Source organism: Streptomyces sp. NPDC089915 (assembly GCF_040684675.1).
Classification (GTDB): Bacteria; Actinomycetota; Actinomycetes; order Streptomycetales; family Streptomycetaceae; genus Streptomyces.
Window position 1 is genome coordinate 1 of the sequence record NZ_JBFBGN010000020.1, and the last position, 51,672, is coordinate 51,672.

The window sequence follows — 51,672 nt, forward strand, 5'->3', positions numbered from 1 at the left end:
CGGCCCGGGGATCCCCGTCCGGGCGAGCGTGACCGCGTTCGGGCCGGTCCTGCTGTCGAAGGTGCTCCAGCTGAACCAGACGCAGGAGCAGTCGCTCGGCCTGATCTTCCACTACGCCGACTCCAAGGGCCTTGAGCTGATCGACCTCAAGGACCTGCGGGCGGTCGTCGCCTTCCTCGTCTCCGACAAGGGAAAACCGGAGCTGAAGGGGATCGGCGGGCTCTCCACGGTCACCGCCGGGGTGATTCTGCGGGCGCTCACCGCATTCGAGCAGCAGGGGGCCTCGGAATTCTTCGGCGAACCCGAATTCGACACCAGCGAATTCCTGCGAACGGCTCCTGACGGGCGCGGGCTGGTTTCCGTACTGGAACTTCCGGCGGTACAGGACAAACCCCAGCTTTTCTCTACATTCCTGATGTGGCTGCTCGCCGACCTCTACGCCGACCTCCCCGAGGTCGGCGATCTGGAGCGGCCCAAACTCGTCTTCTTCTTCGACGAGGCCCACCTCCTCTTCAACGGGGCCTCCAAGGCCTTCCTGGAATCCATCACCCAGACCGTGCGGCTGATCCGCTCCAAGGGCATCGGCGTCTTCTTCGTCACCCAGACCCCCAAGGACGTCCCCGCCGACGTCCTCGCCCAGCTCGGCAACCGCGTCCAGCACGCCCTGCGCGCCTTCACCCCCGACGACGCCAAGGCGCTCAAGGCCACCGTGCGGACCTTCCCGAACTCCGCCTACGACCTGGAGGAGTTGCTCACCCAGCTCGGCACCGGCGAGGCCGTCGTCACCGTGCTCAGCGAGAAGGGCGCCCCCACCCCGGTCGCCGCGACCCGGCTGCGCGCCCCGCAGTCCCTGATGGGCCCGGTCGACCCGGCGGCCCTCGACGCGGCCGTCAAGGCCTCGCTCCTGTACTCCCGTTACGCGGAGCCCGTCGACCGGGAGTCGGCGTACGAGAAGATCACCGCCGAGCAGGCGGCCGCCGAGGCCGAGGCGGAGGCCGCCGCCGCGGCGGCCGAGGCCGACAAGCAGGCCAAGGCGGAGGTGCGGGCCGAGCGCGGGGCCCCGAAGCCGGAACCCTCGCTGGCCCAACAGGTCGTCGGCAGCGGCCTGTTCCGCTCGCTGGCGCGCTCGATCGGTACGCAGCTGGGGCGCGAGATCTCCCGTTCCCTCTTCGGCACGGCCCGCCGGCGCCGCTGACGCGCCCTGCTCCAGGAGGAATCGAGCGAACCGGGTGCCCGGCTTACGGCAGCCGCTGACAGACTCGTGTCCATGCGGACCGAACTCACCGACACCACCTCCAGCAAGATCGGCCGGGCCCTGCTGGCGGCCCGGCGGGCCGTGGGCAGCCCCACCATGGGGCTCGTGCTGACCCTCGTCATCGTCACCGACGAGGAGCACGCCTACGACGCCGTACGCGCGGCCTCCGAGGCCGCCCGCGAGCACCCGTGCCGGATCATCGCGGTGATCAAGCGGACCCACCGCGGTCCCGAGCGGCGCCGCCGCACCCGCCTGGACGCCGAACTGCGCGTGGGCTCGGACGCCGGGTCCGGGGAGATCGTCATCCTGCGCCTGCACGGGGAACTCACCACCCAGGCCGGCTCGATCGTGCTGCCGCTGCTGGTCCCGGACGCGCCGGTGGTGGCCTGGTGGCCCGCCGACGCCCCGGCCGACCCGGCCCGCGACGACCTGGGCGCGCTGGCGCAGCGCCGGATCACCGACGCGCAGGCGGCCGTGGACCCGGTGGCCGTGCTGGCCGAGCGCGCGGCCGCGTACGCCCCCGGCGACACCGACCTGGCCTGGACCCGGCTCACCCCCTGGCGCTCGCTGCTGGCCTGCGCCTTCGACCAGAACACCGCGCCGGTGACCGCGGTCGCCGTGGAGAGCGAGCCCGACAACGCGAGCGCCGAACTGCTCGCGCGCTGGCTGGAGGACCGCCTCGGCGTGCCCGCCGCCCGGGTGGCCACCGGCGGGCCGGTCATCACCCGGGTCCGGCTGGAGACCGCCGGCGGGGAGGTCGTCGTGGACCGCCCCACCGGCTCGCTCGCCACCCTGGTCCTGCCGGGCTGGCCGGACCGGACGGTCGCGCTCAAGATACGCAGCACCGCGGAGCTGATCGCCGAGGAGCTGCGGCGCCTCGACGCCGACGAGGTCTACGCCTCGGCGCTGCGCTCCAGCCGGCCGGCCCAGGCCTCGCTCTCGGCGTAGTGGTTGTCGTACGTGGGCTGGCTGTCGATGATGTCCTGCACGGTGGCCTCGCCCGCGCGCACCCGGCCGAGCAGGCGGTAGTAGTCGAAGCGGCCCATGCCGGGGGTGAAGCCGACGAACACCTCGGCGGTGTGGCCGGGGGCCGGGGCGAAGGCGTGCTTCACGCCGGGGGCGACGCTGAGGAAGTCGCCCTTGGAGAGGGTGTGCACCTCGTCGCCCACGAGGACGTCGAGACGGCCGTCGGTGACGTGGAAGAACTCCGTGGCCTTGGTGTGGAAGTGCACCGGGGCACCGGCGGCGCCGACCTCGAAGCTGGCGGCGTTGCAGGTGAGTTCGGCGGTGTCGGTGAGCAGGGTGATGACACTGCCGGGGCCGTCGGAGATGCGCTCTGCGGTGGTGGCGCGGGTGAGGTTCTCGGTCATCCGCCCGACGCTACCGGTGGCCGCGGCGCCCCTCCCCGCCGGGTCGGACGGTCCGTCAACTCATGGCGGGGCAGTGGAATCCGGGCAGTGTGGCCTACGCGCCGCCGGCCGCCTTCGCGGCGGCCTTCGCCGCCTGCTTGTACTCGCGGACCTTCGCCAGCGACTCCGGTCCCGTGATGTCCGCCGCCGAGCGGTGGACGTTCGCGAGGCCGTAGTCCCCCGCCGCCTCCCGCCATCCCGTGGGCCGCACCCCGTACCGCTTCCCCAGCAGGGCCAGGAAGATCTTCGCCTTCTGCTCCCCGAACCCCGGCAGCGCCTTCAGCCGCTTCAGCAGCTCCGCCCCCGTCCCCGCGTCCGCCCAGACCGCCTCCGCGTCCCCCTCGTAGTGCTCCACCAGGTACGCGCACAGCTGCTGGATCCGCTTCGCCATCGACCCCGGGTACCGGTGCACCGCCGGCTTCCGCGACAGCAGCGCGGCGAAGGCCTCCGGGTCGTACGCGGCGATGGCGTGCGCGTCCAGGTCGTCGGCGCCCAGCCGCCGCGCGATCGTCAGCGGCCCGGAGAACGCCCACTCCATCGGTACCTGCTGGTCCAGCAGCATCCCGGTCAGCGCGGCCAGCGGGCTGCGGCCGAGGAGGGCGTCGGCCTCGGGGTCCTGCGCGAGCCGGATGGTGATCTCGTCCATGCCCCCAGCCTCTCCCGGGACCGCCGCCGGCGCCCGCTCGGCGCGCGGTTGTCAGACCCCCGCCCTAGCGTGGGAGGGACGTGTGAGAGACGGCAAGACGACGGACGACACAGGAGTCGATCGACCATGGCCGAGTTCCCGGAAGGTGCCCCCTGCTGGGTGGACGCGATGTTCACCGACGTGGAGGGCGCCAAGGAGTTCTACGCCGACGTGCTGGGCTGGACCTTCGGTGAAGCCAGCAGCGAGTACGGCAACTACACGCAGGCCTATTCGGACGGGAAGGCGGTCGCGGCCGTCGTCCCGCCGATGCCGGGCGGTGACGCGCCCTCCCAGTGGTGCCTCTACTTCGCCTCGGACGACGCGGCCGCCACCGCCGAGAAGATCAAGGCGGCGGGCGGCACGCTGATGATGGAGCCGATGCAGGTCGGCACGTTCGGGACGATGGCGATCGCCAAGGAGCCGAGCGGAGCGGTCTTCGGCGTCTGGCAGCCGGGCGAGCACAAGGGCTTCGAGAAGCTGGGCGAGGCGGGTTCGTACGCCTGGGCCGAGGTCTACACCCGCGAGCCGGAGAAGGCGGACCCGTTCCTGGAGCGGGTCTTCGGCTACACGTCCCAGCGGATGGACGCCGGCGCCGCCGACTGCGAGGACCCGGGGGCGGCCGGGATGGACTTCAAGATCTTCAACGTGGCCGGGGCCGAGCGCTCGGTGCTGGGCCGGATGAGGATGGGCGAGGAGTTCCCGCCGGAGGTCCCCTCCTACGTCCAGGTCTACTTCGGGGTCCCGAACTGCGACCTGGCGGTGGAGAAGACGAAGGCGCACGGCGGGCAGCTGTACTTCGGCCCGATGGACAGCCCCTTCGGCCGCTTCGCCGCGCTCGGCGACCCGCAGGGCGCGGTGTTCGCGGTGATCGACATGGACACGCGGGTCGGGGAGATGCCGAAGTTCGAGTGAGGCCGTGCCCCGTGCGCCCGTGACCCCCGGCCGGGGCGCGGGCGCACGGGTGTCTCAGACGGCCCCGTAGACCACGTACGCCGGCTGCACCAGCGGGAGCGCGGGCCACAGCAGCGGGGCGGGGGCCAGGGTGAGGACGACCGGGTAGCCGGCCGGCGGCGGGAAGGGCACGGAGTTCTGCGCGGCCTGGGCGGGAATGCAGGTCAGGAGGCCGGCACCGAGAGCGAGCGCCGCGGCGGCGGCGATGTTCTTGATCATGCGTGCAGAGATAGTGGCTGTGCGTGACCGCTCGCCAGCCGAGGACACGGTCCATCACCCGTCTGCCGCAACCGGTTCACCGCAGAAAGGTTTGACCGGCTTCGTCAGAGGCTGCGGGCGGTGATGTCGCCGTAGGCGGTGGTCGCGTGGATGGTGAGGGCGGCCGCGGCGCCCTCGGTGTTGTTGAGGGCGTTGTCGATCCGGCCGTAGGAGGTCCCGGCGTCCAGCGAGGCGGAGACCCCGCGGGCGGCTCCGACCGAGATGGCGCCGTACTGGGTGCTGAGGACCACCGTGCCCCGGACCGCCTCGGCGATGGCGATGTCGCCCTTCTGGGTGCTGATCTCGGCCGGACCGCCGACGCGGCCGAGCGCGACGTCGCCGGCCTGGAGGGTCAGCCGGGCGGAGGCCGTCTCGTCGAGCTTCACCTGGGCCTGCGCTCCGTCGAAGACGACGTCGCCCAGCCGGCCGACGCCCCGGAGGTCGGCGGCGGCCGCCTTCGCCTCGACCCGCGATCCGGCGGGCAGCTGCACGGTCACCTCGACGGCGCCGGAGTGGCCGAGGAGGCGGTTCTTGGCCGGGGCGGCCACGACGCGCAGGACGCCCTCGTGGAACTCGACGGTGATCTGCTCGGCCGCCTTCAGGTCACGGCTCCTGGCGGGGTTGGCGGGTCGGACCTCGACGGTGGCGTCGGAGCGGTCGGCGGCGATGAGCTGGATGCGGCCGGCCGGGATGTCGAGGACGGCGGAGACGGGGGCGGTGGTGGCGAACTTCTGCATGGCGGGCTCCTCTGCGCTCGACGTGTGCTCGTCGGTGTTTCTGACAAGAGAAACGCTATGTTGCGTTCAGGGGGTCGGCAACAGTGAAGTCGGTGCGCATGGGAGTCGCAGCAGGTCAGCGCTATTAAATCGTTGCAGTGGGGCTGGACTTAAATGCAATGAACCGAGGGCGTTCGTTGCAACGGATTGGGAGTGAACGCGACGCCGGGAGGCGGATCAGGGGCCGCAGGACTCTTCGAGGTAGGTGGCGGCCAGCTTGCCCGCGCGGGTGAACCAGTCGTTCAGCACGGCCACCTCCTGCGGGCTGTAGGTCGCGAAGAGCTGCGCGAGGAGCGCGTAGTACGGCTCGTAGACCTCGCGCACGCGCTGCGCCGCCTCGGGTACGGCGACCACGCGCACGCGGCGCTTGTCGGCGGGGTCGGGCCGCCGGGTCACGTACCCGCCGCGCTCCAGCCGGTTGACGATGCCCGTGACGGCGCCGGTGGTGACGTGCGCGCGGGCGGCGAGGTCGCCGGCGGTGACGGGGGCGTCCCCGGCCTGGAGGACGTACGCGAAGCAGATGAGGTCCGTCGGGCTCAGTCCCAGGTTCCGGGCGAACTCCTGCTGGGCCACCATGCTCGTCGCGATCAGGTCGTCCATCGCGCCGATCGCCGCCGGGACCGACGCGCCGGGGCGGGGTGTGCCCTCCATTGAAAATCCCTTAGTACCTAAGATAAATTGCTTACTGACTAAGACATCATAGGTCGACAGGGGTGACGTATGAGCGCGCACGGATACGACGAGGGGCACACGGTCGCCGGCTGGGCGGGGACCGCCGTCGCCGCCCTGGGGGCCGCGGTGCTGGGCCTGGGGGTGTGCGGCTGGACCCCCGGGATCTGGATCGGCATCGCCGTCATGGCCGCCGCCGCCGTCCTGACCTGGGTGCTGCACCTGGCCGGCTGGGGCAAGGGACCCGGTCCGCGCCCCCGGGCGCACTGGCCGATGGGCGCCCGGGACCACACCGTGCGCGAGGGCCACGCCGAGTGCCTCGGCTGCCGCGCGGCCGGCCGCCGTCCCGCCGCCGCCCCGCCCCGCTAGCGGGCCTCCGGGCCCGGTTCCCGCCCGCTTCGCCGCCTCGAACACGGCAGGGGCGAGACGGTCGGCTCCGCGCGGTTCTTCCCGGACCGCGCGAAGTGACTACGTACGCGAAGTGACTACGTACGCGAAGTGACTACGTAAGAGGTCGAACCACCCAAGAGCCTGAGCGTCCGCAATCAGATCGCCGGCACCTCCGTCGTCGCGCTGATCAAGGCGACCGAGGTCTCCCTCCAGGCCGCGTAGCGCCCGCCGGGACCTCAGTCGATGAAGAGGCTGCGGCCGCGGCCGGTGGTGGTCGTGCCCGGGTCGATCTGCTGCACCACCTGGCCGTCGCAGTCCGTCCCGGACCAGACCCACGCCGTCTCGTCCGTGCCGTTGACGACCTTGGGCGGGGCGAAGTCGCCCAGCCGGTAGCAGCCCGACGGGTCCTCGTGGCCGGTCCCGTCGATCGTCAGGGTCCCCGTCGCCGCCCGGGCGGTGCCCGCCGGACCCGCCAGCGCCAGCAGCGCCGCCGCCGCGCACGCCCCCAGGGCCTTCCCCGCGCGCCGTGCCGTTCGCCTCATCGTCCGTCCGCCTCTCGACCCGCCCGACCAGCTGTCGTCACGGATGGTAGCGAAAGGTGGCTGGGGGTGACCGGAGGTGGCGGCGGCGCGTGTGTCAGACGCCGATCAGCGCCGGGACGTCCAGGGCGCCGAACCAGACGTGGGTCACCGCGCTGACGTAGCGGGCCCCGCAGCGGTCCGACGGGACCACCAGCTGGCTGCCGGGGCCGTCGAGCTCCTCCCCGTCGAGGCGGGTGGCCAGCAGGACCGGGCTGCCGCAGAAGTCGTCGTCCAGCTCCGCCCAGGACAGGACCGTGTGGTGGCCGTCGCCCCCGCTGACCGCCAGGAGGTAGCGGCCGCGGTCCTTGCGGCGGCGGACGTCGAAGACCGGGCCCGCGCCGGAGATGACGTCCCGCAGCAGCGCGCCCTCGAAGACGTGGTGCTGCGGGCCGTTCGTCGCGCAGTCGAAGACGACCTTCGCCTGGTGCTGCGGCCATCGCCGCAGGTCGGCGACGGTCAGCGTCGCCGGGTGGTCGAGGTCGCCGTGCAGCAGGAGTGAGGCCATGGGGCAGTCATGCCCGGCCTGAGCGGCGCTGGAACCTCATCTGCGAGGTTGGGAGGCTCCTCCGAGTCGCACCTGTGTGATCAATTGTCGTTTCCACCTTGCAGTTTCCGGTTGATTGCCCGCCAAACCACATCACGTGTCAGCGGTACTTCCGTGAAGCGGATCCCCGTCGCGTTCCGCAGGGCGTTCGCGAAGGCGGGGGCCACCGGGTTGAAGGGGCTCTCGCTCATGGACTTGGCGCCCAGCGGGCCGATCGCGTCCGTGGTCTCCATGAAGTGGACCTCGGTGCGCGGGACGTCCGCGTACTGGGGGAGCCGGTAGCGGCGGAAGGCGGCCGTGGTGACCTCCCCGCGCTCGTCCACCCGTACCGTCTCGAACAGGGTGGCGCCCAGGGCCTGGGCCACGCCGCCCTCGACCTGGCCCCGGCACTGCATCGGGTTCATGACCTTGCCGGCGTCGGCCGCGTGGACGCTGCGCAGGATCCTCATCTCACCGGTGTCCGGGTCCACGGCGAGGCGGAACCACTGGGCGTTGAAGGCGACCGAGCGCGGGGAGCCGGTCCAGTGGCCGTCCGCGGCCATCTCCTCCAGCTCGCCCCGCTCGTGGGCGGCCTCGTACAGCTCCTTGAGGGTGACGGTGCGGCCCGCGCAGTCGAAGGACTCGGCCTCCAGCTTGCACAGGTGCCGGGCCACGCCCGTGTGGCGGGCGGCGAAGGTCTTCAGGCGCTCGGCGAGGGAGTTCGCCGCCAGCATCACGGCCTTGCCCGCCACCACGGTGCCGGCCGAGGCGAAGGCGCCGGTGTCGTGGCGGACCACGTCCGTGTCCGACTGGCGGATCGCGATCCGGTCGAAGGTGGTGTTCAGGGCGCCCGCGGTGATCTGCTTGTGGACGGTGGTGGTGCCGTTGCCGAACTCCGCCGTGCCCACCGCGATGTCGTACGTGCCGTCGCGCAGCAGGCTGACGCGGGCGTCGGCGAAGTGGCCTCCCGGCGGGCCGGTCGCGATCATGGCGACGGCGGACCCGGTGCCGGTGAGCCAGCCCTCGGGGACCTCCTCGTGGCTGCGGTCCTCGGCCTCGGCGCGGCGGACGACGTCCATGCACTGCCTCATCCCGTACGAGGCGATGAAGAGGTCCTCCTCGTGGCCGATCGGGGTCACCATGGGGTCGCCGGCGCCGATGACGTTCTTCTCGCGCAGTACCAGCGGGTCCATGCCGAGCCGGTGGGCCAGCTCGTCCATCACCGATTCCAGGGCGAAGAGGACCTGGCCCAGGCCGTAGCCGCGGAAGGCGCCCGCGGGCACGCCGTTGGTGTAGACCGAGTAGGCCTCCACCTCCTTGTTGGGCGCCTTGTACACGGCGAAGGACTCGCCGGCGCTGTGGAACATGACCGCCGGGCCGTGGTTCCCGTACGCGCCGGTGTTGGCGACGATGCGGATGCGCAGGGCGGTGAGGGTGCCGTCCTTCTTCGCCCCGATCTTGATGGTGGTCTTGAACGGGTGGCGGGTGGTGGCCCCGTAGAACTGCTCGGCCCGGGTGAACTCCAGCTTCACCGGGCGGCGCAGCTTCAGGGCGGCGAGGACCACGATGTCCTCGGTGAGCATCTCCTGCTTGCCGCCGAACCCGCCGCCCACGCGGCCCGTGACCACGCGGACCTCGTCCTCGCCCAGGCCGTACAGGGCGCACAGGGCCCGGCGGGTGAGGAAGGGGGCCTGGGTGGAGGAGCGGACGGTGATCCGCTCGCCCTCGCCGTCCTCCTTGGGCTCGAAGTAGGCGACGCTGCCGTGGGTCTCCAGGCTGGCGTGCTGTACGCGCTGGGTCCGGAACGTCTCCTCGTAGACCACGTCGGCCTCGGCGTAGCCCCGCTCCATGTCGCCGATCGTGCCGTGGACCTCGCCGCACACGTTGTTCTCGGCGCGGAAGATCCCCGACTCGGGGCCCTTGGGGTGCAGGACCGGCGCGCCCGGCAGCATCGCCTCCTCCGGGTCGATGACGTACGGGAGCTCCTCGTAGGTGACGACCACGCGCCGGCAGCCCTCCTCGGCCGCCTGCTCGCTGTCGGCGACCACGGCCGCCACGCGCTGGCCGACGAAGCGGACCACGTCGTCCAGGACCCGGGTGTCCATGGGGTCCTCGGTCGGGTGCTCGTGGCGGGCGGAGGAGTACAGGTGGTCCGGGGCGTCGTGGTGGGTGAGGACGGCGTGGACGCCCGGGACCTGGAGGGCGTCGCGGGTGTCGATGGCGACGATGCGGGCGTGCGGGTGCGGGGAGCGCAGCAGCTTCATGTGCAGCAGCCCGGGGACCTCGACGTCGAAGGTGTAGCGGGCGGTGCCGGTGACCACCTGGGGGCCGGCCGGGGCGCCCGGGCTGCGGCCGACGGCCTGGCCCGCCTCGGGCTCCTCGATGTGCTTCACCCCGCGCACGGCGTCCTCGATGGCCCGGTAGCCGGTGCAGCGGCAGATGTTGCCCTTGAAGGCGCGCGGGAGGTCGTCGAGTTTGCCGTCGTCGTGGGCGGTGCCCCGCTCGGCCTGGAGGGCGGCGGTGGTCATCAGGAACCCGGCCGTGCAGAAGCCGCACTGGAAGCCCTGGGCCTGGAGGAACTGCTCCTGCGCCGGGTGGAGGTCCCCGCACGGGGAGGCGAGGCCCTCGACGGTGGTGACGGAGCGCCCCTCGGCGCGGACGGCGGGGTAGAGGCAGCTGTGCACCGGCCGCCCGTCGACGTGGACCGTGCAGGCCCCGCAGTCGCCCTGGTCGCAGCCCTTCTTGACGCCGAACCAGCCGCGTTCGCGCAGATAGGTGCGCAGGCACTGGCCCGCGCGCGGCTCGTCCTCGAAGCGCTGCTCGTTGATCTCGATCTCGTAGCTCATCGGGGTCCCTCCGAAGGGCAGAGTTCGCGGCGGATCTCCTCGGCCTGGAGCAGGGCCATGTGCCGCCGCCACTCGGGCAGTCCGTGGATGTCGTCGAACCATTCGCCTGGGCGGACGGCGCCGTCGATGGCGGCGCGCAGCTCGGAGGCGGTGGGAGGCAGCGCGAACCAGAAGCGGAACGGGCGGGTGGTGGCGGCGGAGACGGTGACGGCCAGCGAGCCGTCCTGGGGGTCGCTGGTGCCGATGACCAGGGACGCGGAGCGGCCGAGGCCGTAGAGGGAGGCCTGGCGGAAGGCGGTACGGGTGTCCAGGGCGCGGGCCGGGAGGCGGACCGAGCGCAGCAGCTCCCCGTCGCGCAGGTCCTTGACGCCGGCGCCGAGGATGAACTCGGTGACGGGCAGGCGGCGGGTGGCGCCGTCCTGTCCCTGGAGGAGGACGGTGCCGTCGAGGGCGGCGGTCAGCGAGATGACCGGGCCCGCCGGGAGGCCGTTGCAGAGGTTCCCGCCGACGGTGGCCATGTTCCAGATCTTGAAGCTGGCCAGGAAGGCCCGGCAGCACTGTTCGAAGAGCGGGGCGGCGGTGGCGGGCAGGGTGCGGCCGAAGCGGGACAGCTCGGTGATGGTGCAGGTCGCGGCGATGTCGAGGGAGCCGTCGGGCTGCCAGGACAGGGGCGCCCAGCCCATGCGGGACAGGTCGACGAGGCGGCGGATGTGGGGCTGCGGCTCCGAGAAGAGGTAGGTGCCGCCGCCGAGGAAGGCGTCGCCGGGGCGCCAGGGTTCGCGGCGGCGCGCATCGCGCACGTCGAGCACCGTGTTGAGGTCCATTTCGCGCCACCAGCCTCTCTGTAGTCCGCGGCGTCCGCTTCAGTGAAGCAAGGGCGAAGGGGGCGAAACGACTGGTCCAGGCCACGGAAACCAGCCAGGGGGGAAAGGGCCTCACTGGAGGAATCACCAAGAGGTGTGGGCGAGGGCACAGGCAGGGCATGGGCGGGGGATGCCCTTGCATTTACGATGAGGTTCCTCGTATTCACCTGGCGAATGTGGGCCACCCCCACCGCAAGGAGTCCCTGCCATGCACGTCCTCGACCTGCTCCAGTCCGACAATCTCGGCCTCACCCTGCTCTGGGGCGAGGAAGCCCTTCTCGGCCAGGAGGTCAGCGGGGTCACCGCCACCGACCTGGAGGACCCGGGCCGGTTCCTGGGCCCCGGCGAGCTCGTGCTGAGCGGTCTGGTGTGGTGGGCGGACGGCGACCTGGGCAAGGCGGACCGCTTCGTCTCCGCGCTCGCCGACGCCGGGGCCACCGCCCTGCTGGCCGGCGAGGAGACCCACGGGCGGGTGCCCGAGGCCCTCGTGGACGCCTGCCGGGCGCACCGGGTGCCGATCGTGGCCGTCCCGGCGCGCACCAGCTTCCGGGCCGTCACCGAGGCCGTGTACCTGAGGCACTGGGGCGACCTCAGCCGCCGGCCCACCCGGACCTTCGCCCTCCCCGCCAACGTCCGCGGCGAGCTGAGCCGGCTGCTGGAGGACGGGGCCGGCCCCGGCGAACTGCTGGAGCGGGCCTGCGCGCACCTGGGGCGGGTGGACTGCTACCTGCTCACCGCGAGCGGGCGCACCGTGGCCCGTACGCCCTCGGCGCCCGCGGTCCCGGCGCAGCGGGCCGCGTCCCCCTCCCGGGGCGGGCTCACGCTCCGGATCGAGGCCGACGGCTCCCCGTACGACGCCTGGCAGCTCCACGTGCCCGACGCCGACGCGGCGCCGCCGCGCGTCCTGCACGAGATCGCCGAGGTGCTGGCCCAGCACCGCGACGGGGCCGCCCACCGCGAGGCCGCCGCCGCGCGGGCCGCCGGGCGGGAGCTGGCCTCCCTGCTGTCCGGGGACTGCGAACCGGCCGCCCTGGAGGAGGCCCTCAGCACCGCCGGGCTCCCCGCCCGGGGGCCGTACCGGGTGCTGGCGGCCACCTCGGGCCCGGCGCTCGCGGAGGCGCTCGCGCACCTGGAGGGGGTGCCGTGGGTGCTGGGCGAGACGGCCGGCGGGGAGGCGGTGGCCGTGCTGTACGAGGACCCGCGGGCGGAGGCCGGCACGGTGGCCGGGCTGCGCGCGCTGTGGCCGCTGCTCCAGGTCTGCGGGGGCCCGGAGGCGGACCTGCGCCTCGGCGCGGGCGCGGCCGCCGCCGGCCCGGAGGAGCTGCGGGCCTCCCTGACCCAGGCCCGCTTCGCCCTCACGGCCGCCGACGCGGTGGCCCCCGTACGCGGGGTGGAGCAACTGGACACCCTGGCCGGGCTGATGGCCGGCGTGCCCGACGAGGTCCGGGCGGTGTTCGGGGCACGGGTGCTCGGCGCGCTCGGGGACGGGATGCTGCGCGAGACCCTGGAGGTCTTCCTGGCCAACAACTGCTCCTGGGCCCGGACCGCGCAGGCCCTCCACCTGCACGTCAACACCGTGCACTACCGGATGGAACGGGTGCAGACCCTGACGGGCCGCGACCTGTCCCGCCTGGACCACAAGCTGGACCTGTACGCGGCACTGCGCTGCCGCTGACCCCGCGCGCCCCTACGGCCCGCCGGGGCCGCCCGGTCCGCCCGGTCTGAGGGGCACGTCCACGTACACCTCGGTGGACTTCACCCGGGCGGTGACGCTGACGCCGACCGCGATGCCCAGCTGCTCCACCGACTCCCGCGTCACCACGGAGACGATCCGGTGCGGGCCCGACTGGATCTCGACCAGGGCCGCCACGTCGTCCACCCGTACCGCCGTGACGATCCCCGCGAAGGAGTTGCGCACGGAGGTGGCGGTGGCGCCCTCGGGCACCGGGTGCAGTCCGGCGGCGCGTTCCTTGGCGAAGGCGGCGAGCACCGGCCCGTCGACGGCCCGTGTCCCGTCGGACGCGCGCCGGGCGGGCAGCCTCCCGGAGTCGGCCCAGCGGCGGACGGTCTCGGGACTCACGCGCAGCAGACCGGCGGCCTGACCGATGGAGTACGAGGGCACCGGCCCACCCTATCGGCGGCCCCTCCGCCCCGGCCGCCCGCCGGTGCCTCAGAACTTGCCGCCCACCACCACGAGGCGGTGGCCGCCCAGCGCGCGGGCGAACCGTTCGAGGAACGCGGGGCGGAACTCCGGCCAGTCCCAGAACTTGAAGCCCAGGCAGCCGAAGGCGAAGTAGCCGCCCTCCCACCTCCAGGCGGTGAGCTCGCCGTCCCGCCCGCAGCCGGGGCAGGCCACGGAGGCCCGGCCGGTCGCCCGCCAGGCCTCGATGGCCGCGTCGAACGGGTCCCACGCCCCGTCGACCGGGTCCCAGTCCTCGGTGAGCAGCGCCACCCGGCCGGCGCAGTGCGGGCACCGGGCGTAGCGGGGCTCACCCTGTCCGCTGTCGAAGACGGTCCGCCGGGGCGCCTCGATCATCAGCCCGTCGGTGGGCGGCCAGTCCGCCTCGGCCACGGCCGTCGCCCAGGAGTCACCCGGCGGATGCCCCAGCGGCGCTCCGAGCACGCACGGCGTCATGTCGGCCCGGACGATCCCCTCGCGCACGAGCCAGCCGAGCCCGAGCTCGGCGAGGGCCCGGGCGTCGTCGGGGGTGGCGTCGAGGTCGACGACGGTCTGGAAGTGGCTGCCCATGGCCCCGACCGTAGACGCCGGAGGGCCGGACCCCCGAGGCGGGTCCGGCCCTCCGGCGCGGTGTTCAGCGGGAGTTCAGCGCGCCCACCGCGTACCGGTACGAGAACTGGATGATCTTCCAGACCGTCTCCAGCTCCGCGTAGGTCCGGGGACCGTAGACCAGCGTCACGGCCTGGACCGGGTGGTGCACGCCCCAGCCCGCGGAGATGACGTCCTCCTCGGCCTCCTTCGGGAGCGTGAGGTGGAGCGAGCCGTCGTGGTGGGGGTGGATGTGGGCCCACTCCCTACCGCGCTGGAAGGCCTCGGCCGGACCCGTGCCGACGCCCTCGGGCAGGAAGAGCGACCGGGCGTGCGGCACCGACACGAGCGTGGGCGCCATGTACACGTACGGCAGCGCCCGCATCCGTCCCCACAGCTCCTCCTGCAGCATGATCGGAGAGATCTGGGAGCCCTGCCCGTGCGGCGCCGGGCCGAAGACCTTCGGGGCCGCGCCTTCGCGGGGGGTCAGCGTGAGCATGGAGGTGTTCCTTTCAGGCCGGTGACCCGGCCGCGGCGATACGGGCCGAAGGGGCTGCGGCGGGGGTGCGTCAGGCGGTCGCCTTGGTGGTGAGCTGCTCGATGACCTCGAGGAGCCCGGTGGTGACCTCGGCGTCGTCGGCGGGGTGGGTGTCGGCGAAGCGGGTGCCGGAGCCCGGGACGGAGAGGCGGGCCTCCTCGAGGACCGCACCGCCGGCGACGCCCGCCGACTTGCGGGCCTCGTCCTGCGCCCAGACGCCGCCGTAGCTGCCGAAGGCGGTGCCGATGACGGCGACCGGCTTGCCGGTGATCGCGCCGGTCCCGTACGGGCGGGACAGCCAGTCGATCGCGTTCTTCAGCACGGCGGGGATGGTGCCGTTGTACTCGGGGGAGACGAGCAGGAGCGCGTCCGCACCGGACACGGCCTCCCGCAGGGCGGCGGCGGCGGCGGGGACGGAGCCCTCGACGTCGATGTCCTCGTTGTAGAAGGGGATTTCGGCGAGGCCTTCGTGGATCTCGACGTCGACGTGCCCGGGGGCGTGCTTGACGGCCGCTTCGGCGAGCTGGCGGTTGTGCGAGCCGGCCCGGAGGCTGCCGACGAGGGCGAGGACGCGCACGGTCATGATCGGACTCCTTGTTGAGAGACGCCTGAGGGGCGGAGCCCGCGGCGGACACCGCGGTCCCGCCTCCGACGTTAGGCGCCACCGCCGGACTCCTGGCGGAGTGCCGCTTGAGCGCGAAGAGCACCGAGAACCCGAGCGCGAACGGGAACGCGAAAACGCCAGAGGGCCGGTCCGTTTTCACGGACCGGCCCTCTGGGCTGGCGGAGGATACGAGATTCGAACTCGTGAGGGGTTGCCCCCAACACGCTTTCCAAGCGTGCGCCCTAGGCCTCTAGGCGAATCCTCCGCCGCAAACAATACAAGACGTTGAGGGGTGCTCGCGAACACGATCCGGATCCGGGGTCCGGACGGTGACCTGGCGGGGGAGGGCGGCCGGGGCGGGCTCGATTCCGGGGGCCTCCATCCGCTACTGTGGGGCCCAGCCCCTCACGTGGCGCTATCTCACCCAACTCCCCCAGGGCCGGAAGGCAGCAAGGGTAAGTGGGCTCTGGCGGGTGCGTGAGGGGCGCTTTGCGTTCCGGGGCGGCGGCGGGCGGCCGTTGTCGGTGGGCCCGGATAACCTCGTAGACGTGTCGTCCCTTGCGCTGTACCGCCGCTATCGCCCCGAGTCGTTCGCCGAGGTCATCGGGCAGGAGCATGTCACTGTCCCGCTGATGCAGGCCCTGCGGAACAACCGGGTCAACCACGCGTACCTGTTCAGCGGGCCGCGCGGGTGTGGAAAGACGACCAGCGCGCGCATCCTGGCCCGCTGCCTCAACTGTGAGCAGGGTCCCACTCCCGATCCCTGCGGCGAGTGCCAGTCCTGCCGCGACCTCGCGCGCAACGGCCCGGGCTCCATCGACGTGATCGAGATCGACGCCGCCTCGCACGGTGGTGTCGACGACGCCCGTGACCTGCGCGAGAAGGCCTTCTTCGGGCCCGCGTCCAGCCGCTACAAGATCTACATCATCGACGAGGCCCACATGGTCACCTCGGCGGGCTTCAACGCCCTGCTGAAGGTGGTCGAGGAGCCGCCGGAGCACCTCAAGTTCATCTTCGCGACGACCGAGCCCGAGAAGGTCATCGGCACCATCCGCTCGCGTACGCACCACTACCCCTTCCGCCTCGTACCGCCCGGCACCCTGCGCGACTACCTCGGCGAGGTGTGCGGCCGCGAGGGGTCGAAGGTCGAGGACGGCGTGCTGCCGCTCGTCGTGCGCGCCGGCGCGGGCTCCGTCCGTGACTCCATGTCCGTCATGGACCAGCTCCTCGCCGGCGCCGGCGAGGAGGGTGTGACGTACGCCATGGCCACCTCCCTGCTCGGCTACACCGAGGGCTCGCTGCTCGACTCCGTCGTGGACGCCTTCGCCGCCGGGGACGGCGCCGCCGCGTTCGAGGTCGTCGACCGGGTGGTCGAGGGCGGGAACGACCCGCGCCGCTTCGTCGCCGACCTGCTGGAGCGGCTGCGCGACCTGGTGATCCTGGCCGCCGTGCCCGACGCCGGCGAGAAGGGGCTCATCGACGCCCCCGCCGACGTGGTGGAGCGGATGCAGGCCCAGGCGTCGGTGTTCGGCGCCGCCGAGCTGAGCCGCGCCGCCGACCTGGTCAACGCCGGGCTGACGGAGATGCGCGGGGCCACCTCGCCGCGCCTCCAGCTGGAGCTGATCTGCGCCCGGGTGCTGCTCCCGGCCGCCTTCGACGACGAGCGGTCCCTCCAGGCCCGGCTCGACCGGCTGGAGCGGAGCGCTCCGCCCGCCGGCGCCGTCTTCGCCGCGCCTGCGGCGGCCGCGCCCGCCATGGGATACGTGCCCGCGCCCGACGCGCACGGCATGGCCCCGGCCGGGCCCGGCGGCGGTGTGGCGGCCGCCCGCGCCGCCGTACGCGGTCCCGTGCCGGACGCCGCGCCGGTGCCCGCTCCCGCGCCCGCCGCGGTGCCGGCCCCCGCGCCCGTGCCGGAGCCGGTGCAGGCCCCCGTGCAGGCCCCGGCTCCCGTCCAGACTCCGCCCGCGCAGGCGCCCGGTGCCTGGCCCGGGGCCGCGCAGCCGGGCAGCGGCGCGCCCGCGCCCGCCGCACCGCCCGCTGCCGCACCCGCCAGCGGGCCGGGTGCCTGGCCCGGTGCCGGCGCCCCTGCCGCGCCCGCCGCACCCGAGCCCGCCGCGGCCCCCGCCGCCGGGCCCGGTGCCTGGCCGGGAGCCGGCGCCTCCGCCGCGCCCGCCGCCGGTGCCTGGCCCACCGCCGCCGCGCCCGGCAGCGGCACCCCGGTGCGGACGCCCGCGCCGGCCCCCGCCCCCGCACAGGCCGCGCCCGCCGCCGCAGGCTCCGCGGCCCCCTCCGCCGAGATGGCGGCCGGTGCCGGGCAGGTCCAGGCGATGTGGCCCGGCGTGCTGGAGGCCGTCAAGAACCGCCGCCGCTTCACCTGGATCCTGCTCAGCCAGAACGCCCAGGTCACCGGCTTCGACGGGACCACCCTCCAGCTCGGCTTCCCCAACCCCGGCGCCCGCGACAACTTCGCGAGCAGCGGCAGCGAGGAGGTCCTCAAGGCCGTGCTCGCCGAGCAGTTCCAGGTGAACTGGAAGATCGACGCCGTCGTCGGCGGAGGCGGCCCCGTCCTCTCGGCGCCCTCGTACGGAGCCCCGGCCGCCCCGGCCTACAGCCCGCCCCCGGCGCCCGCCTACAGCCCGCCGCAGGCTCCGCAGGCCCCCGCCCCGCAGCAGGCCTCGCCGCAGTCGCCGCCCCCTCAGGCGGCCCCCGCGCCGCAGCGGCCCGACCGGCAGGGACCCCCGCCGGTCGCCCCCGAGGACGACGTGCCCGAGGCGGACGACCCCGACCTCGTCGACAGCGCCCTGACCGGACACGACCTGATCGTGCGCGAGCTCGGAGCGACCGTTGTGGAGGAATACACCAACGAGTAGGTCCCCGGTATTGGGTGGCCGCACGAAACCGGCCACGCCGTCCGGGCTACCCTGGGCGGCGTGAAGGTCCTCGTCATCGGCGGCGGCGCCCGCGAACACGCCCTGTGCCGCTCTCTGTCCCTCGACCCCGACGTCTCCGCGCTGTACTGCGCCCCCGGCAACGCCGGCATCGCCGAGGTGGCGGAGCTGCGGCCGGTCGACGCCCTCGACGGCGCCGCGGTCGCCGCGCTCGCCGGCGAACTCGGCGCCGGCCTGGTCGTCGTCGGCCCCGAGGCGCCTCTGGTCGCCGGGGTCGCCGACGCCGTCCGCGCGGCCGGCATCCCCGTCTTCGGCCCGTCCGGCGAGGCCGCGCAGCTGGAGGGCTCGAAGGCCTTCGCCAAGGACGTGATGGCCGCCGCCGGCGTCCCGACCGCCCGCAGCTACGTCTGCACCACCGCCGAGGAGGTCGACGCGGCCCTCGACGCCTTCGGCGCCCCGTACGTGGTCAAGGACGACGGCCTCGCCGCCGGCAAGGGCGTCGTGGTCACCGAGGACCGCGAGGCCGCCCGCGAGCACGCCGCCGCCTGCGACCGCGTCGTCATCGAGGAGTACCTCGACGGCCCCGAGGTCTCCCTCTTCGCCATCACCGACGGCGTCACCGTGCTCCCGCTCCAGCCCGCGCAGGACTTCAAGCGCGCGCTCGACGGCGACCAGGGCCCCAACACCGGCGGCATGGGCGCGTACTCCCCGCTCCCGTGGGCCGACCCGAAGCTGGTCGACGAGGTCCTGGAGACCGTCCTCCAGCCGACCGTGGACGAGCTCCGCCACCGCGGCACCCCGTTCTCCGGGCTGCTCTACGCCGGCCTCGCCCTCACCGGGCGCGGCACCCGCGTCATCGAGTTCAACGCCCGCTTCGGCGACCCCGAGACCCAGGTGGTCCTCGCCCGGCTGCGCACCCCCCTCGCGGGCGTGCTGCTCGGCGCCGCGAACGGCACCCTCGACGCCCTGCCGCCGCTGAACTGGAGCGACGAGGCCGCCGTCACGGTGGTCATCGCCTCGCACAACTACCCCGGCACCCCGCGCACCGGCGACCCGATCGAGGGCCTCGCCGACGTGGCCGCCGAGGACGGGCCCGAGGCGTACGTGCTGCACGCCGGGACCCGCCGGGAGGGCGATGCCGTCGTCAGCGCGGGCGGCCGCGTGCTGTCCGTGACCGCGACCGGCTCCGATCTGGCGCAGGCGCGCGAGCGGGCGTATAAGTCCGTCGCGCGGATCCGGCTCGACGGCGGCCAGCACCGTACGGACATCGCCGCCAAGGCGGCCGAGGGCCGCTGACCAGCAGGCTCGTGAGCATCGGGGGCCCGGGGCGCGACGGCGCGCACCGGGCCCTCGCGTGCGCCCGCGTGCGCCTGCATCCAGCGGCGCTTGAGCGCACCCACCTTTGCCCAAAGCCATTCCATCGGGTGATGGTCCCCTTGTCCGCCTGACGTCCGTCTGCGCCCCAACTAAGGTGCGGCGCAAGCATTCCGGCACATGGCCCACCGGCATTGCGATGTCAGTGGCGGGTGTCACAGTGGGGGAGTGAGCAAAGCCGCCGCAGGGCAGAGGGGGTGAGGTCCGGCCGTGTCCGGAACCGGTTCGATCGCAGAAGTGGGCGTGCCGTCCGCGCGCTCCCGGGCCCTCGCCGTGCTGCGGGTCCGCAGCAGGGCGCTGGCCGCCGTGCTGCTGCCCGCCGCCCTCGCGGTGGTGCTGGTCACCGCCCGGATGACGGGACGGCTGGCCGGTGACCCCTGGCCCGCCGTGACCCTGGCGGTCTGCGCGGTGGCCGTGCTCGTGCTGCTGGCGGGCGGGATCTTCGGTGCCGTGGTGCTGCGGGCGCGTCCCGCCGTGACGCCCACCGTGCCGCTGCCCGAGGCCGCCGCGCCCGACCTGTACCGGCTCGTACGGGACCTGGCCGACCGGATGGGCGTGCCCGCGCCCTCCGCGATAGCCCTGACCCCGGACTGCGACAGCTGGCTGGAGGACCGCAGCCACGCCGCGCACCGCCGGGGCGCGGCGCGCGCGTCCGCCGGCATAGCCGGGCCCGGCGGTCCGGAGTCGCAGCCCGGGGCGGCGCCGGTGCTGGTGATCGGCTCGCCGTTCCTGTGGTGGATGCGGGTCGCGGAGCTGCGGGCCCTGCTCGCGCCCGTCGTCGCCGGTACGGGACCCTCCGCGCACCCGGACATAGCCGACGCGCGGGGCTTCGTCAGGGGTCTGGACGCCGCGGCCGACGTCGGGAGCCGGACCGGGCTCGGCTGGCTCGTCGGCCGGCCCGCCCGGCTGCTGCTGCGGCTGTGCGGGACGGACGCCGCCGAGATGGAGCGCGGGGTGGCCGCGGCCGCCTCGGACCGCGCGCAGGGCGTGGACCAGGGGATGCGCACCGTCGCCCAGGAGCAGGTCGGCCTGGCCTACGCGGGCTGGGACCGGCTGCTGACCCGGGTCGCGCTGCCGGCCTGGCGGATGGGCCGCTGGCCCGCGCATCTGGACGCGGGGGTCGTCTCCGCGCTGACCGAGCTGTCCCGGCGCGACCGGCTGGCGGACGGTTTCGCCTCGCGGCTCGGCGAGCGCCCCGCCTGCGACCTGCTGGAGCAGCCCGGCCTGATCGACGAGGCCGCCTCCCTGCTGGCGGCCCGGCTGTTCCACGGCGGTCCGGCCGAAGCGGGGCCGGACTGGTCGCCGGTGGACTGGGCGGCGTACCCGGAGGAGGTCGTCGACCGGAAGTGGCGTGCGGAGGCGGCCCGGCTGCACGCGGCCCTGGATGCCCTCTCCGTCCCCTCGGGCGGTCTCCCGGTTCCGGCCGACCCGGAGCGTCCCGCCGCCCGGGACACCGCCCGCCCGGCTCCCTCCCCCGCCGCGCAGGGCCCCGCCTCCGCGACGACGGCCGCCGGCCCGGGGCCCGTCCACGACGCCTTCGGCGGGCCGACGCTGGAGCGGGTGCTCGGGTACCTCACGGACCCCGCGGGCGACGGCGCCGCCGGGGAGGCCCTCGCCGGGCGGCTCAGCGGGGACCTCGCGCGGGAGGAACGTACCGCCGACGCCCGCACGGCCGGCCCCGGCAGGGGCGCCGACACCCTGCCCCTGTTCCCGCTCCAGCCCCCGCGCAGCGGCCGGGACCTGCTGGCCGACCACGTGACCGCCCTGGTCTGCTGCGCGGCCGTGGACTCGGCGGGAGCCGCCCCCGGCCTGGACTGGCTCGACGGACCGGTGCTGCTGGCCGGCGGCGAGCGGCGGGCGGACCTCGGCCCCCGGGTGCTCGCCCTCGTCGAGGACGGGGACCCGGAGCCCCTGCGGGACTGGCTCGCGGAGCTGGGCGTGCGCCCGGAGAAGCCCGTCCGCCTGGTCTGAGGGGCCCGCTCCCGCAGGGAGGGGCCGCCACCCCTGGCCGCCACCCCGGCGCCACCCCGCGCGCCACGGCAAGCGGCGCCTTGGGTTCCGTTCCCGTCAATTCGCGACGAACGGTGACGGAGTGAGTGCGTTATGTGATGTGCTGGGACCGGTCGCGACGGCGGTGTCCGAATCCCGCCCCGCGCCACCGTGTCGAGAACGCGTTCGGGGGCGCGAGGGAGGGGAGCGGAATGGGTGCGGACCAGATCCGGCGGTGGGAATCGGGTGCGCTCGCGCACGCGGTGAACGACCCCTTCGGCCAGGGCCCGCTGCCCTGGTTCCGGGGCAGCGAGCTGTACTTCGACGACACGGGCCAGGTCCTCCCCTGGTACGTGGACCCGGCCCTGGCCCCCGGCCGGACCGCCCAGGTCCGCGGCGGCGGCCCCCGTACCGCCGATGACGTCCACCGGCAGATCAAGGGCTTCACCTCCACCGGGGCCGTCGCCCCGGGCGAGGCCATCGACTTCCACATCACCGTGGACCCGCCCCAGCAGTTCCAGGTCGACGTCTACCGCATCGGCCACTACGGCGGGGACGGCGCCTCCAAGATCACCACCAGCCCCCGGCTGTCCGGCATCGTCCAGCCGCCCCCGCTCACCGCCGACCGCACGGTCTCCTGCCACCACTGGTGGCAGTCCTGGCGGCTCCAGGTCCCCTCGTACTGGAGCGTCGGCGCCTACGTGGCCGTCCTCACCACCGCCGACGGCTACCGCTCCCACATCCCCTTCACGGTCCGCGACGACCACCCCGCAGACCTCCTGCTCCTGCTCCCCGACATCACCTGGCAGGCCTACAACCTCTACCCCGAGGACGGCCGCACCGGCGCCAGCCTCTACCACGCCTGGGACGAGGACGGCCGGCTGCTCGGCGAGCGGGACGCCGCGACCACCGTCTCCTTCGACCGCCCCTACGCGGGGGCCGGCCTGCCCCTGCACGTCGGCCACGCCTACGACTTCATCCGCTGGGCCGAGCGCTACGGCTACGACCTCGCCTACGCCGACACCCGCGACCTGCACGCCGGCCGCGTCGACCCCACCCGCTACCGGGGCCTGGTCTTCCCCGGCCACGACGAGTACTGGTCGCTGCCCATGCGCCGCACCGTCGAGCGCGCCCGCGACCACGGCACCTCGCTGGTCTTCCTCTCCGCCAACACCATGTACTGGCAGGTCGAGCTGGCCCCCTCGCCCTCCGGCGTGCCCGACCGGCTCCTGACCTGCCGAAAACGCCGCGGCCCCGGCCGCCCCAGCCTGTGGCGCGAGGTCGACCGCCCGGAGCAGCAGCTGCTCGGCATCCAGTACGCGGGCCGGGTCCCGGAGCCCGCGCCGCTGATCGTGCGCAACGCCACGCACTGGCTCTGGGACTCCACCGGAGCCGGCGAGAACGACGAGCTCGACGGACTGGTGGCGGGCGAGGCCGACCGGTACTTCCCGCGCACCCAGCTCCCCGAGCACCAGGACCGGATCCTGCTCGCCCACTCCCCGTACCTGGACGGCGAGGGCGCCAAGCGCCACCAGGAGACCTCCCTCTACCGGGCCCCCAGCGGAGCCCTCGTCTTCGCCTCCGGCACCTTCGCCTGGTCCCCCGCCCTGGACCGCCCGGGCCACGTCGACGAACGGATCCAGCGGGCGACGGCCAACCTCCTCGACCGGATCTGCAAGCGGGACTGACCCCCGCCCGCACGGCGGCGGAGCCCCCGCCCGGACCCCCTGCCCGGGGCACGGCACCCCGTGCGGGAGAATGGTCCCGCGCCCCGCGCTCGTACAGAACCACAGGGAGACCCCGTGCCCGGATTCGTCGAAAAGCCCGAGCCGGTGCAGGTGCCCGGCCTCGTCCACCTCCACACCGGCAAGGTCCGCGACCTCTACCGCGGCGAGGACGGCAACCTCGTCATGGTCGCCAGCGACCGCATCTCCGCCGCCGACTGGGTGCTGCCCACCGAGATCCCGGAGAAGGGCCGCATCCTCACGCAGCTCTCCCTCTGGTGGTTCGACCAGCTCGCCGACCTGGTCCCCAACCACGTCGTCAGCACCGACCTGCCCGCCGGCGCCCCCGCCGACTGGGAGGGCCGCACGCTGGTCTGCAAGAGCCTCGACATGGTCCCGGTCGAGTGCGTGGCCCGCGGCTACCTCACCGGCTCCGGCCTCAAGGAGTACGTCCAGTCCCGCACGGTCTGCGGACTCGCCCTCCCCGAGGGCCTGGTGGACGGCTCAGAGCTGCCCGCCCCGATCTTCACCCCGGCCGCCAAGGCCGAGGTCGGCGACCACGACGAGAACGTCTCCTACGAGGAGGTCGCCCGCACCACCGGCGCCGAGACGGCGGCGCTGCTGCGCCAGACCACCCTCGCCGTCTACGGGCGGGCCCGCGACATCGCCCGCGAGCGCGGCATCATCCTCGCGGACACCAAGTTCGAGTTCGGCTTCGACGCGGACGGCACGCTCATCGCCGCCGACGAGGTCCTCACCCCGGACTCGTCCCGCTTCTGGCCCGCCGACCAGTGGCAGCCGGGCCGCACGCAGCCCTCGTTCGACAAGCAGTACGTCCGCGACTGGCTGGCCTCCCCGGCCTCCGGCTGGGACTCCAAGGGCGAGCTGCCGCCGCCGGTGCTCCCGCAGGAGGTCGTGGCGCAGACCCGCGCCAAGTACGTCGAGGCCTACGAGCGCCTCACCGGCCAGACCTGGAGCTGATACGACGAAGGCCCCGATCAACCGATCGGGGCCTTCGTTCACTGAGCGGACAACGCGACTCGAACGCGCGACATCCACCTTGGCAAGGTGGTGCTCTACCAACTGAGCTATGTCCGCCTGTGCGCCGTAGCGCGATGCCTACTATACCCAACCTCGGGACCGGGCGAGACGCACTGCCGTGTGCCGGTTCTCCGCGCCCAGCTTCATGGCCGCCGAGGAGAGGTAGTTCCGCACCGTTCCCTGGGACAGCGAGGCCCGCTCCGCGATCTCCGCGATGGGCGCCCCGTCGGCCGCGAGTTCCAGCACCTCCGCCTCGCGGGCCGTCAGCGGGGAGTCCCCCGCGCTGATCGCGTCGGCCGCCAACTCCGGGTCCACGTAACGGCCTCCGGCGTGCACGGTGCGGATCAGCTCGGCCAGCCGCTGCGCCGAGACCGTCTTCGGGGCGAAGGCCCGCACCCCCGCCGCGAGGGCCCGCTTCAGATGCCCGGGACGGCCGTGGCTGGTCACGATCATGACCTTGCAGTCGGGCAGTTCCGCCCGCAGGGACGTGGCGACGCTCACACCGTCCGCCCCCGGCATCTGGAGGTCCAGCACCGCCACGTCCGGCCGGTGCGCGCGCGCCATGGCGAGCGCCTCCGGCCCGGAGGCCGCCTCGGCGACGACCGCGAGATCGTCCTCCAGTCCCAGCAGGGCGGCCAGCGCCCCCCGGATCAGGTGCTCGTCATCGGCCAGAAGTACCCGTACGGGGTTCACGCCCGCACCTCCGTTCGTCGTGCGTCCAGCGGTATCTCGGCCCGCAGCCGGAACCGGCCGCCGCCGGCCGGTCCCGCGTGCAGGGTCCCGTCCACGGCCGCGAGCCGCTCCCGCAGTCCCGCGAGCCCGGATCCGGGCGGTCCGGCGGGTGCCTCGGGCACCCCGTCGTTCTCCACCAGCAGCGTCAGGGTGCCCGCGGCCTCCCGGTCCGTCAGCCGGATCAGGCAGCTGCGGGCGTCCCCGTGCCGCAGTACGTTCGTGGTCGCCTCGCGGACCACCCAGCCGAGCGCCGACTGCACCTCGGCCGGCAGCCCCCGCGCGGGAGTGGAGAGCTCGACCCGGCAGTCCATCCCGGCCGCGCTCAGCACCCCGCGGGCGCCCTCCAGTTCCACCGCGAGGTCCGCCTCCCGGTAGCCGCGCACCACGTCGCGCACCTCCATCTGCGACTCGCGCGCGATCCGCTGCACCTCGATCATCTGGTCGACGGCCTCGGGGCGTTCGCGCCGGGCCAGCTGCACCGCCAGCTCGCTCTTGAGGGCGATGACCGCCAGGTTGCGGCCCATCACGTCGTGCAGGTCCCGCCCGAACCGCAGCCGTTCCTCCGCGACCGCCAGCCGGGCCTGGATCTCCCGGGCGCGGTCGAGCTCGTAGACGGTGCGCAGCAGCCATCCGGAGAACCCGCAGGTGAAGGCGAGGAAGGCGCAGGTGATCAGGATCCCGAGGAAGTACCCGACGACCTCGTTCAGCGACAGGCCCAGCGCGGCGACGGCCGCCGCCGTCCCCGCGGCCGCGGCCGGGGGGACGTAGGCCATGTGCCGGACCCGCTCCAGGGTCAGCACCAGCGATCCGCAGCCGAAGCAGCTCACCCCGACCGCCAGTCCGGGGGCCGCCGCATCGGGGAGCCCGGCGAACCGGCGCAGGCACAGGAACAGCAGGACGGCCGCGGCGGTCAGCACCGAGGTGACGACCGCGAACCGCACCGGCCGTTCACGGCGGCCGGTGACGAAGTCCAGGGCCCGGGAGGAGAGGAACCCGACGAGGACGGAGTGCGCGCAGACCACCACGAAGGCCGCCACCGACGGCGCCAGCGGCCCCGGCGAGGAGGGGTCGCGGACGGTGAAGGCCATCGACCCGAAGGAGACGATCTCCACCAGCACGAAGAAGTGGAACGACCAGCGCGTGTACACCTCGACCTTGCCCGCACTGCTGCGGTTCTTCCACCACCCGGTCAGTTTCGACACGGCCCCTACCCCCGGCTCTTGCCTCTGGTCCAACGGCGCGGTTCCCGGCGGAAGCGCCGTTGGACAGCATGCTCCAAGCCTCGCGGCGGTCCGGGCGGGGGAGCAGTGCGCGCTGTCATGAGCGGCGATGACATTTGTCATCGGGACGTGGGCCAACGACAAAGGCCCCGATCCGAAGATCGGGGCCTTTGTCATCTGAGCGGACGACGCGACTCGAACGCGCGACATCCACCTTGGCAAGGTGGTGCTCTACCAACTGAGCTACGTCCGCAAGCGCAGCGACGGCTTGTGGGCCGTTCACTGTGTGCCTCACTCTACCTGATCCACAACCGTGGTCGGTAAAGCGATGCAGAGCGGGTGACAGGGATTGCACACTGCGCCTCCCCCCTGGAAGGGGGGTGTTCTGCTACTGAACTACACCCGCACGACTTCGGTTCCCGGCTTTTCGGCCTGGCCCCTCGGCGTGATCCACACACTAGCCGATCGGAGGGGGTGCATGGCAAATCCGGGGTCAGTGGGCTTCGTTGTAGGCCGCGTAGACGGCCTTCGGGATGCGCCCCCGCGGGGGGACGTCGTGCCCGTTGGAGCGCGCCCAGGCCCGGACGACCGCCGGGTCGGGGGCCACGGAGGTGTGCTTGAAGGCCTTGCCCGAGCGGGACTGGCGGCGGCCGGCGGCGACGAAGGGGGCCAGGCCCTTCCGCAGTTTCTTTGCGTTCGCCACATTGAGGTCGATCTCGTAGGACTTACCGTCCAGGGCGAACGTCACCGTTTCCGCCGCTTCCCCGCCGTCGAGGTCGTCGGAGATCGTGACTACTACGCGCTGCGCCACGGATATCGGTCCCTTCGTGCGCGTCGCCGCGCGTGCTGACGTGCGGTGATGTCGCCTGTGTGGATGTTTCGGTGGAATGCGTCAAACCGTAGGAATCCCGGCTGTTTCCTTTGTACCGCGATTCCCATTGAATTGCGAAGCCCAGTTAATTCCTCCCGCGTGTCCCGCCGCAATCCCGGGCGCGTGGTTTTCCGGTGGATTTTGCGAAGCGTTGGTGAAGCCGAAACGGGCCCGGGATCCCCGCCGCCCGATATCTACCCGCGTAGAAATTTCGGACGGGTACGCTGAGGGAACCGCCTTGCACCAACCACCTCATCGGGAGTGCCAGTGGCACGCGTCGTAGTCGACGTCATGCTCAAGCCGGAGATCCTCGACCCCCAGGGCCAGGCGGTGCAGCGTGCACTGCCGCGCCTGGGCTTCGAGGGGATCGCCGACGTCCGCCAGGGGAAGCGCTTCGAACTGGAAGTGGAGGGACCGGTCGACCAGGCCGCCCTCGACCGCATCCACAAGATGGCCGAAACGTTCCTCGCCAACACCGTCATCGAAGACTTCACCGTGAAGGTCGAGGCCTGACGGTGACCACTCGCATCGGTGTCGTCACGTTCCCCGGAACGCTCGACGACCGTGACTCGCTGCGCGCCGTCCGCCTCGCGGGGGCCGAGCCGGTCTCGCTGTGGCACCGCGACAAGGACCTGCACCAGGTCGACGCGGTCGTCCTCGCGGGCGGCTTCTCCTACGGGGACTACCTGCGCGCCGGGGCCATCTCCCGCTTCTCGCCGGTGATGGAGACCATCATCGAGCAGGCCAGGGGCGGCATGCCCGTCCTCGGCATCTGCAACGGCTTCCAGGTCCTCACCGAGGCCCACCTGCTGCCGGGGGCGATGCTCCGCAACAACCACCTCCACTTCATCTGCCGCGACCAGAAGCTGCGGGTGGAGAACGCGGACACCGCGTGGACCGGCGACTACACCGCCGGCCAGGAGATCTCCGTCCCGCTCAAGAACATGGACGGCCGGTACGTAGCCGACGAGCGCACGCTCGACGAACTGGAGGCCGAGGGCCGAGTGGCCTTCCGGTACCTGGACGTCAACCCCAACGGCTCGCTGCGCGACATCGCCGGCATCACCAACGCCGAGGGCAACGTCGTCGGCCTCATGCCGCACCCCGAGCACGCGGTCGAGCCGCTGATCGGGACGGGCCGCACCGACGGCCTCCCGTTCTTCACCTCGGTCCTGAAGAAGCTGGTCAACGCATGAGCCTCGACACGGTCAAGAACGCGACGGAGACCCCGGACGCCTCGCAGCCCTGGAAGGAACTCGGCCTCAAGGAGGACGAGTACGCCCGCATCCGCGAGATCCTCGGCCGCCGCCCCACCGGCGCCGAGCTGGCCATGTACTCCGTCATGTGGTCCGAGCACTGCTCGTACAAGAGCAGCAAGGTCCACCTGCGCCAGTTCGGCGAGAAGGTCCCGGAGAACGACGCCATGCTCGTCGGCATCGGCGAGAACGCCGGCGTCGTCGACGTCGGCCAGGGCTACGCGGTCACCTTCAAGGTCGAGTCGCACAACCACCCGTCGTACATCGAGCCCTACCAGGGCGCGGCCACCGGCATCGGCGGCATCGTCCGCGACATCCTCGCCATGGGCGCCCGCCCGGTCGCCGTCGTCGACCCGCTGCGCTTCGGCGCGGCCGACCACCCCGACACCAAGCGCGTCCTGCCGGGCGTGGTCGCGGGCATCGGCGGCTACGGCAACTGCCTGGGCCTGGCCAACATCGGCGGCGAGGTCGTCTTCGACGAGTGCTACCAGGGCAACCCGCTGGTCAACGCCGGCTGCATCGGCGTGATGAAGCACGAGGACATCCACCTCGCCAAGGCCTCCGGCCCCGGCAACAAGGTCATCCTCTACGGCGCCCGCACCGGCGGCGACGGCATCGGCGGCGTCTCGGTCCTCGCGTCCGAGACCTTCGACGACACCAAGCCGACCAAGCGCCCGGCGGTCCAGGTCGGCGACCCCTTCCAGGAGAAGCTCCTCATCGAGTGCACCCTGGAGATCTTCAAGGAGAAGCTGGTCGCCGGCATCCAGGACCTCGGCGGCGCCGGGCTCTCCTGCGCCACGAGCGAGCTGGCCTCGGCCGGTTCCGGCGGCATGCGGGTCGAGCTGGACACCGTCCCGCTGCGCGACGCGACGCTCTCGCCCGAGGAGATCCTCATGAGCGAGTCGCAGGAGCGCATGTGCGCGATCGTCGAGCCGCAGTACGTCGACCGCTTCATGGAGATCTGCGAGAAGTGGGACGTCATCGCCACCGTCATCGGTGAGGTGACCGACGGCGAGCGCCTGGAGATCTTCTGGCACGGCGAGCAGATCGTGGACGTGCCCCCGGGCACCGTCGCCCACGAGGGCCCGGTCTACGAGCGCCCGTACGCCCGTCCCTCCTGGCAGGACGCCCTCCAGGCCGACGACGCGGGCCTGCTGCCCCGCCCGCAGACCTCCGAGGAGCTCCGCGCGCAGGTCCTGGCCCTGGTCTCCTCCCCGAACCAGGCCTCCAAGTCCTGGGTCACCGACCAGTACGACCGCTTCGTCCAGGGCAACACCGTCCTGGCGCAGCCCGAGGACGCGGGCATGGTCCGCATCGACGAGGAGTCCAACCTCGGCGTCGCCATGTCCACCGACGGCAACGGCCGCTACGCCAAGCTCGACCCGTACGCGGGCGCGCAGCTGGCGCTGGCGGAGTCGTACCGCAACGTCGCCGCGACCGGCGCGAAGCCCCTGGCGATCTCCAACTGCCTGAACTTCGGCTCCCCCGAGGACCCGGACGTCATGTGGCAGTTCGCCGAGGCCACCCGCGGTCTCGCGGACGGCTGCCTGGAGCTGGGCACCCCGGTCACCGGCGGCAACGTCTCCCTCTACAACCAGACGGGCGACGTCGCGATCCACCCGACCCCGGTCGTGGCGGTCCTCGGCGTCATCGACGACGTCAACCGCCGCACGCCGATGGCGTTCGGGGAGGCCGGCCAGCTGCTGTACCTGCTGGGCGACACCTCCGAGGAGTTCGGCGGCTCGGCCTGGTCCCAGGTCGTCCACGGCCACCTCGGCGGCCTGCCGCCCAAGGTGGACCTGGGCCGCGAGAAGCTGCTCGGCGAGATCCTGATCTCGGCGTCCCGCGACGGCATGGTCGACGCGGCGCACGACCTGTCCGACGGCGGCGTGATCCAGGCGCTCACCGAGTCCTGCCTCAAGGGCGGCAACGGCGCGCGGATCGTCGTCCCCGAGGGCCTGGACGCCTTCACCTTCCTGTTCTCCGAGTCCGCGGGCCGCGCCATCGTGGCGGTCCCGCGCAGCGAGGAGCTCCGCTTCACCGACATGTGCGGCGCGCGGGGCCTGCCGGCCACCCGCATCGGCGTGGTGGACGGCGAGGAGATCGAGGTCCAGGGCGAGTTCACCCTCCCCCTGGCGGAACTCCGCGAGGCGCACGAGGCGACCATCCCCGGTCTGCTGGCCTGATCGCCCCCGGTCGTACGAGGCCCCGTCCGCACGGTGTGCGGGCGGGGCCCCGGCATGTCGGCGCCGTCGCGGGGCGCCCCAGTAGGGTCGGGTCATGTCGCCCGCCAAGAAGAAGCAGCGCAGCTACGACGACGCGAGGATCCGCGCGGCCGTCACCGCCCAGTTCGGTCATGTCGCCCGCGCAGTAAGGGACTTGGGGCCCGAGGAGCTGGCGCGGCCCAGCGGGGTCGGGGAGTGGAGCGTCGGGGAGCTCGCCGGGCACATCGCCTGGATCGCGGACTCGCTGGCCGGGGGGCTGGCCCGGCCGCCGGCCGCCGTCGCCGAGCTGAGCGCCGTCGAGTGGCCCTTCGCCACCGCCTCCCTCGCCGGGAAGATCTCCGAGGCCGCCCGGGAGACCCTGTCCGGCGCCCCGGTCGCCGAGCTGTTCGAGCGGGCGGGCGCGCGGATGGCCGCGGCCCTGGAGGCGAACCCCGGCAGCCGGGTGATGGACCTGTGGATCGGGGACATGACCCTCGCCGACTTCCTGGTCACCCGGACCGTGGAGCTCGTGGTGCACACCGACGACCTGAACCGGGCCACCGGCCTGGACGTCCCCGTCGACCGGCAGGCCCTCGCCGCCTGCACCCGGCTGCTCGCCGACGCCCTCGCCGTGAAGGCGCCCGGCGGCTCGGTGGAGGTGCGGATCCCGCCCTTCGCGGTGGTCCAGTGCGTCGAGGGGCCCCGGCACACCCGGGGCACCCCGCCCAACGTGGTCGAGACCGACCCGCTGACCTGGCTCCGGCTCGCGACGGGCCGCACCGGCTGGGCCGAGGCCCTGGACGCGGCGCGGGTCAGCGCGAGCGGTGAGCGGGCCGACCTGTCCGGGCTGCTGCCGCTGATGAGCTGAGCCGATGGGCTGGGGGGAACCCGCCGGGGGTCCGGGCCGTCCCAGGGGCATGCGCATCCTCAGGCACCCCCGGGGGGCCGCCGCGGGCGGGCTGGTCCTCGTCTTCGTCCTGGCCCTGGCCGGCTGCGCCGGGACCCCGAGCGGGACCGACACCCCGATGCCCGCACCGGCCTCCGCCACGCCCCCGGCGGCCGACGCCCCGCTGACCGTGACGGAGTGGACGGTGACCGCCCTGTCCGGGGTCCCGGTCCCCGCCGGGGCGGCCGGCCGGGCCCGGTTCGCCCTCGCCCCCGACGGCACCGCCGGCGGCAGCCTCGGCTGCAACCGGTTCAGCGCCGGGGCCGCCGTCGCGGGACCCAGCGTCACCTTCGGGCCGCTGACCAGCACCCGGATGGCCTGCGAGGGCCCGCCCGGCGAGGTCGAGCGGACCCTGACCGGGCTGTTCGCCGCGGGCCCGCTCACCTGGCAGGTCCGGGGCCGCACCCTCACCCTCACCGCCGCCGACGGCAGGTCCCTGACGGCGGAGGCGGGCTCGGCGGCCGAATGAGACCGGCCGCGAGACCGGCCGCGAGGCCGACCGCGAGACCGACCGCGAGACCGGCCGGGGGCCGACCGGGAGGCCGGTCAGGGACCCGGCCGGGGGACCGGCCCCGCGTCCGGTCAGGACGGGTACGGGAGCAGCCCCGCGTCCGTCCGCTCCCAGGCCGTCCTCAGCTCGGCCAGCCGGGCCGGCTCCGCCGCCGCCCGGTCGGCCTGCTCGCGCAGGTCCCCGGCCAGGTCGAACAGCTGGTCGCGGCCCGACTTGCCCCGGTAGTACTTCCAGTTCCCGCGCCGCAGCGCCCGCTCCCCGCGCACCCGCCAGAACAGGTCCCGCTCGGCCGGCCGCTCCCCGCGCAGCAGGTACCCGGCCAGGCTCACCCCGTCCAGCGGGTACGCCGGGTGCGGCCGGGTCCCGGCCAGCTCCAGCAGGGTCGCCGTCCAGTCGGGGCTGAACACGGGGACCCGGCTGACCTGGCCGCCGTCGATCCGGGCGGGCCAGCGCAGGATGTTCGGCACCCGGATCCCCCCCTCCTGGAGGGAGGCCTTGTTGCCGGAGAGGGGCCAGTTGTACGAGAAGCGCTCGCCGCCGTTGTCGCTGCCGAAGACGACGAGGGTGTCCTCCTCCTGGCCCGAGCGCCGCAGCGCGTCCAGCACCTTGCCCACCGAGCGGTCCAGGTCCTCCACCATCTGCTTGTACTTCTCCACCGAGCCGCCGTCCTGGTGCCACAGCGCCCGGGCGTCGCCCGCCTTGATCCGCCGGACGATCTCGGCGCTCTCCGCGGTGTCACCGTCGGCTATCCACGGCCAGTGCGGGGTGGTGAAGTTCAGGTTCAGCAGCCACGGCTTCCCGTGGTGGTCGCGGGAGACGTACTCGCTCGCCCGCTCCGTGATGATCCTCGTGTAGTAGCGCAGGTCCTTGTACTCGGCGTCGCCCTCGTACAGGTCGTACTCGCCGCCCAGGCCCAGCTTGGAGTAGTACTCCAGCGCCCCGCCGAAGTTCCCGAAGAACTCCTCCCAGCCCGACTTGGTCGGGCTGTAGTCCGGCAGGTAGCCCGCGTGCCACTTGCCGATCAGGGCGGTGGCGTACCCGGCCCCCCGCAGCAGCGAGGCCAGCGTCGGGTGCGTCGGGTCCAGGCCGACCGACCTGTCCGCGATCGGCTCGGCCAGCCCGCCCTTCGTACGGGCCGGGTAGCGCCCGGTGTAGAGGCTGAAGCGGGTCGGGGAGCAGGTCGCGGAGCCCGAGTAGGCGTCGGTGAACCGGACCCCCTGGCGGGCGAGCCGGTCCAGGTTCGGGGTCTTGATGTGCGGGGAGCCGTACGAGGACAGGTCGGCCCAGCCGAGGTCGTCTCCCAGGATGAACAGGATGTTCGGGCGGCGCGAGCGGCGCTCGCGGGCGGCCCGGAAGTCACGCTCCCCGGGAGCGGCCTCACGGGCGTCGGCGGACCGGTCGGCGGCCTCGGCGGGAACCGCTCCCAGCCCCGCCGCGGCGACCGCCGCGGTCGCTCCGACGGCGCCGCCGAAGGCACGGCGGGACAGCTTGCTGTTGTGCGAAGACACGAGTACTCCAAGGCGCGGCTCGCCCGCCCGCCGCCGGCGGGGCGCGGGACGGCGCGCGGCGCGGCGGGGCAGGCCGGGGCGAGGCGGAAATGTGAAAAGGGGAAGAAGAGTTGCGGCTACGCGAAACAGCGACACATGGCGCTCGCGACACGGACCAGGTCAACGTGTCGGCGCTCGACGAGGGTGACGGCACGGTCACCGAGGGGCTGCATGGGGCGAGAGCCTGTACGAATTCACTCGTAGATGTCAACAAAAGATCGAATAGCGAGACGGAGGCATCCCGTCACCCTCTGTGCTGTGACATTTCCCGGCCATCCCCAATTCGGACCAGTGGTCGATCTCGCCTACACTCGGGGGCGTGCCTCGTGGTGATGGACGACTCAACCACGACCTGCTCCCCGGCGAGAAGGGCCCCCAGGACGCTTGCGGCGTCTTCGGTGTCTGGGCTCCGGGTGAAGAGGTCGCCAAGCTCACCTACTTCGGACTGTATGCACTGCAGCACCGCGGACAAGAGTCCGCGGGAATCGCTGTGAGCAACGGTTCCCAGATCCTCGTCTTCAAGGACATGGGCCTCGTGTCCCAGGTCTTCGACGAAACCTCCCTCGGATCCCTCCAAGGTCATATCGCGGTCGGTCACGCCCGCTACTCGACCACCGGAGCCTCCGTCTGGGAGAACGCTCAGCCCACCTTCCGGGCGACCGCCCACGGCTCCATTGCCCTGGGTCACAACGGCAACCTGGTGAACACCGCCGAGCTCGCCGAGATGGTCGCCGACCTCCCCCGTCAGGACGGCCGCGCCACCCAGGTGGCGGCCACCAACGACACCGACCTGGTGACCGCCCTGCTCGCCGGCCAGACCGACGACGAGGGCAGGCCCCTGACCATCGAGGAGTCGGCCGCCAAGGTCCTCCCGCAGGTCAAGGGCGCCTTCTCGCTGGTCTTCATGGACGAGGGAACCCTCTACACCGCCCGTGACCCGCAGGGCATCCGCCCGCTGGTCCTCGGCCGCCTGGAGCGCGGCTGGGTGGTCGCGAGCGAGACCGCCGCCCTCGACATCTGCGGCGCCAGCTTCGTCCGCGAGGTCGAGCCGGGCGAGCTCATCGCGATCGACGAGAACGGCCTGCGCACCTCGCGCTTCGCGGAAGCGAAGCCCAAGGGCTGCGTGTTCGAGTACGTCTACCTGGCGCGCCCGGACACCGACATCGCCGGCCGCAACGTCTACCTCTCGCGCGTCGAGATGGGCCGGCGCCTCGCCAAGGAGGCCCCGGTCGACGCCGACCTGGTGATAGCGACGCCGGAGTCCGGCACGCCCGCCGCCGTCGGCTACGCGGAGGCCAGCGGGATCCCGTACGGCTCCGGCCTGGTCAAGAACGCCTACGTCGGCCGGACCTTCATCCAGCCCTCGCAGACGATCCGCCAGCTCGGCATCCGCCTCAAGCTCAACCCGCTCAAGGAAGTCATCCGGGGCAAGCGCCTCGTCGTCGTCGACGACTCGATCGTCCGCGGCAACACCCAGCGCGCCCTCGTGAAGATGCTCCGCGAGGCCGGCGCGGCCGAGGTCCACATCCGGATCTCCTCGCCGCCGGTGAAGTGGCCGTGCTTCTTCGGCATCGACTTCGCCACCCGGGCCGAGCTGATCGCCAACGGCATGACGGTCGACGAGATCGCCACGTCGCTGGGCGCGGACTCGCTCTCGTACATCTCGCTCGACTCGATGATCGAGGCGACCACCATCCAGAAGCCCAACCTCTGCCGTGCCTGCTTCGACGGCGAGTACCCCATGGAGCTGCCCGACCCGCAGCTCCTGGGCAAGCAGCTCCTGGAGAGCGAGCTCGCGGGCGGCACCGACGCCGCCGACGCGCTCCGCCGGCCGTAGGCCCGTGGGCCGGCCCGCCACGGGCCGGCCCGGCTCCACCTGCGCCGAGCCCTGTCTTTGAGGCTTCTCCCGGGGCCCGGCACCACACGCAGCAACGACACGAAAGCTCTCGCCTGTCATGACAGAGAAGACCACCGGTGCCAGCTACGCAGCCGCCGGCGTCGACATCGAAGCGGGAGACCGCGCCGTCGAGCTCATGAAGGAGTGGGTGAAGAAGACGCAGCGCCCCGAGGTCCTCGGCGGCCTCGGCGGCTTCGCCGGCCTCTTCGACGCCTCCGCCCTCAAGCGCTACGAGCGCCCCCTGCTGGCCTCGGCGACGGACGGCGTCGGCACCAAGGTGGACATCGCCCGCCAGATGGGCGTGTACGACACGATCGGCCACGACCTGGTCGCCATGGTCATGGACGACATCGTCGTCTGCGGTGCCGAGCCGCTCTTCATGACGGACTACATCTGCGTCGGCAAGGTCCACCCCGAGCGCGTCGCGGCCATCGTCAAGGGCATCGCCGAGGGCTGCGTCCTCGCCGGCTGCGCCCTGGTCGGCGGCGAGACCGCCGAGCACCCGGGCCTGCTCGGACCGGACGACTTCGACGTCGCGGGCGCCGGCACCGGCGTGGTGGAGTACGACCGCCTCCTGGGCGCCGATCGCATCCGTACGGGGGACGCCGTCATCGCGATGGCCTCGTCCGGCCTTCACTCGAACGGGTACTCGCTCGTCCGGCACGTCCTCCTCGACCGCGCGGGCATGTCCCTCGACCGGCACGTCGAGGAGCTCGGCCGGACCCTCGGCGAGGAGCTGCTGGAGCCGACCAAGATCTACTCGCTGGACTGCATGGCCCTCACCCGCACGGCCGAGGTCCACGCGTACTCGCACATCACCGGCGGCGGCCTCGCCGCGAACCTGGCCCGCGTCATCCCGGACCACCTGCACGCCACCGTCGACCGCTCCACCTGGACCCCGGGCGCGGTCTTCGACCTGGTCGGCAAGGCCGGGGACGTCGAGCGGCTGGAGCTGGAGAAGACCCTGAACATGGGCGTCGGCATGATGGCCGTGGTCCCGCAGGAGTCGGTGGACGTGGCCCTGACCGCGCTGGCCGACCGGGGCGTCGAGGCCTGGGTCGCCGGCGAGATCCTGGACCGGGGCGACCACACCGAGGGTGCGACCCTGACCGGCGACTACGCGGTCTGAGCAGCGCTAAAACCCGGTCCGGGGCATGGCCCTGGACCGGGTTTCGGCATTTTCAGCTTTCAGCCAGCAAGAGCTGGGCTGTGCAGACGCTCACGCAGAGGTGCTGTGCGTCAAGCCCCGCGACGGTGCGCCGTCGGACCGGACTCTTCGTCCTCGTCCTCGTCGTCATCGTCGTAGAGATCCGCGTACTTGGCGTACGGGTCGTCGTCGTCCAGATCGTCATCGACTTCGACCGGCGCGCTGATCAGCGGCTCTGTCGGCGATGCGCCCAGCTCATTGGCCAGACGCGAGAGGTCAGTCCCGCCGCTGTTGTACTTCAGCTGGCGGGCGACCTTTGTCTGCTTGGCCTTGGCCCGGCCGCGCCCCATGGCTCGACCCCCTCGGTGACGGGGCTCGACGGCCCCAGAGTCTGACACGCGTTCATGGTTCGGAGCGGGCTCTCCGTGGAGAGACCGTCCGTAGGGGTTTAACGGTACCTGCTTCCGCGGCCATACGGTACGCCGCCCGCATGACGTGCCTCTCCACAGAACCAGCGGGACACCCCGTACTCGCTGGTCAGCTGCGATTTTAACGCTTTCCTGGCCGCCGACCCGCCGAAGCGCAGTGAGTTCCGTCTCGCCGCGCTCCGGCGGGTCACCGGCGGGGGTCCGGCCGGACCCCGGTGGGGCTATGCCGTGCGGGCCGCGGCGCGGGCGGCGAGGGCGTCGGCCATCCGCTGCTCGGCGATCCGGTCGGCCGCGGCGGCCGGCGGGATCCCGTCATCCTTCGCACGTGCGAATATGGCCAGGGTGGTGTCGAAGATCTTCGAGGCCTTGGCCTTGCACCGGTCGAAGTCGAAGCCGTGCAGCTCGTCGGCGACCTGGATCACGCCACCCGCGTTGACCACGTAGTCCGGGGCGTAGAGGATCCCGCGGTCCGCGAGGTCCTTCTCCACGCCCGGGTGGGCCAGCTGGTTGTTCGCCGCGCCGCACACGACCGTGGCCGTGAGCACCGGGACGGAGGCGTCGTTGAGGGCGCCGCCCAGCGCGCAGGGGGCGTAGATGTCGAGCCCCTCGGTGCGGATGAGGGCCTCGGTGTCGGCGACGGCCGAGACCTTGCCGCCGGGGTGCTTGTCGAGGATCTCGCGGACGGACTCCTCGCGGACGTCCGTGATCACGACCTCCGCGCCGTCCTCCAGCAGGTGCTCGACCAGGTGCCGGCCGACCTTGCCGACGCCCGCGACGCCGACCTTGCGGCCGCGCAGGGTCGGGTCGCCCCACAGGTGCTGGGCGCTGGCGCGCATGCCCTGGAAGACGCCGAACGCGGTGAGCACCGAGGAGTCGCCGGCGCCGCCGTTCTCGGGGGAGCGGCCGGTGGCCCAGCGGGTCTCGCGGGCGACGACGTCCATGTCGGCCACGTACGTGCCGACGTCGCAGGCGGTGACGTAGCGGCCGCCCAGGGACTCCACGAAGCGGCCGTAGGCCAGCAGGAGTTCCTCGCTCTTCAGGACGGAGGGGTCGCCGATGATCACGGCCTTGCCGCCGCCGAGGTCGAGACCGGCGAGGGCGTTCTTGTACGACATGCCGCGCGAGAGGTTCAGCGCGTCACGGACGGCCTCCTCGTCGGAGGCGTACGCGTGGAAGCGCGTACCGCCGAGGGCGGGGCCCAGGGCGGTGGAGTGGATGGCGATGACGGCCTTGAGTCCGGTGGCCCGGTCCTGGCACAGCACGACTTGCTCGTGGCCGCCCTGCTCACTGCGGAACAGGGTGTGCAGGACGCCGTCGGTCATTTCGGTCACGGTGGTGACTCCCATGGAAGAGATGCGGCGGAAAGACGCCCGCCCTGCGGGTGGGGGAGGGCGCACTGGGAGCAGAGTAAGACCTGTGGCGGGCGCCGGTACCCCTTGTCCGGGGATCGGAACACTCCCGGGTTTCCGCCCGGCTCCCCGCCTCCCGCCCACCGCCCGCGAGTTGGAGGTGAACCGGGCCCCCGAAGCGGGGAGGACGAGGGGGTGAGCGAATCCCCCGACCTCCGGCCGCCGTCCGCGCGGCCCGCGCCGACGGTCCCGTACGCCTCCTACCTGAGGGTCTACGAGCCCCTGGCCTCCTTCCCCGAACCGGAGCGCACGCACTGGGCGGCGTACGCCCGGCGCGGGACCGCGCCGACCGCCCAGGACGAACTGCGCCGCTCCCTGTCCGATTTGGTCCGGGTCCCCGTGGTCGGGGTGCCGGCCCACGAGAGCGGGGACGCCTTCACCGCCGAGCTGGACGGGGTGCTGCTGGTCTGTCCGTGGCGGACGCGGCTGCGCGGCTGGCTGGCGCTGGAGGAGCTGGCGGCGAACTTCCCGGCGCCGGTGCTGGACGCGGCGCTGCCCCCGTCCACGCGCCGGCGGGCCGCCGCCGAGTACGAGGCCTGGCGGGAGCGGAACCCCGACGCGCGCCCGTGGATCCGCACCGGGGTGTGGCAGGTGCCGCTGCGCTGGTTCGTGCTGGTGGGGGACGAGGAGCGGGAGTACCTGCCGGGGGAGCTGCTGCGGTACCGGACGCCGATGGTGCAGGCGCGGCGCCGGCTGGCGCGGGGGCTGCGGACGCTGCGCGAGGCGGAGCGGCGGGGGTGGCCGGGGTACGGGCCGCTGGCCGAGGGGCTGGCGGAGGTCGGCCGCTGGCTGGAGGAGTTCCACCCGAGGTCGATGGTCGAACTGGACTACGGCGGGCTGCTGCACGCGCTCCCGGCTGACGGACTGGCCGCGGACCGGTCGGCCCGCGACCTCGCGGAGGGGATCGCGGCCCTGCGGGAGGGGGACCAGGAGGGGGCGGCGGCGGTCCACGAGGAACTCGCACGGCGCTGGAGGGTGGTGCGGGAGAGACTTTTCGCGAACTAGAGGCAGCCTTGACCCTTTCCGGAGGCGGGGTCTGCGTAGATCATGGACGTACCTGTTCGGAACCCGTTCGGGCGCTACGCGTATCGCCCGTATCGGTCATGATCGGCTGAATGGCCCACAAGTCGCAGATCAGGGGCTTGATCACGGTATTAGGGTCTTTGTTCCAGGACCTACGTCCCGATCCGGGCCATTGGCTCAAGCGTGACGGACCGCACTATCCACACCCTTGCGCCCATCCCCTATCCTCATGCCAAAATAGGACAAGGAGTCCGGGGAGGGTTCCTTCCGCCCAACTAAGGGCGGAATGCTCGGTATTGCACTCTATGGGGGGTCTGACGACTCCTGATCGCTCTGTGACTGATCGTCACAGTGGGGTGACTGTCCGTTATGGGACGGTCCATCGGCTTCCGCCGCTGATGAACACCTCGGAGGGCAATTCCATCGGTTTGGCCGTCGAGGCTGGACGGATGGTGTAGTTGTAGTGCCGAGGACAAGCCGTTCGTCCTATAACCGACTCGGCCTGCGTATGTCCATTTCGGGCAACGCGGGCCAAGGTGCAGAATTTAGAGGAAAGAACCGAGATGGTTCGGTTCTCCCGAGGAGGCCGCTCATGACCGCTCGCACCCCTGATGCCGAGCCGCTGCTGACCCCGGCTGAGGTTGCCACCATGTTCCGCGTGGACCCGAAGACGGTTACCCGCTGGGCCAAGGCCGGCAAGCTCACGTCCATCCGCACCCTGGGTGGACACCGCCGTTATCGCGAGGCCGAGGTTCGCGCACTGCTCGCGGGAATTCCGCAGCAGCGCAGCGAGGCCTGAGGTCCCGCAGCACCACCGCTTTAACGGGTGCGTATCGGATCCCCCAATCCGATGAACCCACACAGCTTCATGCGGCGGGGCCTGCCCCAACAGGCACTGCCGTCGATCGCGCTGGACTCCGCCGGGTCCAGCGCGATTTTTTTGTCCTGGGAGGGGTCCGGCGGGCAGGTGCCATTGCACATATTAAATCGAGCATGCGTAGGGCTCCGATAAATGTGCGAGTCTCAAAAACTCATGTGGTGACTCCCGTCACATCTGATGACTCTTGTACATCCGGCAATGCACCACGTAAAGGGATGTCCCGCACAGGACGCCTCACACGAACGGGGGATTTCTCCCCTCTGGGCGATGTGCACCCCGAAACTCGGAAGGGCCCTCTGGAGGGGCCGTGAGGGGCGGGGGTGACCCGTGAGGCCGGGGCGGGCCGCCGGGGCCCTCAGAGGGGCGTCCAGGGCGTTGTGAGCCCCGCGTGATCATGAGGTGGCGGAGCGCGTCCGCGGAGGGGCCGGACCGCGGACCCGGCAACGCGTCAGGGCCCGCATCCCCTGGGGGATACGGGCCCTGACGTTTCTGCGAACCTGACGGGACTTGAACCCGCGACCTCCACCTTGACAGGGTGGCGAGCTAACCAACTGCTCCACAGGTCCTTGACTTACCGCCGATCGCTCGGCTGTGAGTCAGACTGTACAGCAGGTCAGGGGGTGCGGTCGAACCCGATCACGGGGCGAGCGCGTCCACCGCCTTCACGATGCGCTTGTCGGAGATCGGATACGCCGTCCCGAGGGCGTGCGCGAAGTAGCTGACCCGCAGTTCCTCGATCATCCAGCGGATCTCGGTGACCGCCTCCGGCACGGGCCGGCCCTTCGGCAACTGCTCCAGCAGCCACAGGTACTCGTCCCGCATCTCGTGGACCTTCTCCATGCGCGTGGTGTCGCGCTGGGCGCCCGTCGGCATCTGCTGGAGCCGCCGGTCGATCGCCACCAGGTAGCGCATCAGGTCCGGCAGCCGCTTCAGCCCGGTCAGCGTCACGAAACCGGCCGGCATCAGCGCCGCCAGCTGCGTCTTGACGTCCGCCACGTTCGCCATCAGGGCCAGGCTGCCGGTGGCCTTCAGCCGCCGCTCGCAGGCCTGCCAGGCCGCCAGGACCTGCTGCACCTGCCCGACCGTGCGCACGGTGGTGTCCACCAGGTCGGCCCGCACCGCGTCGAAGAGCCGGCGGAAGCCCGCCTCGTCCCAGGCCGGGCCGCCGTGGTCGCCGATCAGCTTGTCCGTGGCCGCGGTCGCGCAGTCGTCGAACAGCGCCTGGATGGAGCCGTGCGGGTTCCGCGACAGGGCCAGCTTCTGCTGGTTGGTGAGCTTGTCCGAGGCGAACTTCGCCGGGTTCACCGGGATGTTCAGGAGGATCAGCCGCCGGGTGCCCAGCCACATCGCCCGCTGCTGCTCGGCCTCGGTGTCGAAGAGCCGGACGGAGACGCTCGTCCCCTCGTCCACCAGCGCCGGGTACGCCTTCACCGGTTGGCCGGCCCGCCGGGTCTCGAAGACCTTCGTCAGGGCGCCGATCGTCCAGTCCGTCAGTCCCGTGCGCTCCAGGGACTCCCCGCCCGCGCGCTCGGCGGTGGCCGCCGCGGCCTTGGACAGGGCCTGGCGCGCCTTGGGCTTCAGCCGGAGCCGCAGGGCTTCCAGGTCCTTGGCCTCGCCGAGGTTGCGGCGCCGCTCGTCGACGATCCGGAAGGTGATCTTCAGGTGTTCCGGGATCCGGGTCAGGTCGAAGTCCTCGGCCGTGACCGGCACCCCCACCATCCGCTGGAGCTCGCGCGCCAGCGCCACCGGCAGCGGCTCCCCGAGCGAAGGGGCCCGCTCCAGGAAGCGGGAGGAGTAGTTCGGCGCGGGCACGTAGTGCCGGCGGATCGGCTTCGGCAGCGAGCGGATCAGCTCGGTGACGACCTCCTCGCGCAGACCCGGGATCTGCCAGTCGAAGCCCTCCTCGGTGACCTGGTTCAGCACGTGGAGCGGGACGTGGACGGTCACGCCGTCCGCGTCCGCACCCGGCTCGAACTGGTACGTCACCCGGAACTTCAGCTGCCCCTGCCGCCAGGAGTCCGGATAGTCGGCCTTGGTGACCCCGGCCGCCTTCTCCGTCAGCAGCATCTCGCGCTCGAAGTCGAGGAGTTCCGGCTCCTTGCGCTTCTTGTGCTTCCACCAGGAGTCGAAGTGCGCCCCCGAGACCACGTGCTCTGGGATCCGCTGGTCGTAGAAGTCGAACAGGGTCTCGTCGTCCACCACGATGTCGCGGCGCCGCGCCCGGTTCTCCAGCTCCTCGACCTCGGTCAGCAGCTTGCGGTTGTCCGCGTAGAACTTGTGGTGGGTGCGCCAGTCGCCCTCCACCAGCGCGTTGCGGATGAACAGCTCGCGCGAGACCTCGGGGTCGATCCGGCCGTAGTTGATCTTCCGCTGGGCGACGATCGGCACCCCGTACAGGGTGACCTTCTCGTACGCCATCACGGCCGCCTGGTCCTTCTCCCAGTGCGGCTCGCTGTACGTGCGCTTGATCAGGTGCTGCGCGAGGGGCTCCACCCACTCGGGCTCCACCTTGGCGTTCACCCGCGCCCACAGCCGCGAGGTCTCCACCAGCTCCGCCGACATCAGGAACTTCGGCTGCTTCTTGAAGAGGGAGGAGCCCGGGAAGATCGCGAACTTCGCGGACCGCGCGCCCAGGTACTCGTTCTTGTCGGTGTCCTTCAGGCCGATGTGCGACAGCAGGCCGGCCAGCAGCGAGATGTGGACGTTCGTCTCGGCGGCGTCCGCCTCGTTGACGTGGATGCCCATCGACTTGGCGACCGTACGCAGCTGCGAGTAGATGTCCTGCCACTCGCGGATGCGCAGGAAGTTCAGGTACTCCTGCTTGCACATCCGGCGGAAGGAGGACGAGCCGCGCTCCTTCTGCTGCTCGCGGACGTAGCGCCACATGTTCAGGAAGGAGAGGAAGTCGCTCGTCTCGTCCTTGAAGCGGGCGTGGTTCTGGTCCGCCTGCGTCTGCTTGTCCGAGGGACGCTCGCGCGGGTCCTGGATCGACAGCGCCGCCGCGATCACCATGACCTCGCGGACGCAGTTGTTCTTGTCCGCCTCCACGACCATGCGGGCCAGCCGCGGGTCCACCGGCAGCTGGGAGAGCTTGCGGCCCATCGGGGTGAGCCGCTTCTTCGGATCCTTCTCCGCCGGGTCCAGCGCGCCCAGCTCCTGGAGCAGCTGCACGCCGTCGCGGATGTTGCGGTGGTCCGGCGGGTCGATGAAGGGGAACTTCTCGATCTCGCCCAGGCCCGCCGCGGTCATCTGGAGGATGACGGAGGCCAGGTTCGTCCGCAGGATCTCGGCGTCCGTGAACTCCGGACGGGCGTTGAAGTCGTCCTCGGAGTACAGCCGGATGCAGATGCCGTCGCTGGTACGGCCGCAGCGGCCCTTGCGCTGGTTGGCGCTGGCCTGCGAGATCCGCTCGATCGGCAGCCGCTGCACCTTGGTGCGGTGGCTGTAGCGCGAGATGCGGGCCGTGCCCGGGTCGATCACGTACTTGATGCCGGGGACCGTCAGGGAGGTCTCCGCGACGTTCGTCGCCAGGACGATCCGCCGTCCCGTGTGCTGCTGGAACACCCGGTGCTGCTCGGCGTGCGAGAGCCGGGCGTAGAGGGGGAGCACCTCGGTGAAACGGAGCTTGCGCTTCTCCAGCGCGTCCGCCGTGTCCCGGATCTCGCGCTCGCCGGAGAGGAACACCAGGATGTCTCCCGGCCCCTCCCCCTGGAGCTCGTCGACGGCCTCGCAGATCGCGGTGATCTGGTCCCGGTCGGCGTCCTCGGAGTCCTCCTCCAGGAGCGGCCGGTAGCGGACCTCCACCGGGTACGTCCGCCCGCTGACCTCGACGATCGGCGCGTCGCCGAAGTGCCGGGAGAACCGCTCGGGGTCGATGGTCGCCGAGGTGATGACGACCTTCAGGTCGGGGCGCTTGGGCAGCAGCGTCGCCAGGTAGCCGAGCAGGAAGTCGATGTTCAGGGACCGCTCGTGGGCCTCGTCGATGATGATCGTGTCGTAGGCGCGCAGCTCGCGGTCCGTCTGGATCTCGGCGAGCAGGATGCCGTCCGTCATCAGCTTCACGAAGGTCTCGTCCGGGTTCACCTGGTCGGTGAAGCGGACCTTCCAGCCGACCGTCCGGCCGAGCTCGGACCTCAGCTCCTCCGCGATGCGCTCCGCGACCGTGCGGGCGGCGATCCGGCGGGGCTGGGTGTGCCCGATCATGCCCCGGACGCCGCGCCCCAGCTCCATGCAGATCTTGGGGATCTGCGTGGTCTTCCCGGAGCCGGTCTCGCCCGCGACGATCACGACCTGGTGGTCGCGTATCGCCTCGGCGATCTCGTCCTTCTTCTGGCTGACGGGCAGGTTCTCGGGATACGTGACCTCCGGCATGCGCGAGGCACGGCCGGACAGTCGCGCGGCGGCCTTCTCGGCCTCCGCGGCGATCTCGTCGAGCACGGCCTGCTGGGCCTCGGGCTTGCGGATGCGGCGGGCGCCCTCGAGGCGACGGCCGAGGCGGTGCGCGTCCCGGAGGGAGATCTCACCGAGAAGCGTCTGCAGGGCGGCGAAGGAAGTAGACATACCTGATCGAGGATCTCACCTGGGCCGGGCGGGTGGCGAACGCATTTGTGCCCCTCCCCGTACCATTTCGGGACGAGTCCCCCAGTTGTGCGAGTGAGAGGCGGCCCACCTTTGTCCTGCCGTCCTCACGCGTACCCGTGGGCCGCCGCCGTGTCCGCGCTGCTGGCGGGGGTGCTGGGCCTAGCCCTGGCCCTCGCCCCGGCCGGGCCGCTCCGCGCCACGGCGGACCAGAACCCCGGGCCGCGGGCCCAGGCCGGCTACGCGGCGCAGGCTCAGGCGGCTTCGGCGGCGCAGGCCCAGCCCGGCCACGCGGCGCAGGCTCAGGCCGGCCACGCGACGGAGGCCCAGGCGGCTTCGACGGCGCAGGCCCAGCCCGGCCACGCGGCGCAGGCTCAGGCCGCTCCCGCGGCGGCCGCGCAGGCCGGTCCCGGTGCGCGGGCGGGTCTCGTGGAGGCGGCCTTCGCGGAGGCGGTGCCCGCGCGGGGGCCCGTCTGCGTCCCGGACTCCGGCGGAGCCGGGTCCGCGCCCGCCGTGCCGCCCCGGGCGGGGCAGGAGCACGCCTGCGCCCCCGTCGCCCGGACCTCGCCCGAAGGGGTGCGGCCGCACCGGGCCGAGTGCGTACGGCTACCCGTACGCGGCCCCGACCGGCCGGCGCCCGGGCCCGTCGAGCTGTCCGTGATGCGGGTGTAGGGGAGCCGGTCCGCCGGTTCCCCCGTACACCCCGCTCTGGAGCACCCGTATGTCCACCACCCGCAAGACCTCCCGCAAGCCCCTGCTGTACGCCGCCGGGGTCGCCGTCGCCGCCGTCACCCTCGGCCTCGTCTCCTGGCAGGCCACCGCGCCCGCGGAGAAGCACCGCGACGCCTCCGACCCCGCCTCCGCCTCCGCGAAGGCCACGCCCGGGTCCGACCCCGCCGCCGGGCTGAAGGCCCTCGCCCGCCGCGAGGCCGGCGACAAGCTCGCCGTGGGCCGCGCCGACGCACCCGTCGTCCTCATCGAGTACTCCGACTTCAAGTGCGGCTACTGCGCCAAGTTCGCCCGGGACACCGAGCCCGAACTGGTGAAGAAGTACGTGGAGGACGGCACCCTGCGCATCGAGTGGCGCAACTTCCCGATCTTCGGCGCCGAGTCCGAGGCCGCCGCCAAGGCCGCCTGGGCGGCCGGGCAGCAGGACCGCTTCACCGCCTTCCACGCCGCCGCGTACGCCGAGGACGCCAAGGCCAAGGGCTTCGGCGAGGAGCGACTGATCGAGCTGGCCCGTGAGGCCGGGGTCCCCGACCTGGAGCGCTTCAAGGCCGACATGGCCGGCGAGGCGGCCTCCGCCGCCCTGAGCCGGGACCGGGAGGAGGGCTACCGCATCGGCGTCCAGTCCACCCCCTCCTTCCTCGTCAACGGGCAGCCCATCGCCGGCGCCCAGCCCCTCGACGCCTTCACCACGGCCATCGCCCGGGCCAAGGCGCAGGCGAAGGCCGGGCAGTGAGCGGCATCGGCTACGCGGCCGCCCTCCTCGGTGGCCTCCTCGCCCTCCTCAGCCCCTGCAGCGCCCTGCTGCTGCCCGCCTTCTTCGCCTACTCCATCGACTCCCGCTCCCGGCTGCTCGCCCGCACCGGGATCTTCTACGCGGGCCTCGCGACCACCCTCGTACCGCTGGGCGCGGCCGGCTCGTACGCGGGCCGGTTCTTCCACTCCCACCGCGACCAGCTCGTCCTGGCCGGCGGCTGGCTGATCATCGCGCTGGGCCTGGCCCAGATCCTCGGCCTCGGCTTCGCCCCGAAGCGGCTCTCCGAGCTCTCGGGGCGGATCCGCCCGACCACCGCCCTGTCGGTGTACGCGCTCGGCGCCGTCTACGGGCTGGCCGGGTTCTGCGCCGGCCCGATCCTGGGCAGCGTCCTGACGGTGGCGGCGGTCAGCGGCAGCCCGGTCTACGGCGGCCTGCTGCTCGCGGTGTACGCGCTGGGCATGGCCGTACCGCTGTTCGTGCTGGCCCTGCTCTGGGAGCGCTTCGACCTGGGCCGGCGGCGCTGGCTGCGCGGCCGCGCCCTGCGGGTCGGCAGGCTCGAACTGCACACGACCTCGCTGCTGTCCGGGCTGTTCTTCATCACCCTGGGCGCCCTGTTCCTGCTGTACGACGGGGCCAGTGCGCTGCCGGGGCTGCTGGACGTGGACGACTCGTACGCGGTCGAGGAGAAGGTGGGCGCCGTCGCGGACGCGGTCCCGGACTGGGCGCTGCTCGGGCTGATCGCCGCGGGGGCGGTCGCCTTCGGGCTGCTGCGCTGGCGGCGCTCGGCCCGCGAGGGGGCCGAGGAGGAGTGAAACGCGGAAGGCCCCGTCCGGAGACGGGGCCTTCCTTTTGTGGCTGGGGCCGGGGTCGAACCGGCGACCTATCGCTTTTCAGGCGATCGCTCGTACCAACTGAGCTACCCAGCCACGAGATCGTTTCCGATCTCAGCGAACCTGACGGGACTTGAACCCGCGACCTCCACCTTGACAGGGTGGCGAGCTAACCAACTGCTCCACAGGTCCTTGCATTGTGCGAGAACAAGTCTCGCACATGGTGTTGCGTACCCCCAACGGGATTCGAACCCGTGCTACCGCCTTGAAAGGGCGGCGTCCTGGGCCACTAGACGATGAGGGCTAAAGGCCCGCCGGGCACTTTCCAGCGCGTCGGGGACGTGAGAAGCATATGGGATCGGAGGAGGTATCGCCAAAACGGTTCCCGCCCACGGTGGGAACGGCCTGCGCCGGGGCGACAATGGCCGGGTGCTGGAGATGACGCGCGAGGAGTTCGAGGAGCTCGTCGCAGAGGCCCTGGACCGGATCCCCCCGGAGCTGACGCGGCTGATGGACAACGTGGCGGTCTTCGTCGAGGACGAGCCGCCGGCCGGTGACCCCGACCTGCTCGGCCTGTACGAGGGGACCCCGCTCACCGAGCGCGGCGAGTGGTACGCCGGCGTGCTCCCCGACCGCATCACGATCTACCGCAACCCCACGCTGCGCATGTGCGAGGACCGGGAGAGCGTGGTCGCCGAGACGGAGGTGACGGTGGTCCACGAGATCGCCCACCACTTCGGCATCGACGACGAACGGCTGCACGCCCTGGGGTACGGGTGACCCGGCCCGTCCCGGGCGCGGAGGCGATCGACCCGGACGTCGACCTCCACGTCCCCGCCCAGCGCGCCGAGCCGCAGGGCCGCGTCCTCGCGGCGGTGGCCGCCGGCGGGGCCCTGGGGGCGGCCGCGCGCTACGGGGTGGCCCTGCTGTGGCCGGCCGCCTCCGCGGGCTTCCCGTGGGCGACCCTCTGGACCAACGTCGCGGGCTGCGCGCTGATCGGCGTGCTGATGGCGCTGATCGGCGAGGGCGGGCGGCGCTCACCGCACCCGCTGCTGCGCCCCTTCGCGGGCACCGGGGTGCTGGGCGGGTTCACCACCTTCTCGACCTACGCCGTGGACTTCTCGCGCCTGCTGGACGCCGGGCGGGCCGGGCTCGCGCTGGCGTACGCCGGGCTGACCGTGGCGGGCGCGCTGGGCGCGGTGTGGGCGGCGGCCTCGCTGACCCGGCTGGCGGTACGGGGCCGGGGGGCCGTGTGAACTGGCTGCTGGTGGTGGCGGGCGCGGTCGTCGGCGCGCCGCTGCGGTACCTGACCGACCGGTTCGTGCAGGCGCGGCACGACTCCGTCTTCCCGTGGGGGACCTTCGTGGTCAACGCGGGGGCCTGCCTGGTGCTGGGGGTGCTCTCCGGGGCCCTGCTGGCGGGGGCCGCCTCCTCGCACGTGTCCCTGCTGCTGGGGACGGGGCTGTGCGGGGCGCTGAGCACGTACTCGACGTTCTCGTACGAGACGCTGCGGCTGGCCGAGCGCGGCTGGAGGTTCCTCGCCGCGGCGAACGTGGCGGCCTCGGTCCTGGTCGGGCTCGGCGCCGTGACGCTGGGCTCGCAGGTGGCGCGGCAGCTGTTCGCCTGAGCCGGGCGCCCGCGCCGGCCGGGGGGCCGTCCGCGCAACTCGCGCAAGGGGCGTGTCTCTTACGGGGTAAAGGGAGTTGGGCTCATTGACCCGCTCATCGCGGACCCCGCCCCGCGCCCAGGAGGTGCCCCCCGTGCGCCCGTTGCCCCCCTCCCTCTCCACCACCCTGAGACTGGCCGTCTCCGCCCTCGCCGTCGCGGCCACGGCGGGCTGCATGAGCGTCGGCGAGGACGCCGCGAAGCCCGGGCCGGCCGCCTCGGTGGGCGGCAAGGACGCCGGCGGGCCGGCCGGGGGCGCGGCCGCCGGGCACGGTTCGGGGATCCACGGCAACGGGCACGGCGTGAAGGAGGGCACGGGGCCGCAGGACGGGAAGTCCGGCGAGCCCGGCAAGGCCTCGGGGGCGACCGGGGCCTCTCCCGGCCCCGGCGCGCCTGCGGGCAAGCCGGGCCAGCCCTCGCCGTCGGCCGGTCCCGGGGGCGGGGCCGGCGGGCAGGGGGGCCAGGTGCCGTCCGGGGGCGGCTCGGGGTCGGGCTCCGGAGCGGGTGGTTCTGGTTCGGGGTCCGGTTCCGGGTCGGGCTCGGGAGCCGGGGGATCCGGTTCCGGGTCGGGGTCAGGTGGTGCGGGCGGGGCCGGTGGGGCCGGCGGATCGGGGTCGGGCGGCTCCGGAGGGTCGACCGGCACGCCCGGCGGAGGGGTGACCACGCCTCCTGTGACGCAACCCACGCCGAGCGAGACGCCCCCGGCGTCGCCTGGGCCGAGCCTGGCCTGAGCCCCGCGGAGGCGGGGGCTGCGTCGCAGGTCGGAGGGGGTTTTGCAGGAACGACTTGCCAGACCCCCGGGAGGGTGCGTATGGTTATAGATCGTTTGATCCCATTGCCCGGCGCCGAATCCGAAGAGCGCCGTGTGGCGCGTACTCTCCCTAGCCGTGGCTGACCGCATTGAGGCGGTCGATTTGCGATTCACGGAGTTTGGGCGCGTGCCGAGACTCCGGAAGGTTTCGCATTTCGCATGTCCATTTCCAGTTCTGACCGTTCCGTCATGCCCGAGAACGACTCCAACGAGATCGTCGACGCCGTAGAAGCCCTTGTGGTCACCGAGGCCATGGAGGCCGCGGAGGCGAACGAGATCATCGAGGCGCTTGAGGCCGACGTGACGGCCGACGCCGACGTCGACTCCGACGAGGACGACGCCGCCGACGCCGAGCCCACGGTCACCTTCGCGGACCTCGGTCTGCCCGAGGGCGTCGTGCGCAAGCTCGCGCAGAACGGCGTCACCACCCCGTTCCCGATCCAGGCCGCGACCATCCCGGACGCCCTGGCGGGCAAGGACATCCTCGGCCGTGGCCGCACCGGCTCCGGCAAGACCCTCTCCTTCGGTCTGCCGACCCTGGCGCGCCTCGCCGGCGGCTTCACCGACAAGAAGAAGCCCCGCGCGGTCATCCTCACCCCGACCCGCGAGCTCGCGATGCAGGTCGCGGACGCCCTCCAGCCCTACGGCGACGTCCTCGGCCTGAAGATGAAGGTCGTCTGCGGCGGTACCTCCATGGGCAACCAGATCTACGCCCTGGAGCGCGGTGTCGACATCCTCGTCGCCACCCCCGGCCGTCTGCGCGACATCATCAACCGCGGCGCCTGCTCCCTGGAGAACGTCGAGGTCGCGGTCCTCGACGAGGCCGACCAGATGGCCGACCTGGGCTTCCTGCCCGAGGTCACCGAGCTGCTCGACCAGGTCCCGGCCGGCGGCCAGCGCATGCTCTTCTCCGCCACGATGGAGAACGAGATCGGCACCCTGGTCAAGCGCTACCTGTCGAACCCGGTCAGCCACGAGGTCGACAGCGCCCAGGGCAACGTCACGACCATGACCCACCACGTCCTCGTCGTGAAGCCGAAGGACAAGGCGCCGGTCACGGCCGCCATCGCCGCCCGCAAGGGCCGCACCATCATCTTCGTCCGCACCCAGCTGGGCGCCGACCGCATCGCCGAGCAGCTCGTCGAGGCCGGTGTGAAGGCCGACGCGCTGCACGGCGGCATGACGCAGGGCGCCCGTACCCGCGTCCTCGCCGACTTCAAGGACGGCTACGTCAACGCGCTCGTCGCCACCGACGTCGCCGCCCGCGGCATCCACGTCGACGGCATCGACCTGGTCCTCAACGTGGACCCGGCCGGCGACCACAAGGACTACCTGCACCGCTCGGGCCGCACCGCCCGCGCCGGCAAGTCGGGCGTCGTGGTCTCCCTCGCCCTGCCGCACCAGCGCCGCCAGATCTTCCGCCTGATGGAGGACGCGGGCGTCGACGCCTCGCGCCACATCGTCGGCGGGGCCGGCGCCTTCGACCCGGAGGTCGCCGAGATCACCGGTGCGCGCTCGCTCACCGAGGTCCAGGCCGACTCCGCGAACAACGCCGCCAAGCAGGCCGAGCGCGAGGTCTCCGACCTGACCAAGCAGCTGGAGCGCGCCACCCGTCGCGCCGCCGAGCTCCGCGAGGAGGCCGACCGCCTGGTCGCCCGCTCCGCCCGCGAGCGCGGTGAGGACCCGGAGGCCGCCGTCGCCGAGGTCGTCGAGGCCGCCGAGGCCGAGCTGGCCGCCGTCGTGGCCGAGCAGGCCGCGCAGGCCGCCGCCCAGGAGCAGCGCAACACCGAGCGCCGCGACGAGCGGGGCAACTACGAGCGCCGCGACAACCGCCGTGACGACCGCGGTGACCGTGGTGGCGACCGTGGCGGCTTCCGTCGCGACGACCGTCCCTCCGGTGGTTTCCGCCGTGACGACCGTCCGTCGGGTGGTTTCCGTCGTGACGACCGTCCGTCGGGTGGCTTCAACCGTGACGACCGTGGTGGCGACCGTGGCGGCTTCCGCCGTGACGACCGTCCCTCCGGTGGTTTCCGCCGTGACGACCGTCCGTCGGGTGGTTTCCGTCGTGACGACCGTCCGTCGGGTGGCTTCAACCGTGACGAC

Annotated in this window: 47 protein-coding genes, 8 tRNA genes and 1 other RNA gene; 27 read left to right on the plus strand and 29 right to left on the minus strand. The window is 72.6% G+C overall.

Annotated features, from left to right (window positions below; translation table 11 throughout):
* On the plus strand, window positions 1-1,195 hold a 1,195-nt coding region (locus AB0O29_RS09100), incomplete at its 5' end, for a helicase HerA-like domain-containing protein (RefSeq protein ID WP_365148431.1).
* Window positions 1,196-1,267: 72 nt separating this feature from the next.
* Window positions 1,268-2,203: a glucose-6-phosphate dehydrogenase assembly protein OpcA gene (gene opcA / locus AB0O29_RS09105; protein WP_365148434.1), complete on the plus strand. Its 936-nt coding sequence runs from the start codon at window positions 1,268-1,270 to the stop codon at window positions 2,201-2,203.
* On the opposite strand, the gene AB0O29_RS09110 is transcribed toward opcA, so the two are convergent.
* The gene (locus tag AB0O29_RS09110; protein WP_365148437.1) at window positions 2,149-2,625 is read right to left on the minus strand and encodes a cupin domain-containing protein; all 477 of its coding nucleotides are present in this window, start codon (window positions 2,623-2,625) and stop codon (window positions 2,149-2,151) included. The two genes, opcA and AB0O29_RS09110, sit on opposite strands and share 55 nt — an antisense overlap.
* 94 nt (window positions 2,626-2,719) lie before the next feature.
* Window positions 2,720-3,310, minus strand: a complete 591-nt coding sequence (locus tag AB0O29_RS09115) for an HhH-GPD-type base excision DNA repair protein (RefSeq protein ID WP_365148440.1) — start codon at window positions 3,308-3,310, stop codon at window positions 2,720-2,722.
* 126 nt (window positions 3,311-3,436) lie between these two features.
* Between AB0O29_RS09115 and AB0O29_RS09120 the strand changes: the two genes are divergently transcribed.
* Window positions 3,437-4,261 (plus strand): VOC family protein, encoded by an 825-nt coding sequence (locus AB0O29_RS09120; RefSeq protein WP_365148443.1) that lies wholly within the window; start codon window positions 3,437-3,439, stop codon window positions 4,259-4,261.
* 54 nt (window positions 4,262-4,315) lie between these two features.
* Here the strand turns inward: AB0O29_RS09120 and AB0O29_RS09125 are convergent, their stop codons facing one another.
* The 3 genes from AB0O29_RS09125 to AB0O29_RS09135 form a co-directional block, all read right to left on the minus strand.
* Window positions 4,316-4,519 carry a hypothetical protein gene (locus AB0O29_RS09125; protein WP_365148446.1) on the minus strand — a complete coding sequence of 68 codons (204 nt, stop codon included), beginning with the start codon at window positions 4,517-4,519 and terminating at the stop codon, window positions 4,316-4,318.
* Between the two features lie 104 nt (window positions 4,520-4,623).
* Window positions 4,624-5,295 carry a DUF4097 family beta strand repeat-containing protein gene (locus AB0O29_RS09130; protein ID WP_365148449.1) on the minus strand — a complete coding sequence of 224 codons (672 nt, stop codon included), beginning with the start codon at window positions 5,293-5,295 and terminating at the stop codon, window positions 4,624-4,626.
* Window positions 5,296-5,511: 216 nt separating this feature from the next.
* Window positions 5,512-5,985 carry a MarR family transcriptional regulator gene (locus AB0O29_RS09135; RefSeq protein ID WP_365148452.1) on the minus strand — a complete coding sequence of 158 codons (474 nt, stop codon included), beginning with the start codon at window positions 5,983-5,985 and terminating at the stop codon, window positions 5,512-5,514.
* A gap of 69 nt (window positions 5,986-6,054) precedes the next feature.
* Here AB0O29_RS09135 and AB0O29_RS09140 point away from each other — a divergent pair, with 69 nt between their 5' ends.
* On the plus strand, window positions 6,055-6,372 hold the full coding sequence (locus AB0O29_RS09140; protein ID WP_365148455.1) for an HGxxPAAW family protein: 318 nt from the start codon (window positions 6,055-6,057) through the stop codon (window positions 6,370-6,372).
* A gap of 257 nt (window positions 6,373-6,629) precedes the next feature.
* Here AB0O29_RS09140 and AB0O29_RS09145 read toward each other — a convergent pair whose 3' ends face one another.
* The 4 genes from AB0O29_RS09145 to AB0O29_RS09160 form a co-directional block, all read right to left on the minus strand.
* Entirely contained in the window at window positions 6,630-6,935 is a 306-nt protein-coding gene (locus AB0O29_RS09145) for a hypothetical protein (RefSeq protein WP_365148458.1), read from the minus strand.
* A 94-nt stretch (window positions 6,936-7,029) separates the two neighbouring features.
* On the minus strand, window positions 7,030-7,479 hold the full coding sequence (locus AB0O29_RS09150) for a molybdopterin-dependent oxidoreductase (protein WP_365148461.1): 450 nt from the start codon (window positions 7,477-7,479) through the stop codon (window positions 7,030-7,032).
* 80 nt (window positions 7,480-7,559) lie between these two features.
* Window positions 7,560-10,343 (minus strand): molybdopterin-dependent oxidoreductase, encoded by a 2,784-nt coding sequence (locus tag AB0O29_RS09155; protein WP_365148464.1) that lies wholly within the window; start codon window positions 10,341-10,343, stop codon window positions 7,560-7,562.
* Window positions 10,340-11,167, minus strand: coding sequence for an FAD binding domain-containing protein (locus tag AB0O29_RS09160; protein WP_365148467.1), 828 nt, complete (start codon window positions 11,165-11,167; stop codon window positions 10,340-10,342). The genes AB0O29_RS09155 and AB0O29_RS09160 overlap by 4 nt, the downstream gene beginning before the upstream one ends.
* Before the next feature lie 247 nt (window positions 11,168-11,414).
* Between AB0O29_RS09160 and AB0O29_RS09165 the strand changes: the two genes are divergently transcribed.
* Window positions 11,415-12,881, plus strand: a complete 1,467-nt coding sequence (locus tag AB0O29_RS09165) for a PucR family transcriptional regulator (RefSeq protein ID WP_365148470.1) — start codon at window positions 11,415-11,417, stop codon at window positions 12,879-12,881.
* A 12-nt stretch (window positions 12,882-12,893) separates the two neighbouring features.
* On the opposite strand, the gene AB0O29_RS09170 is transcribed toward AB0O29_RS09165, so the two are convergent.
* The 5 genes from AB0O29_RS09170 to AB0O29_RS09190 form a co-directional block, all read right to left on the minus strand.
* Window positions 12,894-13,328: a TOBE domain-containing protein gene (locus AB0O29_RS09170; protein ID WP_365148473.1), complete on the minus strand. Its 435-nt coding sequence runs from the start codon at window positions 13,326-13,328 to the stop codon at window positions 12,894-12,896.
* Window positions 13,329-13,376: 48 nt separating this feature from the next.
* Complete coding sequence (locus AB0O29_RS09175) at window positions 13,377-13,955, minus strand: hypothetical protein (protein ID WP_365148476.1); 579 nt, start codon at window positions 13,953-13,955, stop codon at window positions 13,377-13,379.
* A 64-nt stretch (window positions 13,956-14,019) separates the two neighbouring features.
* Window positions 14,020-14,472: a luciferase family protein gene (locus AB0O29_RS09180; protein WP_365148479.1), complete on the minus strand. Its 453-nt coding sequence runs from the start codon at window positions 14,470-14,472 to the stop codon at window positions 14,020-14,022.
* A 70-nt stretch (window positions 14,473-14,542) separates the two neighbouring features.
* The gene (locus tag AB0O29_RS09185; RefSeq protein WP_365148482.1) at window positions 14,543-15,094 is read right to left on the minus strand and encodes an NADPH-dependent FMN reductase; all 552 of its coding nucleotides are present in this window, start codon (window positions 15,092-15,094) and stop codon (window positions 14,543-14,545) included.
* Window positions 15,095-15,292: 198 nt separating this feature from the next.
* A tRNA-Ser gene (locus AB0O29_RS09190) sits at window positions 15,293-15,380 on the minus strand.
* Window positions 15,381-15,511: 131 nt separating this feature from the next.
* Here AB0O29_RS09190 and ffs point away from each other — a divergent pair.
* The 6 genes from ffs (at window position 15,512) to AB0O29_RS09220 (ending at window position 24,071) form a co-directional block, all read left to right on the plus strand.
* Window positions 15,512-15,610: signal recognition particle sRNA small type (ffs, locus tag AB0O29_RS09195), an RNA gene on the plus strand.
* Window positions 15,611-15,663: 53 nt separating this feature from the next.
* Window positions 15,664-17,985, plus strand: a complete 2,322-nt coding sequence (locus AB0O29_RS09200) for a DNA polymerase III subunit gamma and tau (RefSeq protein ID WP_365148485.1) — start codon at window positions 15,664-15,666, stop codon at window positions 17,983-17,985.
* Between the two features lie 60 nt (window positions 17,986-18,045).
* Entirely contained in the window at window positions 18,046-19,299 is a 1,254-nt protein-coding gene (gene purD / locus AB0O29_RS09205) for a phosphoribosylamine--glycine ligase (RefSeq protein WP_365148488.1), read from the plus strand.
* A gap of 288 nt (window positions 19,300-19,587) precedes the next feature.
* Window positions 19,588-21,348: a hypothetical protein gene (locus AB0O29_RS09210; protein WP_365148491.1), complete on the plus strand. Its 1,761-nt coding sequence runs from the start codon at window positions 19,588-19,590 to the stop codon at window positions 21,346-21,348.
* A gap of 230 nt (window positions 21,349-21,578) precedes the next feature.
* Window positions 21,579-23,054 (plus strand): N,N-dimethylformamidase beta subunit family domain-containing protein, encoded by a 1,476-nt coding sequence (locus tag AB0O29_RS09215; RefSeq protein WP_365148494.1) that lies wholly within the window; start codon window positions 21,579-21,581, stop codon window positions 23,052-23,054.
* A 114-nt stretch (window positions 23,055-23,168) separates the two neighbouring features.
* A complete protein-coding gene (locus tag AB0O29_RS09220; RefSeq protein ID WP_365148497.1) occupies window positions 23,169-24,071 on the plus strand; it encodes a phosphoribosylaminoimidazolesuccinocarboxamide synthase in 903 nt (300 codons plus the stop codon).
* A gap of 44 nt (window positions 24,072-24,115) precedes the next feature.
* On the opposite strand, the gene AB0O29_RS09225 is transcribed toward AB0O29_RS09220, so the two are convergent.
* The 6 genes from AB0O29_RS09225 to AB0O29_RS09250 form a co-directional block, all read right to left on the minus strand.
* Window positions 24,116-24,188, minus strand: a tRNA-Gly gene (locus tag AB0O29_RS09225).
* A gap of 24 nt (window positions 24,189-24,212) precedes the next feature.
* Entirely contained in the window at window positions 24,213-24,824 is a 612-nt protein-coding gene (locus AB0O29_RS09230) for a response regulator transcription factor (protein WP_365148500.1), read from the minus strand.
* On the minus strand, window positions 24,821-26,065 hold the full coding sequence (locus AB0O29_RS09235; protein WP_365148503.1) for a histidine kinase: 1,245 nt from the start codon (window positions 26,063-26,065) through the stop codon (window positions 24,821-24,823). Before AB0O29_RS09235 ends, AB0O29_RS09230 begins: the two co-directional genes overlap by 4 nt.
* Window positions 26,066-26,263: 198 nt before the next feature.
* Window positions 26,264-26,336 (minus strand) — tRNA-Gly (locus AB0O29_RS09240).
* Window positions 26,337-26,417: 81 nt separating this feature from the next.
* Window positions 26,418-26,489, minus strand: a tRNA-Gly gene (locus AB0O29_RS09245).
* Between the two features lie 87 nt (window positions 26,490-26,576).
* Complete coding sequence (locus AB0O29_RS09250) at window positions 26,577-26,894, minus strand: Lsr2 family protein (RefSeq protein WP_365148506.1); 318 nt, start codon at window positions 26,892-26,894, stop codon at window positions 26,577-26,579.
* A gap of 321 nt (window positions 26,895-27,215) precedes the next feature.
* Here AB0O29_RS09250 and purS point away from each other — a divergent pair, with 321 nt between their 5' ends.
* From purS to AB0O29_RS09275, 5 genes are all read left to right on the plus strand, one after another.
* Window positions 27,216-27,467, plus strand: coding sequence for a phosphoribosylformylglycinamidine synthase subunit PurS (gene purS / locus AB0O29_RS09255; protein WP_008740952.1), 252 nt, complete (start codon window positions 27,216-27,218; stop codon window positions 27,465-27,467).
* A gap of 2 nt (window positions 27,468-27,469) precedes the next feature.
* Window positions 27,470-28,150, plus strand: coding sequence for a phosphoribosylformylglycinamidine synthase subunit PurQ (purQ, locus tag AB0O29_RS09260; RefSeq protein WP_365148509.1), 681 nt, complete (start codon window positions 27,470-27,472; stop codon window positions 28,148-28,150).
* Entirely contained in the window at window positions 28,147-30,396 is a 2,250-nt protein-coding gene (gene purL / locus AB0O29_RS09265; RefSeq protein WP_365148512.1) for a phosphoribosylformylglycinamidine synthase subunit PurL, read from the plus strand. Before purQ ends, purL begins: the two co-directional genes overlap by 4 nt.
* Before the next feature lie 94 nt (window positions 30,397-30,490).
* Complete coding sequence (locus AB0O29_RS09270) at window positions 30,491-31,282, plus strand: sterol carrier family protein (protein ID WP_365148515.1); 792 nt, start codon at window positions 30,491-30,493, stop codon at window positions 31,280-31,282.
* A gap of 49 nt (window positions 31,283-31,331) precedes the next feature.
* On the plus strand, window positions 31,332-31,829 hold the full coding sequence (locus tag AB0O29_RS09275; RefSeq protein ID WP_365148518.1) for an META domain-containing protein: 498 nt from the start codon (window positions 31,332-31,334) through the stop codon (window positions 31,827-31,829).
* 113 nt (window positions 31,830-31,942) lie between these two features.
* Here AB0O29_RS09275 and AB0O29_RS09280 read toward each other — a convergent pair whose 3' ends face one another.
* Together AB0O29_RS09280 and AB0O29_RS09285 are read right to left on the minus strand one after the other, a co-directional pair.
* The gene (locus AB0O29_RS09280) at window positions 31,943-33,379 is read right to left on the minus strand and encodes a sulfatase-like hydrolase/transferase (protein ID WP_365148521.1); all 1,437 of its coding nucleotides are present in this window, start codon (window positions 33,377-33,379) and stop codon (window positions 31,943-31,945) included.
* Window positions 33,380-33,495: 116 nt separating this feature from the next.
* Window positions 33,496-33,591, minus strand: coding sequence for a putative leader peptide (locus tag AB0O29_RS09285; RefSeq protein ID WP_365148524.1), 96 nt, complete (start codon window positions 33,589-33,591; stop codon window positions 33,496-33,498).
* 146 nt (window positions 33,592-33,737) lie between these two features.
* On the opposite strand from AB0O29_RS09285, the gene purF reads away from it, so the two are divergent.
* Together purF and purM are read left to right on the plus strand one after the other, a co-directional pair.
* Window positions 33,738-35,255, plus strand: coding sequence for an amidophosphoribosyltransferase (purF, locus tag AB0O29_RS09290; RefSeq protein WP_365148527.1), 1,518 nt, complete (start codon window positions 33,738-33,740; stop codon window positions 35,253-35,255).
* A 118-nt stretch (window positions 35,256-35,373) separates the two neighbouring features.
* Window positions 35,374-36,444 carry a phosphoribosylformylglycinamidine cyclo-ligase gene (gene purM, locus AB0O29_RS09295; protein WP_365148530.1) on the plus strand — a complete coding sequence of 357 codons (1,071 nt, stop codon included), beginning with the start codon at window positions 35,374-35,376 and terminating at the stop codon, window positions 36,442-36,444.
* A 110-nt stretch (window positions 36,445-36,554) separates the two neighbouring features.
* Here the strand turns inward: purM and AB0O29_RS09300 are convergent, their stop codons facing one another.
* The gene (locus AB0O29_RS09300; RefSeq protein WP_365148533.1) at window positions 36,555-36,812 is read right to left on the minus strand and encodes a DUF3073 domain-containing protein; all 258 of its coding nucleotides are present in this window, start codon (window positions 36,810-36,812) and stop codon (window positions 36,555-36,557) included.
* Window positions 36,813-37,111: 299 nt separating this feature from the next.
* On the minus strand, window positions 37,112-38,221 hold the full coding sequence (locus AB0O29_RS09305) for a Glu/Leu/Phe/Val dehydrogenase dimerization domain-containing protein (protein ID WP_365148536.1): 1,110 nt from the start codon (window positions 38,219-38,221) through the stop codon (window positions 37,112-37,114).
* Window positions 38,222-38,434: 213 nt separating this feature from the next.
* Here AB0O29_RS09305 and AB0O29_RS09310 point away from each other — a divergent pair, with 213 nt between their 5' ends.
* Together AB0O29_RS09310 and bldC are read left to right on the plus strand one after the other, a co-directional pair.
* Complete coding sequence (locus AB0O29_RS09310) at window positions 38,435-39,304, plus strand: hypothetical protein (RefSeq protein ID WP_365148539.1); 870 nt, start codon at window positions 38,435-38,437, stop codon at window positions 39,302-39,304.
* Window positions 39,305-39,914: 610 nt separating this feature from the next.
* Window positions 39,915-40,121, plus strand: a complete 207-nt coding sequence (gene bldC, locus AB0O29_RS09315) for a developmental transcriptional regulator BldC (RefSeq protein WP_003949541.1) — start codon at window positions 39,915-39,917, stop codon at window positions 40,119-40,121.
* A gap of 573 nt (window positions 40,122-40,694) precedes the next feature.
* Here bldC and AB0O29_RS09320 read toward each other — a convergent pair.
* Both AB0O29_RS09320 and hrpA read right to left on the minus strand, forming a co-directional pair.
* Window positions 40,695-40,768 (minus strand) — tRNA-Asp (locus AB0O29_RS09320).
* A 70-nt stretch (window positions 40,769-40,838) separates the two neighbouring features.
* Window positions 40,839-44,762 carry an ATP-dependent RNA helicase HrpA gene (hrpA, locus tag AB0O29_RS09325; RefSeq protein ID WP_365148542.1) on the minus strand — a complete coding sequence of 1,308 codons (3,924 nt, stop codon included), beginning with the start codon at window positions 44,760-44,762 and terminating at the stop codon, window positions 40,839-40,841.
* A 111-nt stretch (window positions 44,763-44,873) separates the two neighbouring features.
* Here hrpA and AB0O29_RS09330 point away from each other — a divergent pair, with 111 nt between their 5' ends.
* Genes AB0O29_RS09330 through AB0O29_RS09340 form a run of 3 tightly spaced genes read left to right on the plus strand, consistent with a single transcriptional unit; the run spans window position 44,874 to window position 47,075 of the window.
* Window positions 44,874-45,452 (plus strand): hypothetical protein, encoded by a 579-nt coding sequence (locus tag AB0O29_RS09330; RefSeq protein ID WP_365148545.1) that lies wholly within the window; start codon window positions 44,874-44,876, stop codon window positions 45,450-45,452.
* Between the two features lie 49 nt (window positions 45,453-45,501).
* Complete coding sequence (locus AB0O29_RS09335) at window positions 45,502-46,242, plus strand: thioredoxin domain-containing protein (RefSeq protein ID WP_365148548.1); 741 nt, start codon at window positions 45,502-45,504, stop codon at window positions 46,240-46,242.
* Window positions 46,239-47,075, plus strand: a complete 837-nt coding sequence (locus AB0O29_RS09340) for a cytochrome c biogenesis CcdA family protein (protein WP_365148551.1) — start codon at window positions 46,239-46,241, stop codon at window positions 47,073-47,075. Before AB0O29_RS09335 ends, AB0O29_RS09340 begins: the two co-directional genes overlap by 4 nt.
* Window positions 47,076-47,115: 40 nt before the next feature.
* On the opposite strand, the gene AB0O29_RS09345 is transcribed toward AB0O29_RS09340, so the two are convergent.
* The 3 genes from AB0O29_RS09345 to AB0O29_RS09355 form a co-directional block, all read right to left on the minus strand.
* Window positions 47,116-47,189, minus strand: a tRNA-Phe gene (locus AB0O29_RS09345).
* Between the two features lie 22 nt (window positions 47,190-47,211).
* Window positions 47,212-47,285 (minus strand) — tRNA-Asp (locus AB0O29_RS09350).
* A gap of 39 nt (window positions 47,286-47,324) precedes the next feature.
* Window positions 47,325-47,397: transfer RNA gene (locus AB0O29_RS09355), tRNA-Glu, on the minus strand.
* Window positions 47,398-47,522: 125 nt separating this feature from the next.
* Between AB0O29_RS09355 and AB0O29_RS09360 the strand changes: the two genes are divergently transcribed.
* The 4 genes from AB0O29_RS09360 to AB0O29_RS09375 form a co-directional block, all read left to right on the plus strand.
* Window positions 47,523-47,873, plus strand: a complete 351-nt coding sequence (locus tag AB0O29_RS09360; RefSeq protein ID WP_045946535.1) for a metallopeptidase family protein — start codon at window positions 47,523-47,525, stop codon at window positions 47,871-47,873.
* On the plus strand, window positions 47,870-48,349 hold the full coding sequence (locus AB0O29_RS09365; RefSeq protein ID WP_365148554.1) for a CrcB family protein: 480 nt from the start codon (window positions 47,870-47,872) through the stop codon (window positions 48,347-48,349). Before AB0O29_RS09360 ends, AB0O29_RS09365 begins: the two co-directional genes overlap by 4 nt.
* On the plus strand, window positions 48,346-48,720 hold the full coding sequence (locus AB0O29_RS09370; RefSeq protein ID WP_365148557.1) for a CrcB family protein: 375 nt from the start codon (window positions 48,346-48,348) through the stop codon (window positions 48,718-48,720). The genes AB0O29_RS09365 and AB0O29_RS09370 overlap by 4 nt, the downstream gene beginning before the upstream one ends.
* A 1,008-nt stretch (window positions 48,721-49,728) precedes the next feature.
* On the plus strand, window positions 49,729-51,672 hold a 1,944-nt coding region (locus AB0O29_RS09375), incomplete at its 3' end, for a DEAD/DEAH box helicase (RefSeq protein WP_365148560.1).

Excerpts from the sequence above, each read along its gene's own strand:
- opcA (WP_365148434.1), top strand. The coding sequence starts at position 1,268 with ATGCGGACCGAACTCACCGACACCACCTCCAGCAAGATCGGCCGGGCC.
- AB0O29_RS09110 (WP_365148437.1), bottom strand. The coding sequence starts at position 2,625 with ATGACCGAGAACCTCACCCGCGCCACCACCGCAGAGCGCATCTCCGAC.
- AB0O29_RS09115 (WP_365148440.1), bottom strand. The coding sequence starts at position 3,310 with ATGGACGAGATCACCATCCGGCTCGCGCAGGACCCCGAGGCCGACGCC.
- AB0O29_RS09120 (WP_365148443.1), top strand. The coding sequence starts at position 3,437 with ATGGCCGAGTTCCCGGAAGGTGCCCCCTGCTGGGTGGACGCGATGTTC.
- AB0O29_RS09125 (WP_365148446.1), bottom strand. The coding sequence starts at position 4,519 with ATGATCAAGAACATCGCCGCCGCCGCGGCGCTCGCTCTCGGTGCCGGC.
- AB0O29_RS09130 (WP_365148449.1), bottom strand. The coding sequence starts at position 5,295 with ATGCAGAAGTTCGCCACCACCGCCCCCGTCTCCGCCGTCCTCGACATC.
- AB0O29_RS09135 (WP_365148452.1), bottom strand. The coding sequence starts at position 5,985 with ATGGAGGGCACACCCCGCCCCGGCGCGTCGGTCCCGGCGGCGATCGGC.
- AB0O29_RS09140 (WP_365148455.1), top strand. The coding sequence starts at position 6,055 with ATGAGCGCGCACGGATACGACGAGGGGCACACGGTCGCCGGCTGGGCG.
- AB0O29_RS09145 (WP_365148458.1), bottom strand. The coding sequence starts at position 6,935 with ATGAGGCGAACGGCACGGCGCGCGGGGAAGGCCCTGGGGGCGTGCGCG.
- AB0O29_RS09150 (WP_365148461.1), bottom strand. The coding sequence starts at position 7,479 with ATGGCCTCACTCCTGCTGCACGGCGACCTCGACCACCCGGCGACGCTG.
- AB0O29_RS09155 (WP_365148464.1), bottom strand. The coding sequence starts at position 10,343 with ATGAGCTACGAGATCGAGATCAACGAGCAGCGCTTCGAGGACGAGCCG.
- AB0O29_RS09160 (WP_365148467.1), bottom strand. The coding sequence starts at position 11,167 with ATGGACCTCAACACGGTGCTCGACGTGCGCGATGCGCGCCGCCGCGAA.
- AB0O29_RS09165 (WP_365148470.1), top strand. The coding sequence starts at position 11,415 with ATGCACGTCCTCGACCTGCTCCAGTCCGACAATCTCGGCCTCACCCTG.
- AB0O29_RS09175 (WP_365148476.1), bottom strand. The coding sequence starts at position 13,955 with ATGGGCAGCCACTTCCAGACCGTCGTCGACCTCGACGCCACCCCCGAC.
- AB0O29_RS09180 (WP_365148479.1), bottom strand. The coding sequence starts at position 14,472 with ATGCTCACGCTGACCCCCCGCGAAGGCGCGGCCCCGAAGGTCTTCGGC.
- AB0O29_RS09185 (WP_365148482.1), bottom strand. The coding sequence starts at position 15,094 with ATGACCGTGCGCGTCCTCGCCCTCGTCGGCAGCCTCCGGGCCGGCTCG.
- AB0O29_RS09215 (WP_365148494.1), top strand. The coding sequence starts at position 21,579 with ATGGGTGCGGACCAGATCCGGCGGTGGGAATCGGGTGCGCTCGCGCAC.
- purL (WP_365148512.1), top strand. The coding sequence starts at position 28,147 with ATGAGCCTCGACACGGTCAAGAACGCGACGGAGACCCCGGACGCCTCG.
- AB0O29_RS09270 (WP_365148515.1), top strand. The coding sequence starts at position 30,491 with ATGTCGCCCGCCAAGAAGAAGCAGCGCAGCTACGACGACGCGAGGATC.
- AB0O29_RS09275 (WP_365148518.1), top strand. The coding sequence starts at position 31,332 with ATGCGCATCCTCAGGCACCCCCGGGGGGCCGCCGCGGGCGGGCTGGTC.
- AB0O29_RS09285 (WP_365148524.1), bottom strand. The coding sequence starts at position 33,591 with ATGCAGCCCCTCGGTGACCGTGCCGTCACCCTCGTCGAGCGCCGACAC.
- purM (WP_365148530.1), top strand. The coding sequence starts at position 35,374 with ATGACAGAGAAGACCACCGGTGCCAGCTACGCAGCCGCCGGCGTCGAC.
- AB0O29_RS09300 (WP_365148533.1), bottom strand. The coding sequence starts at position 36,812 with ATGGGGCGCGGCCGGGCCAAGGCCAAGCAGACAAAGGTCGCCCGCCAG.
- bldC (WP_003949541.1), top strand. The coding sequence starts at position 39,915 with ATGACCGCTCGCACCCCTGATGCCGAGCCGCTGCTGACCCCGGCTGAG.
- hrpA (WP_365148542.1), bottom strand. The coding sequence starts at position 44,762 with ATGTCTACTTCCTTCGCCGCCCTGCAGACGCTTCTCGGTGAGATCTCC.
- AB0O29_RS09335 (WP_365148548.1), top strand. The coding sequence starts at position 45,502 with ATGTCCACCACCCGCAAGACCTCCCGCAAGCCCCTGCTGTACGCCGCC.